The organism is Cardinium endosymbiont of Philonthus spinipes (assembly GCF_964030745.1).
Classification (GTDB): Bacteria; Bacteroidota; Bacteroidia; order Cytophagales; family Amoebophilaceae; genus Cardinium.
Genome location: NZ_OZ034918.1, coordinates 519,042 through 576,712, shown reverse-complemented (window position 1 = coordinate 576,712; position 57,671 = coordinate 519,042). Strand labels below are relative to the sequence as shown.

General features: G+C 38.5%; 44 protein-coding genes and 2 tRNA genes (2 of these 46 cut by a window edge). 25 read left to right on the top strand and 21 right to left on the bottom strand.

Translation table 11 applies throughout. The features are described from left to right. Positions 1-177, bottom strand: partial view of an IS5 family transposase gene (locus tag AAHM81_RS02500; protein WP_342264943.1) — the beginning only. It extends 852 nt beyond the left edge of the window; the window shows 177 of its 1,029 coding nt (coding positions 1-177); it begins with the start codon at positions 175-177; the stop codon falls past the left edge of the window. Positions 178-916: 739 nt separating this feature from the next. Here AAHM81_RS02500 and AAHM81_RS02495 point away from each other — a divergent pair. Beyond that, positions 917-1,132 carry a hypothetical protein gene (locus tag AAHM81_RS02495; RefSeq protein ID WP_342264942.1) on the top strand — a complete coding sequence of 72 codons (216 nt, stop codon included), beginning with the start codon at positions 917-919 and terminating at the stop codon, positions 1,130-1,132. A 386-nt stretch (positions 1,133-1,518) separates the two neighbouring features. On the opposite strand, the gene recJ is transcribed toward AAHM81_RS02495, so the two are convergent. The 4 genes from recJ to AAHM81_RS02475 all read right to left on the bottom strand — a co-directional run bounded on the left by recJ (position 1,519) and on the right by AAHM81_RS02475 (position 5,990). Continuing rightward, a complete protein-coding gene (gene recJ, locus AAHM81_RS02490) occupies positions 1,519-3,228 on the bottom strand; it encodes a single-stranded-DNA-specific exonuclease RecJ (protein WP_342264941.1) in 1,710 nt (569 codons plus the stop codon). Between the two features lie 23 nt (positions 3,229-3,251). After that, positions 3,252-3,938 carry a tetratricopeptide repeat protein gene (locus AAHM81_RS02485; protein ID WP_342264940.1) on the bottom strand — a complete coding sequence of 229 codons (687 nt, stop codon included), beginning with the start codon at positions 3,936-3,938 and terminating at the stop codon, positions 3,252-3,254. Between the two features lie 5 nt (positions 3,939-3,943). Then, positions 3,944-4,978, bottom strand: coding sequence for a pyruvate dehydrogenase (acetyl-transferring) E1 component subunit alpha (pdhA, locus tag AAHM81_RS02480; RefSeq protein ID WP_342264939.1), 1,035 nt, complete (start codon positions 4,976-4,978; stop codon positions 3,944-3,946). Between the two features lie 385 nt (positions 4,979-5,363). Continuing rightward, positions 5,364-5,990 carry a hypothetical protein gene (locus tag AAHM81_RS02475; protein ID WP_342264938.1) on the bottom strand — a complete coding sequence of 209 codons (627 nt, stop codon included), beginning with the start codon at positions 5,988-5,990 and terminating at the stop codon, positions 5,364-5,366. A gap of 82 nt (positions 5,991-6,072) precedes the next feature. Between AAHM81_RS02475 and AAHM81_RS02470 the strand changes: the two genes are divergently transcribed. The 4 genes from AAHM81_RS02470 (at position 6,073) to AAHM81_RS02455 (ending at position 10,234) form a co-directional block, all read left to right on the top strand. Continuing rightward, on the top strand, positions 6,073-6,333 hold the full coding sequence (locus tag AAHM81_RS02470) for a hypothetical protein (protein WP_342264937.1): 261 nt from the start codon (positions 6,073-6,075) through the stop codon (positions 6,331-6,333). Next, positions 6,330-6,527, top strand: coding sequence for a hypothetical protein (locus AAHM81_RS02465; protein WP_342264936.1), 198 nt, complete (start codon positions 6,330-6,332; stop codon positions 6,525-6,527). Before AAHM81_RS02470 ends, AAHM81_RS02465 begins: the two co-directional genes overlap by 4 nt. Before the next feature lie 681 nt (positions 6,528-7,208). Further along, complete coding sequence (locus tag AAHM81_RS02460; RefSeq protein WP_342264935.1) at positions 7,209-8,333, top strand: M28 family peptidase; 1,125 nt, start codon at positions 7,209-7,211, stop codon at positions 8,331-8,333. Positions 8,334-8,383: 50 nt separating this feature from the next. Then, positions 8,384-10,234: a DNA topoisomerase IV subunit B gene (locus AAHM81_RS02455; RefSeq protein WP_342264934.1), complete on the top strand. Its 1,851-nt coding sequence runs from the start codon at positions 8,384-8,386 to the stop codon at positions 10,232-10,234. Positions 10,235-10,258: 24 nt separating this feature from the next. Here the strand turns inward: AAHM81_RS02455 and AAHM81_RS02450 are convergent. Then, positions 10,259-10,330 (bottom strand) — tRNA-Arg (locus AAHM81_RS02450). Positions 10,331-10,392: 62 nt separating this feature from the next. On the opposite strand from AAHM81_RS02450, the gene ruvC reads away from it, so the two are divergent. Further along, positions 10,393-10,950, top strand: coding sequence for a crossover junction endodeoxyribonuclease RuvC (gene ruvC, locus AAHM81_RS02445; protein ID WP_342264933.1), 558 nt, complete (start codon positions 10,393-10,395; stop codon positions 10,948-10,950). Between the two features lie 115 nt (positions 10,951-11,065). Continuing rightward, positions 11,066-11,533: a hypothetical protein gene (locus AAHM81_RS02440; RefSeq protein ID WP_342264932.1), complete on the top strand. Its 468-nt coding sequence runs from the start codon at positions 11,066-11,068 to the stop codon at positions 11,531-11,533. Positions 11,534-12,580: 1,047 nt separating this feature from the next. Here AAHM81_RS02440 and pheS read toward each other — a convergent pair. The 3 genes from pheS to leuS all read right to left on the bottom strand — a co-directional run bounded on the left by pheS (position 12,581) and on the right by leuS (position 18,107). Further along, entirely contained in the window at positions 12,581-13,606 is a 1,026-nt protein-coding gene (gene pheS, locus AAHM81_RS02435) for a phenylalanine--tRNA ligase subunit alpha (protein WP_342265759.1), read from the bottom strand. Between the two features lie 10 nt (positions 13,607-13,616). Continuing rightward, positions 13,617-15,242 (bottom strand): hypothetical protein, encoded by a 1,626-nt coding sequence (locus tag AAHM81_RS02430; protein ID WP_342264931.1) that lies wholly within the window; start codon positions 15,240-15,242, stop codon positions 13,617-13,619. Positions 15,243-15,326: 84 nt separating this feature from the next. Beyond that, complete coding sequence (gene leuS / locus AAHM81_RS02425) at positions 15,327-18,107, bottom strand: leucine--tRNA ligase (protein ID WP_342264930.1); 2,781 nt, start codon at positions 18,105-18,107, stop codon at positions 15,327-15,329. 414 nt (positions 18,108-18,521) lie between these two features. On the opposite strand from leuS, the gene AAHM81_RS02420 reads away from it, so the two are divergent. Then, the gene (locus tag AAHM81_RS02420) at positions 18,522-21,506 is read left to right on the top strand and encodes a hypothetical protein (RefSeq protein ID WP_342264929.1); all 2,985 of its coding nucleotides are present in this window, start codon (positions 18,522-18,524) and stop codon (positions 21,504-21,506) included. A 97-nt stretch (positions 21,507-21,603) separates the two neighbouring features. Next, a complete protein-coding gene (gene murB / locus AAHM81_RS02415) occupies positions 21,604-22,620 on the top strand; it encodes a UDP-N-acetylmuramate dehydrogenase (RefSeq protein ID WP_342264928.1) in 1,017 nt (338 codons plus the stop codon). Between the two features lie 29 nt (positions 22,621-22,649). Here the strand turns inward: murB and AAHM81_RS02410 are convergent, their stop codons facing one another. The 3 genes from AAHM81_RS02410 to AAHM81_RS02400 all read right to left on the bottom strand — a co-directional run bounded on the left by AAHM81_RS02410 (position 22,650) and on the right by AAHM81_RS02400 (position 25,011). Further along, a complete protein-coding gene (locus tag AAHM81_RS02410) occupies positions 22,650-22,838 on the bottom strand; it encodes a hypothetical protein (RefSeq protein WP_342264927.1) in 189 nt (62 codons plus the stop codon). Positions 22,839-23,734: 896 nt separating this feature from the next. Continuing rightward, positions 23,735-23,893, bottom strand: coding sequence for an AAA family ATPase (locus tag AAHM81_RS02405; protein ID WP_342264926.1), 159 nt, complete (start codon positions 23,891-23,893; stop codon positions 23,735-23,737). Between the two features lie 209 nt (positions 23,894-24,102). Further along, a complete protein-coding gene (locus AAHM81_RS02400; RefSeq protein ID WP_342264925.1) occupies positions 24,103-25,011 on the bottom strand; it encodes a hypothetical protein in 909 nt (302 codons plus the stop codon). A 576-nt stretch (positions 25,012-25,587) separates the two neighbouring features. Here AAHM81_RS02400 and AAHM81_RS02395 point away from each other — a divergent pair. From AAHM81_RS02395 to AAHM81_RS02355, 9 genes are all read left to right on the top strand, one after another. Beyond that, positions 25,588-26,568 carry an ankyrin repeat domain-containing protein gene (locus AAHM81_RS02395; RefSeq protein ID WP_342264924.1) on the top strand — a complete coding sequence of 327 codons (981 nt, stop codon included), beginning with the start codon at positions 25,588-25,590 and terminating at the stop codon, positions 26,566-26,568. A 190-nt stretch (positions 26,569-26,758) separates the two neighbouring features. Further along, on the top strand, positions 26,759-27,121 hold the full coding sequence (locus AAHM81_RS02390) for a hypothetical protein (RefSeq protein WP_342264923.1): 363 nt from the start codon (positions 26,759-26,761) through the stop codon (positions 27,119-27,121). A 64-nt stretch (positions 27,122-27,185) separates the two neighbouring features. Next, on the top strand, positions 27,186-27,620 hold the full coding sequence (locus AAHM81_RS02385; protein WP_342264922.1) for a hypothetical protein: 435 nt from the start codon (positions 27,186-27,188) through the stop codon (positions 27,618-27,620). Positions 27,621-29,271: 1,651 nt separating this feature from the next. Next, positions 29,272-31,359 carry an ATP-dependent DNA helicase RecG gene (gene recG, locus AAHM81_RS02380; RefSeq protein ID WP_425286267.1) on the top strand — a complete coding sequence of 696 codons (2,088 nt, stop codon included), beginning with the start codon at positions 29,272-29,274 and terminating at the stop codon, positions 31,357-31,359. 27 nt (positions 31,360-31,386) lie between these two features. Continuing rightward, complete coding sequence (locus AAHM81_RS02375) at positions 31,387-32,892, top strand: carboxypeptidase M32 (protein ID WP_342265754.1); 1,506 nt, start codon at positions 31,387-31,389, stop codon at positions 32,890-32,892. A 102-nt stretch (positions 32,893-32,994) separates the two neighbouring features. Next, positions 32,995-33,453, top strand: coding sequence for an FtsL-like putative cell division protein (locus tag AAHM81_RS02370; RefSeq protein WP_342265758.1), 459 nt, complete (start codon positions 32,995-32,997; stop codon positions 33,451-33,453). A gap of 37 nt (positions 33,454-33,490) precedes the next feature. Next, entirely contained in the window at positions 33,491-35,719 is a 2,229-nt protein-coding gene (locus AAHM81_RS02365; RefSeq protein ID WP_342265753.1) for a penicillin-binding transpeptidase domain-containing protein, read from the top strand. After that, on the top strand, positions 35,719-37,188 hold the full coding sequence (locus AAHM81_RS02360; RefSeq protein ID WP_342265752.1) for a UDP-N-acetylmuramoyl-L-alanyl-D-glutamate--2,6-diaminopimelate ligase: 1,470 nt from the start codon (positions 35,719-35,721) through the stop codon (positions 37,186-37,188). The genes AAHM81_RS02365 and AAHM81_RS02360 overlap by 1 nt, the downstream gene beginning before the upstream one ends. 160 nt (positions 37,189-37,348) lie before the next feature. Next, a complete protein-coding gene (locus AAHM81_RS02355) occupies positions 37,349-38,764 on the top strand; it encodes a hypothetical protein (protein WP_342265751.1) in 1,416 nt (471 codons plus the stop codon). 30 nt (positions 38,765-38,794) lie between these two features. Here AAHM81_RS02355 and rnhA read toward each other — a convergent pair whose 3' ends face one another. From rnhA to AAHM81_RS02335, 4 genes are all read right to left on the bottom strand, one after another. After that, positions 38,795-39,244 carry a ribonuclease HI gene (gene rnhA, locus AAHM81_RS02350; RefSeq protein ID WP_342265750.1) on the bottom strand — a complete coding sequence of 150 codons (450 nt, stop codon included), beginning with the start codon at positions 39,242-39,244 and terminating at the stop codon, positions 38,795-38,797. Positions 39,245-39,261: 17 nt separating this feature from the next. After that, on the bottom strand, positions 39,262-40,983 hold the full coding sequence (locus AAHM81_RS02345) for an Ig-like domain-containing protein (RefSeq protein WP_342265749.1): 1,722 nt from the start codon (positions 40,981-40,983) through the stop codon (positions 39,262-39,264). Positions 40,984-41,062: 79 nt separating this feature from the next. Further along, positions 41,063-41,136 (bottom strand) — tRNA-Ala (locus tag AAHM81_RS02340). A gap of 106 nt (positions 41,137-41,242) precedes the next feature. Continuing rightward, positions 41,243-42,736 carry a glycine--tRNA ligase gene (locus AAHM81_RS02335; protein ID WP_342265748.1) on the bottom strand — a complete coding sequence of 498 codons (1,494 nt, stop codon included), beginning with the start codon at positions 42,734-42,736 and terminating at the stop codon, positions 41,243-41,245. A 219-nt stretch (positions 42,737-42,955) separates the two neighbouring features. On the opposite strand from AAHM81_RS02335, the gene AAHM81_RS02330 reads away from it, so the two are divergent. The 6 genes from AAHM81_RS02330 (at position 42,956) to AAHM81_RS02305 (ending at position 48,595) form a co-directional block, all read left to right on the top strand. Then, positions 42,956-43,705 carry a UDP-2,3-diacylglucosamine diphosphatase gene (locus tag AAHM81_RS02330; protein ID WP_342265747.1) on the top strand — a complete coding sequence of 250 codons (750 nt, stop codon included), beginning with the start codon at positions 42,956-42,958 and terminating at the stop codon, positions 43,703-43,705. 122 nt (positions 43,706-43,827) lie between these two features. Continuing rightward, on the top strand, positions 43,828-44,859 hold the full coding sequence (locus AAHM81_RS02325; protein ID WP_342265746.1) for a rod shape-determining protein: 1,032 nt from the start codon (positions 43,828-43,830) through the stop codon (positions 44,857-44,859). A 261-nt stretch (positions 44,860-45,120) separates the two neighbouring features. Next, complete coding sequence (locus AAHM81_RS02320; protein ID WP_342265745.1) at positions 45,121-45,699, top strand: adenylate kinase; 579 nt, start codon at positions 45,121-45,123, stop codon at positions 45,697-45,699. A 5-nt stretch (positions 45,700-45,704) separates the two neighbouring features. After that, positions 45,705-46,721 carry a GTPase ObgE gene (gene obgE / locus AAHM81_RS02315; RefSeq protein ID WP_342265744.1) on the top strand — a complete coding sequence of 339 codons (1,017 nt, stop codon included), beginning with the start codon at positions 45,705-45,707 and terminating at the stop codon, positions 46,719-46,721. A 49-nt stretch (positions 46,722-46,770) separates the two neighbouring features. After that, positions 46,771-48,273 carry a hypothetical protein gene (locus tag AAHM81_RS02310; protein ID WP_342265743.1) on the top strand — a complete coding sequence of 501 codons (1,503 nt, stop codon included), beginning with the start codon at positions 46,771-46,773 and terminating at the stop codon, positions 48,271-48,273. Positions 48,274-48,388: 115 nt separating this feature from the next. Then, complete coding sequence (locus AAHM81_RS02305) at positions 48,389-48,595, top strand: hypothetical protein (RefSeq protein WP_342265742.1); 207 nt, start codon at positions 48,389-48,391, stop codon at positions 48,593-48,595. 142 nt (positions 48,596-48,737) lie between these two features. Here AAHM81_RS02305 and AAHM81_RS02300 read toward each other — a convergent pair whose 3' ends face one another. The 4 genes from AAHM81_RS02300 to AAHM81_RS02285 form a co-directional block, all read right to left on the bottom strand. Beyond that, the gene (locus tag AAHM81_RS02300) at positions 48,738-49,766 is read right to left on the bottom strand and encodes an IS5 family transposase (RefSeq protein ID WP_342264943.1); all 1,029 of its coding nucleotides are present in this window, start codon (positions 49,764-49,766) and stop codon (positions 48,738-48,740) included. Between the two features lie 338 nt (positions 49,767-50,104). Beyond that, complete coding sequence (locus tag AAHM81_RS02295; RefSeq protein ID WP_342265741.1) at positions 50,105-53,698, bottom strand: sodium:solute symporter family transporter; 3,594 nt, start codon at positions 53,696-53,698, stop codon at positions 50,105-50,107. Positions 53,699-53,927: 229 nt separating this feature from the next. Then, a complete protein-coding gene (locus AAHM81_RS02290) occupies positions 53,928-54,536 on the bottom strand; it encodes a carbonic anhydrase (RefSeq protein ID WP_342265740.1) in 609 nt (202 codons plus the stop codon). Between the two features lie 48 nt (positions 54,537-54,584). After that, on the bottom strand, positions 54,585-56,042 hold the full coding sequence (locus AAHM81_RS02285; protein ID WP_342265739.1) for a sodium:solute symporter family transporter: 1,458 nt from the start codon (positions 56,040-56,042) through the stop codon (positions 54,585-54,587). Positions 56,043-56,201: 159 nt separating this feature from the next. Here AAHM81_RS02285 and AAHM81_RS02280 point away from each other — a divergent pair, with 159 nt between their 5' ends. Then, positions 56,202-56,756 carry a phosphatase PAP2 family protein gene (locus AAHM81_RS02280; protein WP_342265738.1) on the top strand — a complete coding sequence of 185 codons (555 nt, stop codon included), beginning with the start codon at positions 56,202-56,204 and terminating at the stop codon, positions 56,754-56,756. Here the strand turns inward: AAHM81_RS02280 and AAHM81_RS02275 are convergent. After that, positions 56,753-57,671: the 3' portion of a zinc dependent phospholipase C family protein gene (locus tag AAHM81_RS02275; protein WP_342265737.1), read on the bottom strand. It continues 56 nt past the right edge of the window; 919 of the gene's 975 nt are visible here — the last part of the coding sequence; its start codon lies off the right edge, out of view; the stop codon is at positions 56,753-56,755. The two genes, AAHM81_RS02280 and AAHM81_RS02275, sit on opposite strands and share 4 nt — an antisense overlap.

The window sequence follows — 57,671 nt, the reverse complement described above, 5'->3', positions numbered from 1 at the left end:
ACTATAGGCCGGTTTGCCTGATAAACGTAAACCTTTAGGATAATGTAATCGGAGTGCTTTTTCTACTACTGACCAATTAACTAGCTTGTTGATTTGATCAAAGAAAGTGTGTTTGCACTTACGCTTATTGGCGGAAATATCTGAAAAACTTAATTGCTTAGTTTGCTTGAGCGACATACACAATATTATTAAAAGTTTTAAGCATCAATACCTAAAAAAATCAATAGAATTTAACCTTTTTTTACCTTCTTCTAAAAAATAAAAAGATACTTTTTATGGCAAATCGTAAAGGTCTATTGCAACGGCCTCAACTTGATTAAATAAATAATATTATGAAAAAGTATACACACTATAGAGTAGGTCTATTTATCGGGCTATTCTGCTTAAGTACCTTATCTGCTTGTGTGAACACAAGGGAAGCATTAGGTGGAGGGAGTCAGGAGAGCCAGCAAGGTTGGAGTCTCCATAGCATGCCAAGATTCGAGATCGGCAATAAGAAAATAATGATGGGTACTTTATGTTCCATATGTTTCACTATGCTCCATAGTTTTACTATGGCAGAAATGGGGCAGTATCTATATGGTCTATATTCTGGAATGGCCAATAGTACGAACACTCAGGAAAGCTTATCCCGAGGTTTGAGTAGTCTCCCTCATCCATATCCGAACTTTTGGCAGAGATGGTAGTAGTGGCTCTAATTTTGCGTACGTGCTTTAGCCATATTACTGAGGTGATAGGACAAAAACAAAGCAATAATTTTAGTACTATTAAGAGTACCATTTAGTATCTTTAGCATACTAAATGTATCTATTTACGTCACTGGTTAATAATGAATTGTATTCCACTTTTTTCTTGATAAAAAAGTGGACAAAAAATCAAGCCCTCGGTAAAAAGTTGGGGACCTCACCCCTTACAGATGGAAAAACAGAAGTCGCCCGCTGCGCGGGCTTCAAAGGAATCTGTTTTTCCTAATCATCTGCAAGGGATGAGGCCTATTTCCCCACTTTTTACAGGGGCATTTTTCTACTATGGACATAGCGTTAAACGCATACGCTACGTTTGGCTGAAAAAGCAAGTGGCTAGTCCATTACCAGCCCCCGCGTCTCCTTCGATAAAAAAAATGGCGCTCTAGTAGACCTCTTGCAAAACCTACTTTGTGATGAGCAATTTTTAGGAGAAGTGTAGTCGAGCACCGCAGAATACTTAATGTATTTGAGGAGCATAGACAAGCTTCGACACCAAAATTGCCATTAGAAATAGGTTTTGCAAGAGGTCTAGTAAAACACTAACACCTGAGTGATATCTTTTTCAGCGGATTAGAAAATCGTCTGTTTGAAGCCCGCTTGCGGGCTGAGTTCACGATTTTCCCGCTGAAAAATATATCGATTCAGCTATTTACTATCGGGCCAGACTTTTTATCGAAGGAGATAAGGCGGCCAGCCAGAGGCGTGAATGGATACTACTAAATTTGTAGGCAATGTTGCCAGAATGGTGCCTAGTATAGGCTCATCTATCCATTCAGGCAACATATGCTGCTTGTTTAATATCCTTTATGATAAGTTGTAGGGATTTATTACCTAAGTAATAATTGTATCCTATAGTATAGGCTATTGAAAATGGTTTTTTATTGGAAACGAGCGGAAAATAGCTTCCTAACCCAAACCCTATCGCTTCATAAGATTGTGCACAATCTACCTGATATAATTCCATTTTAAGATGCTTGCCTTTCATCACATGAAAGGTACGGGCATAAACTTTTTCACTGGCAAATACTGGCGTGGCATTTCCTGGACCAAAGGGGGCCATTTGCATCAAAATGTTTACAAATTTTTGCGTAATGGCCTGAAATGGAATCAGGGCATGAATGATTTGCTGCGGCATCAACAGCTCATCCGTTATGGTTTCGGATACTACTTCCTCAAATTTTTGCTGGAATTTAGCCATATGCGCTAGTGGCATAGTAAGGCCTGCAGCAAACGCATGGCCACCATATTGATGTAAAAGCGGGCTACAAGCAGAAATCGCCTCATAAATATTATAGCCAGGTATCGAACGAGCAGAACCAGTAGCCTGTCCATCAGAAAGCGTTAAAATCACAGTAGGTCTGTAACACTGCTCAATGCAACGGGATGCTACAATACCAACAATACCTTTATGCCAGTCTGGATTAAAAAGCACATTGCTTTTGCTTTGAGGGGGGGCATTTTCTATCATAACCAAGGCCTCTTGTGTAATGGTATGATCAAGCGATTGGCGCAGGAGGTTTTGCTGATCAATAGACTGGGCTAAATGATAGGCTTTTACTGCATCTTGCTCTACAAGTAACTGCACAGCCAAAGAGGCATGGCTCATGCGTCCAGCAGCGTTAATCCGTGGACCTATTTTAAAAACAATGTCAGAAATGGTAATTGTGGTGGCAAAGAATGCCAGTTCCTTTAATGCTTGCAACCCTGGAGAGGGATTGGTCTCTAATTGTTTAATGCCAAAATAAGCCAAAATCCTATTTTCACCTACCAATGGAACAATATCACAAGCGGTGCTCACCGCTACAAGGTCTAAATATTTATAAAGGATGTCAGGCTTTAATCCAGATTGCTTACAAAAAGCTTGTAATAGTTTAAACCCTATACCACAGCCTGATAGCTCTTTAAAGGGATAAGCGCAACCTGACTGTTTTGGATCTAAAATAGCATAAGCTGGTGGTAAGCTGTCTCCTACTTCATGGTGGTCACAAACAATTACATCTATACCCTGTTCAACGGCCCGCGAAATGGAGGTATAAGCCTTTATACCACAGTCTAAGGTAATGATCAGTTGAATACCATCCTGGTATGCTTTTTCTATGGCTTGCATGGAAACGCCATAACCCTCTGTCATGCGGTCTGGTACATAATAACTTACCGTTGCACCAGGTAAGGATTGCAGAAAACTATAGACCATCGCTACAGCTGTAGTACCATCTACATCATAATCACCATAAATTAATATTTTTTCTTTTCTGCTTAACGCTTGCTGCAAACGGGCTACTGCTTGCTCCATGCCTTGCATTAAAAAGGGATCATGCAACTGCGCTAAAGAGGGGCGAAAGAAATGTTTGGCTGCTTCAAAAGTTTCTATCTCTCTATGCACTAAAATAGCTGAAATCGCAGAGGGGGTGCCTAGCACATTTTCTAATCCTGCTACCCGATCAGACGCTTTAACAGATTGAATCACCCACCGTTTGTGCATAAGTGCAATAAAATCTAGTCTAACTATAAAAGAGCAGAGAGGCGACTGGCTTCCTTAATGGCCAACCCACTACCATATTGTGAAGTTGGATATTTTTCTACAATCTCTTGATAGCAATTATAGGCATTTTTATATTGTTTATCTGCTTCAAAAGCAATGGCTGCTTTAACCAAGTAGCCAGGGGTATATACATTATTTTCCTTATAGTGAGCAGCCTTCATGTAATAAACAGCCGCTTGCTTATGGTTTTTTTGTTCACTATAGGCATCACCCATTACACACCAAGCACGGGCTTGTAAGATAAAATCACTAGCCTTAAATCTACTTAAAAAAGAGATTGCTTGATCATATTCCTTTTGGTGCATATAGGCAACTCCTGCATAAAAACAGGCTAAATTGGCTGTTGCAGTATAAGGATATTGTTTAATGACTTCCAAAAAGCCTTTGTGTGGCCCATCCCCTTTTAACGCTTTATCAAAATCACCTGCTTCAAAAGCATAAATCGCTTGAAACACATCATCCTGCGCTTTTAAATTTCTTGTTTCCCTTACATAAAAAAACCAAAAGCAAGCAGCTGCTGCAAGCAAAACAGCAGTAAAGCCAACGATATACCATTTTCGTCTATTTCGCTTGAGCACAGCTACGATTTCTTGGTCCGGCTTGTCTTCTGAAATATTTCTAGGGATACTATTAATGTCTATTATTTTCATAAGATTTAATATTGAAGAAATGGATAATCAATCTGTTTGTACACATAATCATAAACAGTTGCTGGATCTGGAAAGGCAGAAGCCTCTGCAAAAGCAACTGCTTGCGCAATTTGATCCTTTACTTTTTTGTCAATGGCTTCCAGGGCTGCTTCATCCGCAACTTGCTTTTCTAGCATCAATGCTTTAAGCTTAAGGATGGGATCTTGCCCTTTATAGGTTTCTACCTCTTCCTTTGTACGATAGGCAGCAGGATCAGACATGGAATGGCCTCTATAACGATAGGTTACCAGTTCCAACAAAGTGGGCACACCACTTCTAGCTTTTACGGCTGCTCGCTGTACAGCACGGTGTACTGCTTCTACACATAATCCATCTAAGCGTTCTGCATCCATAGCATAACTGCTGCCCAGTCGATAGAGCTCCGTGACATTAGAACTCCGTTCTACTGAAGTACCCATAGCATACCCATTATTTTCAATAACAAAAATAATGGGTAGTTTATACAGCATGGCCAAATTGAAGGCTTCATGGACCGCACCCTGACGCAACGCACCATCGCCCATAAAGGTAATACAAAGATTGTCTGTTTTTTTATATTGCTCAGCAAAGGCAATACCCACCCCTAAAGGCACATGGCCACCAACAATGCCATGGCCACCTAAAAAATGACAGTGTTTATCGAACATATGCATAGACCCTCCATATCCCTTAGAAACACCAGTAGCTTTACCATACAACTCTGCCATGACATGATTCGGGCTACTCCCCAATGCAATTGGATGGGCATGGTCACGATAAGCTGTAATGTATTTATCCCCTTGGCGCAAGGCTGTAACAACGCCAGCGATACAAGCCTCTTGCCCTGTATAAAGGTGACAAAACCCTCGAATCTTTTGCTGCCCATAAAGCTGGGCAGCCTTATCTTCGAATTTACGCAGAAGCAACATCATCTCATACCACTGTGCATAAAAAGGGGAAAGATCTGCTGTATCAATAGGCGAAAAAGAAGGTTTCGCATTAGCTGTAGCTGAAGACACCATGGTTTATTCATTTATTTGATGCACCTTTTGCCTGCAAAGGGTGCTTAACTTGTATTTGTTCACATCACTGGTTAATAATGTATTTTTATCCCCCTTTTTGCTTGATAAAAAAGTGGACAAAAAATCAATCCCTCAGCAAAAAGCTTATATCTTAGCAGCAAATATCGTTAAAATAAAGTGATTATTAACCAAGCTGTGGTTTTGATGGATAAAATGAATTTTATACTTTTTTATGCTATAACAAAATCAAAACTCAAAATTTAAAATAATAAATAAAAAAGCAAATCTAAAAAATATACTATTATAGGTGGTAATCAATAAAATATTAACCTTAAGCTGATGACATTTTGCGAACACTTCCCAGTTCAATAAAAAAGTTGAAGTATCACAACATAGGCCGAGCATGTAAAATAGGTTCTATCTTTTCTTGAAACACTTTCCATGGATCTCTGCTTTTTATTTCAACATTAACCAATTTGATACCTATCTCTTGAATAATAGGATGTTGTTTAATCCGCAGAAAACGATCCGAATCGATTAAGTATTTTTCTTGCTCACCTTTGTATTCAAACTTTTTTCCAGCACGTTTTTTTGCTGCTATATAATCTTCTGTAAGTATAATAGAAAGGAAAGGATACGTATGCCTAATATGTTTAGCAAATAGGAAAAATATTTTTCTAGCCTCTTCCAGTTCCCAATCAGCTAGCTGATTTTGATAGCCAAATGTTTCTAAAAAGGAACCTTTAGAAACTATTATATCGTAGTGATTCCAGTCAACCTGATCAAATATTTCTTTGCTACAGGTAAGGTAAAGCAACGCTTCTGTAAAAGCAGACAACGCTATATGATGATGTACGACTATGTTATTAGCTAACTGGCTGTAGTTAGATCCCTTCGGGTCAGCTATGCAAGCTATTCTTTCCCCCTTTTTTTTAAAATACTCCATTATATAGTTTGTTATTTTTTGTCTAGGAGTACCAGAAATTCCATTAATGGTATATAAAAAAGCCATAACGATTATCTTTTTCTACTTTAACTAAACTAAATTACTAAGCAATGCATCTATCACTAGATAAACATAAAAATTTACCAAAATGAACTACGCAGACCTAGACCATGTCATCATATACATCTTTTTATTAGTTACTTTTTTTATAGGACTATTTGCAGGCAAAGGCTCTAAAACTATGAAAGAATACACTATTTCCGATAAGATGTATGGAGTTATTCCCCTAGTTGCTACTTACTTGGCTACTGATATAGGTGCAGGCAGTGTCTTGAGTGATGCTGCTGCTGTATTCAACAAAGGCATTATTGTTAATATTTCTATTGCCTCTCTCCCATTGCCTATATGATTAGAGCGCTCTTTATTGTTCCTAAAATGGTCTATTTTTCTAATTGTTTAACGCTTGGAGAACTCATGGGTGTATATGGTAGATTCGTTAGAATCACTACAGGTATTTTAAGTGTTCTGAATGCCATTATACATACCAGCATACAATTAACGGCTATTGGTATCATCAGTGAACCCTCAATGGCGTCAACTTAAGGAATTTGTCTTATTTTTTACTCAGCACTGTGATTGAAAACGCATTTTTTCTAGTTTTTCTAGGAGCTGCATTACACGCTTGTATTTGTGCCCCTTATCTCCTTCGATAAAAAGTCTGGCCCGATAGTAAATAGCTGAATCGATATCTTTTTCAGCGGGAAAATCGTGAACTCAGCCCGCAAGCGGGCTTCAAACAGACGATTTTCTAATCCGCTGAAAAAGATATCGCTCAGGTGTTCGTGTTTTACTAGAGCGCCATTTTTTATCGAAGGAGACGCGGGGCTGATAATGATCAGAAAAGCTATTATGGCCACCGATAAAGGAATGCGGCGCTTCAGTAAAGCGAAAGTCTTTAAACAATCTATTGTTCAGCGAACTATAAAATCATATATAGAAAGCCTATGCAGCAGGCTGCATTTATGGTGTTGCATCTAAATAAGAGACATAATGAGTGCTAGGTATTTTTATACTATTTGCTTGATTATTAGTAAGAATATATTAAAAAATAAATACGATTCCAACCCAAATTGATGGATACATACAGCATGGAATAAAGAAAGAGAATCTGGGGTTGCACCTAGACTGGTTGTAAATAGGCACAAACTTTCTGTAAAAAATATAATTCATTATCTTGCCGTTTTGGAGAGCCCTGAAGGGCTAATTATTACTAGCAAACGTTTTATGAATATATTTAACGATAAGGTTCAATATTCTTTTTATTTTGCAGCATTATTAATTGGATGTAGCGTCACTACTTCGAACGCCCTACCAACCGGTAGCTTACCTGTAGATAGACTTATAAGTGAAAATAAAAAAATGCCTATAGACGAAACGCTCAAGGAGCAGCTAAAAGAGCATATAACGGTTTTATCAAAAATTGGTCCACGCAACATAGAAAACCCATTCTATTACCAAAGACTATGCCAAACGGCTCAATACATTATTAATGCCCTTAAAGAATCTGGATTACAGCCAAATACAACTACCTACAGTGCAACGTATAAAGATCAACAATTTGATGTACAAAATATAGAAGTAGTCATTCCATGTAATGAAAGTATATCGAATGATATGGAGGCAAAAAATAACAGAGCTCTCGAATATATTGTAATTGGGGCCCACTACGATACGGTTCGCTCAAGTCCAGGGGCAGATGATAATGGCTCGGGCATCGCTGTCTTATTAGAAATTGCAAGACATTTGCATAACCTGGATCAGAACAAAATTAAGCGTACTATAAAATTAGTAGCCTTCCCGAATGAAGAATGTCCTTATAGCGTAGATCCTAAAACTAAAAAGTTTTTTGGTAGCAATATGGGCAGTGTACAATATGCCAAGCAAGCAAAAGAAAGGGGCGAAAAAATTACAGGTATGATATCGCTTGAAAGCATTAGTTATTTCTCTAACGAACCAAATAGTCAAATCTATCCTTGGTATCTGAAATGGTTAAAATATTTTTATGGAAATCGAGGGAATTTTTTAATGATACTTGGAGACTTAAAGTCAAAGCCATTTCAAAAGAAATGGATGTCATGTTATAAAAAAATAGGTCCTAAGTCCACCACTATACATGCTATCGCTTTACCTGGATGGCTACCAAATGTTTACCGATCTGATCATGGATCCTTTTCTTTAGAAGGATTTCCTGCTTTTATGATTACAGATACAGCTAATTTTAGAAATCCTCATTACCATCAAACAACTGATACAGTAGACACAATAGACTTTAGCCATTTCACAAAAGCAACTAAAAGTTTGATTGCAACCATAGAGCGTCTTGCCTTGGATGATCCATTGCAACCATAGGTAAAGTTTGGTACCTTAACCCATCTATCTAGATATATTATAAAGTCTATATGGCCACTCCTGATTATACAGAAGCTAACATCCGCTCCCTAGCTTGGCAAGAACACCTTCGGCTGCGCCCCGGTATGTATATTGGAAAGTTGGGGGATGGTAGCCTTCCAGACGACGGCATCTATATACTGCTCAAAGAGGTTATTGATAACAGTGTAGATGAATTTGTAATGGGCTATGGCAAAAAAATTGAAATCAAAATAACCAATGACCATCAGGTCTCTGTTCGAGACTTTGGCAGAGGCATTCCATTGGGTAAAGTAGTAGACTGTGTAGCCAAAATTAATACAGGAGGCAAGTATGATAGCCAAGCTTTTCAAAAATCTGTAGGTTTGAATGGAGTGGGTATAAAAGCAGTGAATGCGCTTTCATCCTATTGCAAAGTGCAATCTTTTCGAGATGGGTTAACCAAATCAGCCACTTTTTCTGCTGGAGTATTGGTGGAAGAATCAACTATCCTAGCTACTAATGAACCCAATGGCACCCATGTTGTATTCAAACCAGACGATACTATTTTTAAACAATTTTCTTTTGTACCCCAATTTATAGAAGAACAAATAGCCCATTACACTTTCTTAAACACAGGGCTTATTTTTAACCTAAATGGTAAAAAATACCATTCTCGATATGGACTGCTTGATTTATTACAAGCTAAAACAACTGCTGAGAGCTATGCTTACCCAATCATCCATTTTAAAAAACAGGATATTGAACTATCCCTTACACACCACCACACACTCTCTAGCGAGGTCTATTATACTTTTGTCAACGGGCAATTTACCCCTCAAGGAGGGGCCCATTTAAATGCGTTCAAGGAAGCCATTGTACAAACCGTACGGGCCTTTTATAAAAAGGAATTTGATACCACAGACATCCGAGCTGGACTCATCGCTGCCCTTGCCATTAAGGTCCAAGAACCTATTTTTGAATCCCAAACCAAGACAAAACTTGGCTCCCAACAGATGGGCCCCGAAGGGCCAACGATTCGTAGCTTTATTATTGCTTTTATTAAAAATGAATTAGATAATTATCTACACAAAAATCCCTCTATAGCTGAAGCTTTACAAAAACGCATTCTACAGTCTGAACGTGAACGCAAAGAAATCGCTGGCATTAAAAAGTTAGCCCATGAAAAAACAAAAAAGGCCAATCTGCATAATAAAAAATTAAGGGACTGCCATATTCATTTTAACTCTAAACATCCCAAGCGCACGCATAGTACTATTTTCATTACAGAAGGTAATTCTGCAAGCGGCTCTATTACGAAATCCCGTAGTGTTGAAACACAAGCTGTATTTTCATTACGTGGCAAGCCATTAAACTGCTTTGGACAATCTAAGAAATTGGTTTATGAAAATGAGGAGTTTAATCTATTGCAGCATGCTTTAAACATTGCCAGCGGACTAGATGGCTTGCGTTATAACAAAATTGTTATTGCTACAGATGCAGATGTAGATGGCATGCATATCCGGTTGCTGATATTAACCTATTTTTTACAATTTTTTCCAGAACTAGTATATAGTGGTCATCTTTATATATTGGAAACACCTCTTTTCAGGGTACGCAATAGAAAAACGACCCATTATTGTTACAACGAAGCGGAAAAAGAAGTAGCCATAAAAGCACTGGGTAGCCAATCTGAGGTTACCCGTTTTAAGGGACTAGGAGAAATATCTCCCGATGAGTTTGGACATTTTATAGGAGCAAGAATGCGACTGGTACCTGTAACACCAGCTTCCAAGAGGCCCTTAGAAGATTTATTGGCTTTTTATATGGGCAAAAACACGCCAGAGCGACGGAATTTTATTATTCACAACCTTAGAGTAGAGGCGAACCTACCTGATAGGTAACAAACAAAGTCTAATAGAATAAAGTGGTCTCGGCAGGAATCGAACCTGCATCAAAAGTTTAGGAAACTTCTATTCTATCCGTTGAACTACGAAACCAATGCCCGACTAATTTAGGCAATTGTCAACTTTATTTCAAGATATTTGAACGAAACAAATCTATGCGCGGAAGAATTATTGTAGGACTAGATCCTGGAAGTGTCATTATGGGCTTCGGTATCATTCAAGAAGCGAAAGTGGGCAATGCGATCAAGCTAATAGAACATGGCGTATTCCAATTAAAAAAGTTCAAAGACCATATGTTACGGATGCGCCATATCTATGTGCATATGATGGCATTGTTGCAAAAACATGCACCAGATGAAGTAGCGATTGAGTCGATTTTCTATGGAGCCAATGTACAATCTATGCTTAAGTTAGGCAGGGCACAGGGGGTAGCCATTGCAGCAGCTTTAGCTTGTGAAATACCTGTTACGGAATATGCACCACGTAAAGTCAAACAAGCGGTTACCGGAAATGGCAATGCTTCAAAGGAACAAGTAGCTACTATGGTGGGCCATCTGCTTAACCTATCCACCCTATCGAATTTCTTAGACGCTTCAGATGCACTAGCCATAGCTTTATGCCATAGTCAACAACGCCTATCTTCCCCTGTTAAGCCCAAAAGCTGGTCGCAATTTGTAGCAGCGCATCCCAATCGCAAACTACCCTCTTGTTAATTGTATCTATTCACGTCACTGGTTAATAATGAATTTTATTCCACTTTTTTCTTGATAAGAAAGTGGACAAAAAATCAAGCCCTCGGTAAAAAGTTCCGGAACCCATCCCTTACAGATGGAAAAACAGAAGTCGCCCGCTGCGCGGGCTTCAAAGGAATCTGTTTTTCCTAATCATCTGCAAGGGGTGGGTTCTATTTCGAAACTTTTTACAGGGGCATTTTTCTACTATGGCCATAGCATTGAACGCATACCTGCGTTATGTCCATATCACAACTACCACCCACCATTGCATCTTAATCGCTTTGTTGGTTTAAAAGCTACTTATAGTAGTGTCATATCGGTGTTGGTAGATCTACAGTCGTCCCCATCTCCGTTGGTTCTTTTGGTAGATCTACAGTCGTCCCCATCTCCATTGGTTCTTGAGGATTTTTTTTTAGAAAAAAAAACCAAACGAGATTTGGAACAACGGCAACACTTATTACAACGCACTTTCTTATTATTACTGCTACGAATAGCATACTTAGAACATTTACATTTATGCAGTTCTAAACAGTTTGTACAACCACGCTTGGTGCAACGATGAGCCTCCCGACTAACCATAACCTCTTGAGCAGGACCTTCACAATAAAACTCACATTCTTTACACTTATAGTCACATCTACGCAAAAAGCCCCCTTGAGAATATGATCCATTATTGTTCTTTTCACTATTAGTCTCTTCAGATTGTTCCCCTGAATACATACCCATCTGATGCCCCTTATTACAGCCAATCAGAGGCAACAATACCCATATTGCGCTATATAGCCACTGCATGGTCAAACTAGTTAAAAAGATTAAAAAAATAAATATAGTATTGCATAATTACCCATGATTGAATAATACTAAATATATTTTATATATGCAATATAATAGAGCAAATAGATAGATTAATTTTAATAAATTTATTGTAAATCAGAGAAAATAGAACAGATTTGTGTCTTCCAATAAGAAATTGGATACACAGTAAAAATGCTTAAAAACAGATATTGCAAATACTACAGTTTACTGAAACGTCAATTTTTTATCAGCAGCCATAACGCTCATTTGCTAACGGGAATGAGACTTGCTGCAGCCACAACACTTGGTACAGTACCTTTTTCCCTTACTACACCTACGCGCACATCCACATCGATATTTTATTAAACACTTTTTGCAATCGTTATTGCTGCAACAATGCACCAAGATGCATTGATCAATCTCATAATTAGGACCTTCACAATAAAATCCACATGCTAAACACCTAAAAAGTGTAGACTTAGATGCTTCCGTCTCATCTACTAGCTGATACCTTTGCCCACTGGATCCCGCTCTCTTTATCGCCCATCCGAAGCTCCCACTCAAAAGTTGGCCCAAGAAAGAACCACTTTGCTCTTTTGCCCGACACATCCCTAGTTTATATACCTTATTACAGCCAGTTAAAGAGCATAGCAAAAATAGGATACTGTATAATCGTTGCATAAATATAGAACTAGTTAAAAAGATTAAAAAAATAAATATAGCATTGCATAATTATGCATAATGGAATATTACTAAATATATTTTATACATACAATTTAACAGTCCCAACCAGCCAGATTAATCCTTTAAGGTTTTAGCCAGCTGTAAATTGACGTAAAAAGGCAAGATGATTTTCAGAAAACAGCCGCAGATCATCAATTTGATAGCATAGCATCGCAATGCGTTCTATGCCCATTCCAAAGGCAAAACCACTATATTGCTCGGGATCGATATGGCAATTGGTTAAAACATGAGGGTCAATCATACCTGCACCCAATATCTCCACCCAACCTGTTTGCTTACAAACGGTACACCCCTTTCCTTGGCACAACCTACAATTGATATCTACTTCTGCACTAGGCTCTGTAAAAGGGAAATAAGAAGCTCTAAAACGCAACTTGGTAGCCTTGCCAAACATGGACTCCACAAAATGATAGATCGTACCTTTTAAGTCACTAAAGGTAACATCCGTGTGGATATACATTCCATCCACTTGATGAAAAAAACAATGCGATCGTGCAGAGATTGCCTCATTTCTAAAGACACGCCCCACAGCAATAGAGCGAATGGGAGGGCTTTGGGCAGCACAGGTTGAAATCTGTACAGAAGTGGTGTGTGTGCGCAACAACTGATCTGGATTACGCTGCACAAAAAATGTATCCTGCATATCACGTGCAGGATGGTTATCAGGAAAATTTAATGCACTAAAGTTATGCCAATCTCCTACAATTTCTGGCCCCTCTGCAAGGTTAAAACCAATACGCTGAAAGATAGAGATAATCTTGTTTTGCACAATGGTCAAGGGGTGCAGACTACCCATAACGGGACCAAAAGCAGGAAGGGTTACATCCACAGCTGGCTGTTCCGTAGAGGATGAAGTGGCCGATTCTAGTAGGCTTGCTGCACTTTTAAATTTCTTTTCTGCTGCATCTTTTAAACCATTTAAGGCTGGACCTATTGTTTTTTTTTCTGCAGTAGAGAGCTGTTTGAAAGCTTCAAATAGAGCAGCTATTTGCCCTTTTTTACTAATAAAATCGCGACGAAAGCTTTCTAATGCTGCTTTATCTTGAATAATCGCACTTTCAATTTTTTCCCGTAGTTGGGCAATGCTATCCATCATAATATATAAATTACCATCTATATTGTAGGCCACCTGTAAAGTTGATTTTTTTATCAGGATAACCGGTATAAGCCATATGTTTGCGATTTAGGAGGTTGTTAACCATTAAAAATGCTGTAAATCTTTCAGAGATCAAATAATCTATACCTAAAGAAAGATGTATAACCCTTCTGAGCTCAGTAGCAATACCCTCTATGTCTTTTATAATGGTGGGGCCATGTAGATGCAGCTTACCATTTAATAAAACTTTTTCATGCAGCCTATAGGTGAGTGTTTGCTTCAATTTGTATCGAGGCTTATGGTACCACCAGATAGGCTCTGGTCCATTATCCATATATCGACAATAGCTTCCTTTGATGGTGGTATGGAGTAGTGTGTTGGGTATACTATAGTCAACCAGTCCAGTAGCTTTTAATACATTACAATCCCCTGGATTGTATTTAAGGCTAATTTGCTGGTCTGGACCAGCAACCACTCTGTATTGATGTTTAAGCTGTCGATAGACTATACGTAGATGACAAGCAAGATGGGGCGCAACAACAGCTTTACTACCACCATATAGCTTGAAATATTGATAACGGTGCGATAACTTCTCATTAGAAGCAATAAAAGGATTTTTGGCTACTATATCCTGTAGATGCAATGGCACAACACTACCACCTACGCCCATACCCTTTATACCTATATAAGGAGCGAACCAAGTTGCTACCCCACAACTTACTTTAAACATAGGATAAAGATCAAAACTAGGTATCTTTCCAGGAATTGGATCATTATGATAGGCCATCCTTAAACCAGTTTTGAACTGAATAGCCTTAGGTAGCGTCAAATAAACACTAGGGGTTGCTGAAAAAATAAGACGTGCTTGTTGGGTTTTATCGTTTGTGTAGTCAGCTATATCGTTATAGCTGGTTACTTTTACAGACCAGTTATCCAACTGTTTGCGCCATCTATATGTCAATATTAACAGCTGTTCGTTTATTTTTTTATCATGATAATTCAGTAGGCCCAGCCTTACTTGCCCATCTTGGGTGGAAGATTCAGTGGCCTGCTTCACCAATAGGTTTCCCTTTCCCTGATGGAGTCTACAGGTATGAGCTGTTGTATCGCTATATTTGTGCCAAGCATGCTGGTAACTTAAAGCAGGTTGCAAAAGCCATGACCCCACACCAAATTTGCCTTGTAAGGCAATTGAGGCTTCTGTGGATTTTTTATTCCATAACGCTGGCACAAAAGCTAGGTTAGTCGACCAAATCGCCTTCCCAAAGGGATAGTTGTCTAATGCAATCTCTAGATAAGGGAGTAACAACGAACCAATACCCAACCTACAATAGTGGTTATAGGAAAACGTATTCCCTTGCGCTTCTAAACGAAAGGGAAGATACATTTCAGCTGCAGGATCAAACACTATATCTTCCAGCATCAGCGTTTTTACAGTTGCCAAAGGCTTATTAAGGCTTTTGGCGGTGCGCATGGGTGCTTTAAAAAATAGCCTTTGTTCCTGATTGACTGTATTCTTTTTTTGTTTTTCAATTACAAATTCCGCATCCTTTATTGCCCCTGCCTTAGTGTCTGCGTGGCATAGACCCACAGGTATCGAAAAAAATAAAGAGATGCATAGGCAAGTATATTTCATTTTGCTGTCTTTCATGCCATCAAAGTTATGAATTAATTATTTCCAGGTATAGCACTATAGCATATCCATAGTATCAATACATTATTATACCACTACATTTACCATTTTATTGGGCACAACTACCACATTTTTAGGTGATTTTCCTCCAATCCATTTTTGAATTACACCATTGGCCAATACTGCTTTTTCTATAGCCATAGAGGATGCATCATAATTAAAAACCATTTTAGTACGCACCTTGCCATTCACTGCAATGGCATATTCAAAACTTTTTTCTTCTAAATAAGTTTCATTCCAAAGTGGGAAAGCCACTTCTGTAATATTACCTGTGTTGCCTATCATTTCCCATAACTCAGCAGCCATGTAAGGCGCAAAAGGCTCCAACAGCAAAATAAAATTTTCTACCATAGACTGCGTAACCTTTTCAAAGGTTGACAACCTATTTAGGCAAATCATTAAACTACTTATAGCCGTATTAAAGGAACATTTTTGAATCGACTCTGTTACCTTTTTAATGGTCTGATGGATGATTTTAACCATTTCATGCGTCGGTTCAGCGGTTGCCCACGAAACTTTTGCATGGTGCACAAAACGCCATGCCTTATTGAGAAAACGGGAAGCTCCTTCTATACCAGATAAATCCCATGGTTTCGACTGTTCCAATGGCCCTAAAAACATCAAATACAAACGCAAAGCATCTGCGCCATATTCCGCAATAACCCTGTCTGGATCAACTACGTTATATTTAGACTTAGACATTTTTTCAATTTTACCCCCACATATATATTTACCCTCCTCTAACAGAAAGCCTGCATCCGCAAACTCAGGCCGCCAATTTTTTAATGCTTTTAGATCTAAAACACCTTTTTCGACAAATGTTATTGGGACATACATAGGGATAACCTCATATTTTGATATAAGGCCAGCACTAACAAAAATATTTTGCTCTTTTAAACGATATACTATTGCCGTAAGTTGTTGAATCATGCCCTGATGGAGCAATTTTGGAAATGGCTCATTGATGTCAATATAACCTAAATCATACAACAACTTGGTCCAAAAGCGCGCATAAAGTAGATGCCCAGTTGCATGTTCTGCGCCACCTATATAAAAATCTACCCCTTTCCAATAGGCAGCTTTTTCCTTACTCAAAAAAGCTTCTGCATTATGAGGATCCATATAGCGCAAAAAGTACCAACTAGAACCTGCCCAACCCGGCATTGTATGGAGATCTAAGGGGTATCCCTCTGGTGTAGACCAATTCAATGCATTGCCCAAGGGTGGCGCACCAGATTTATTTGGTTTATAACTACTTACTTCTGGCAATACAAGCGGTAGTTGATCCTGAGCAAGCGCATAAGGAAGGCCATTTTCCTTATAATATATTGGAAAAGGTTCTCCCCAATAGCGCTGCCGGCTGAATATAGGATCTTGTAATCTATAGTTAACCTTATGCCTTCCAATTCTTTTTTGTGTAAGTTGTTGCATAACTTTTTCAGCAGCCTCCGGCACAGAAAATCCATTTAGAAAATCAGAGTTAATCATCCTACCTGTAGGCGCTTCATATGGCCCATCCTCTACAAGCATGGTGCTTTCTATTACAGGCAAGATCAGTAAATCAAAAGATTGAGCAAAGATATAATCCCGTTTATCATGAGCAGGCACACCCATAATTGCACCACTACCATAGCTGGCCAATACATAATCTGCCACCCAGATAGGCAATGGGGCACCTGTAAAAGGATGTATGACACAAGCACCTACAAATACACCACTTAAAAAGGTAGCTTCTGCAAGACGGCTGCGCTCTGAACGATTTTTAGCTTGTTCGATGTAAGCAGTCAGTTCTGCATCGCCCGTTTGCTGCGCCATAAAACTAGCCCAAGGGTGCTCAGGCGCTAAGGCAATAAAACAGGCACCAAAAATAGTCTCAGGCCTTGTAGTAAAAACGGTAATGGTCTCTCCTCGCTGACCTTGTACTCTAAAGGTAATTTCTGCGCCTTGAGACTTACCCAACCAATTGCGTTGCATCTCTTTAGTAGAAAGCGGCCAATCTAAGCCCTCTAAATCGGCTAGCAACCGTTCTGCATAGGCAGTCATACGCAAACTCCACTGCTTCATTTTTTTGCGTACCACTGGATAACCACCCCTTTCAGAAACACCATCTTTCACTTCTTCATTGGCTAAAACAGTCCCCAACGCTTCACACCAGTTGACCGTGCTATCTTTTAGATAGGCGAGTCGATAATGCAACAGTTTGGCTTGTTTTTCTGTTTCAGAAAATGCATTCCATTCCTCAGCCGAAAAAATAGGCGTATGCTCATCACAAGCAGCTTGTACTTTGGTATTGCCTTGGCCATCAAATTCCTGAATAAGGGTCTCAATAGGGGATGCTTTTTGTGTAGCAGTATTGTACCACCCATTAAACATTTGTAAAAATATCCATTGTGTCCATTTATAATAGGCAGGCTCACTGGTATTGACCGATTGATCCCAGTCGAAGTCTAAGGCAACTTGATCCAATTGTGCGATATATTTTTCTATATTTTTTGCAGTAGTAATGGCAGGATGCTGACCAGTTTGAATAGCATGCTGCTCAGCAGGAAGGCCAAAAGCATCAAATCCCATGGGATTCATCACATGATACCCACTATGTTTATAGTAACGAGATAGTATGTCTGAAGCAACGTATCCCATATAGTGGCCTACATGAAGCCCTGATCCTGAAGGATAGGGAAACATATTCAGTATATAGTACTTGGGTACATTTTTAACAATAAAGGAGCTACGATCTATCATAGATTTTTGCGTCTTCCATCTATTCTGCCATTTTTTTTCTATCTCAGTAAAAATATAGGGTTGCATGTTTAATGTTATTCAGTAATCAATAAAATCAATATATATCCTTCTTTAGACCTTCTGCAAAAGCTATTTCTAATGGCAATTTTGGTGTCGAAGCTTGTCTATGCTCCTCAAATACATCTAGTATTCTGCGGTGCTCGACTGCACTCCTCCTAAAAATTGCTGATCACAAATAGCTTTTGCAGAAGGTCTTTTATCTTTTTATATGATGCCAATTTAGTTTAAAACTAACAAGAAAACATATAAATTTATGAACAGACCGATTTCGAAAGCTAATTTTTGATGCCCAATATGATTGATGGGTTGCCTCCTCAGGCAAATACAAAACGAAAATAGCACTCGAACAATTTGTATAGTTTCATAAAGTTAACTTTATTAGTTAACTAGTTGACAAGTCAAATGTAACCATAACATTACATGTTTGTACACCATTTTATTTATATCTTTTCTAAACAAAAGAAGCAGCAAGCTTTTATAGCCGTTATCCATTACTCATGTTTTGTATTACTTGGCCTTTTTACCCATGTTCAAGCAATACAGAAAATTGCAACGCCTCATTTTAGTATATTGTTTGACACAAATTCGACCAGCTCAGCAGAGCGTATCGCCAACACGCTAGAAACAATATATAAACCTGTCTCTAAAACATTAGGCGTTTACCCCAGCCCCATTCGTTTGATACTTGACAGTCAGTCTACTGAGCTTAATGCATACTTTAAACCCCTTCCACGTCATATATATTTTGATACCTTATACTATTCTAATCCCTATTTTATCGGCAATGCGGATTGGTTTGATATGGTATGTATACATGAATTTAGACATGCAGCACAACATAGTATTGAATACCATAGCACACCTTTTTGGCTCAAGCTTCCCTATTTTGCATGGAATGTGGTTGCTGTATGTGGCGTGGACAGCTTTTTCAAAGAAGGCGATGCAGTTGGCATGGAAACAGCGCTTTCAAAAAGTGGTCGAGGCCGCTTACCTGGATGGGAAAAAATATATAAGGTTAACCTTCTAGAGCGTGACAAAGTTAGTTTCAGCAGACAAATCTTTGGTTCATTGAAACATGAATTAGCATCTGACTATCACATAGGCTATTATTTTACCACACATATTCGAAGAAAGTATGGTGCACATGCCATCCAATCTATTTTTGAAAAAACCATGCGCGGTATACCCTATTTTGGATTCCACAATGCTGTAAAAAAGGTGACCAAAAAGTCGATACCAAAAGTATACGAGGAAATGAACCAAGAGCTGCGCCTGAGTTGGCAAAAACAGTTAGAAGGATTAAAGATCACGCCTGCAACACAGCTCACCATAAAAAAACCAAATGACAGTTTTGATTACAACAATCCATTTATGGACACATCGGGCAACCTAATGGCTTGGAAAATAGGTATAGGCTTACGTGCGCAACTGGTTCAAGTGAACATGGCCCCTGCTTCATCGAAAAAAAAATCCTCCTTGCTTCAAAAAGACAAGACCATACTATACTTTATAAAAAGCAGTCTGCCACCTGCTGCTTTTGCCATAGGGGAGGGATGTGCAGCTTGGTTAGAGCCATGCCACCACCCTTGGCAAGCGAATACGCAAACCATTCGTTTGCAGCATTATGATTTTAAACAAAAGAAAAGACGTACCCTTGTTTCAAGCAGCAGATATACCGCATTAGCTATGAGTCCTAATACACAGCAACTGGTTGCTGTAACAACCGACCCATCCGGTAACCATCTATTGGTTATTTTAGAGACAAAGTCTGGCAAAGTGGTTAAAAAAATAGCTAATCCTGATAATGGGTATTATTTAACCCCCAGTTGGTCTGGTGAAGACCACATCATAGTGGTAAAAACCAAGAACCAACAAAATAGTATTTTGCGCATTAATGTAGCAACAAGCAAGGAAGAAATACTCTTGCCTTATACCCACGAGCATAGAAGCTACCCTAAGATCTATAAAGACTATTTGCTTTATAATAGCTCCTACAATGGCATTGATAATATTTATGCAATGCATTTATCTACAAAAGCTTGTTTTCAAGTGACCTCAAGAAAATATGGGGCTTATTTAGGCATGGTGCATCCTATAAACAATCAGCTTATTTTCAATGATTATAGTAAAAATGGGATGGAGATAGCTGCCATGCCTTTTGACCCCACTTTATGGACACCTCTAGAAGAGGTAGAGGATAGATCTGTAAGGTATTATGAACCATTGGTTGCCCAAGAACAGCATAGCGATATATTGTCAAAAGTCGCTAACCATCAATATCCCATTACCAAACATTCCTTCTCAGAGGACTATTTTAGTCTAGTTGGACCAGACGCAGAAGAGCCAAATTGGCGTGATAGAGGAATCAAGATCAAGCTTTTTCAATTGGTAGACTTAAAGGATAAACTGAACATTACCCCTTATTTTTACCAAAATTTTAATCTATTTAAGGTAACTAGAGAAGATGGGTATAGAACAAGTGAATTAGGGTTAAAAATAAAATATATAACTGCTTATCCAATCCTTGACCTAGATCTTAAGGGTATTAAGCGAAAAAGTACAGTGTTGACTGAGTATATAAAAGCATCAAAGCAGCCGCCTAGGCCTATACTGCTTTGCCCTCAGGGTGTTCCTGTATGTATCCCTTCGAAAGATTACATAAGTGACACATATTGGACACCAACATTAAACTTAGGTATAAAATTCCCATATTACTTCAATTTAGGCAGTACTTCAGGCACAGCACATTTAAAGGCTGAAATTGATCTAGAGCAGTGTGCCACAAATAGAAAAATAGGTTATAGTCAAACGTATACTTTTAATATACATAATGAATCAACTAAAAGTAACAGGGATATTTATTCACCCTGGTACCAAAGCCTTGAGCTGAGTTTGTATTATCCTAATAAGGATCTTACCTTATTAAAAGGACATGAAAGCATGCTATATCTGGAGGCTCTATTTCGCGTTCCAGGAATTGGCAACCACCACTATTTTAGTTTACATCCAGCTATTAAACGGTTTAAAAGAGTAAATAGTAATGCAACTTGTTGGGGACAACGCATAAACCTAACGTATGGCTTGCCATTAGCCTACCCAGAATGGGGCATACCGCTTATTTGGTTTTTAGAGAAAATATGGATTGAGGCGTATTGTAATACCAGTCAGCTGGTTACTTTTGATACTATAGGTAGAAGTTTTGATAATATAGGTGCAAACCTGCATTTTAAAAGCAGATTCTTATCCAATAGAAATATACCTTATGCATTAGTTGCGATAGATTTTCCTATTTTTAGGAAAGGCCATAATGGATGGGTATTCCAGGCTCTAACACCTAACTTCCACTTAAGTTTCCATTTAGAAGCCAGAAAAGAGGTTGAGTTTACTAAAAAAAATAAGCTATAACTAATCTTGCTATTCACCTGTAGGGTGCATCGTATAATTGCATTTTTTTTTAAAGTGGGTATTTTTTCTTGTTTGTGTGATGCGTTCCCATTACCCTTTGCAATCGTTAAATAGTTTTAAGGTTTCAGCATTTGCAGCTGGCTACATTCAGCTTAATAGCCTAAAAGATATAGTGGATTTGTATGCTACAGTAGATGTAAGACGTACCCATTTTTATATCCTAGGTGGTGGTAGCAACACCCTATTTGTAGAAGACTTTCCTGGTTGTATACTTCATGTACAATTATCTGGCATTGAGGTAATAGCAGAAACTTGCCACAAAGTCCTAGTTAAAGCAGCAGCTGGTGTGGTTTGGCATCAGCTTGTCTTATTTTGCATAGGAAAAGGGTATGGAGGGATAGAAAACCTATCCTTGATTCCAGGAACAGTTGGTGGCGCGCCTATACAAAATATAGGTGCATATGGCATAGAGCTTAAAGATGTAGTGGATACGATTGAAGCAATTGAGTTATCAACGGGACAAAAAGTAATTTTTAAAGGCTCAGCATGTGGCTTTGGCTATAGAACCAGCTTTTTCAAGACAAAATGGAGCCATCAATATTTAATTACAAGCATTACCCTAGCATTACATAAAGAAACAAAATATGCTATAGCATACGAGTCTATTCAAGCTATGTTAGCCAAAATGGAAGTTAAGCAGTTGTCATTTAAAGCAATCAGTGACGCAGTTATCGCCATTCGCAGACAAAAACTACCAGATCCTGCTACGTTGGGCAATGCAGGCAGTTTTTTTCAGAATCCTTTAATCTCTATAGATCACTATGCATGGCTTAAGCAAAAATATCCATCATTAATTGCTTTTAGCAGAGAAGATAAAGCACAAATAAAAATATCAGCAGCCTGGCTGATAGAAGCAGCAGGCTGCAAGGGGCTACGCATAGGCAATGTAGGTGTTTATCCCTTGCATGCCCTTATATTGGTAAACTATGGAGGCGCTACTGGTAAAGATATTATCGATTTAGCTGCTCACATCAAACAAAAAGTAAAAAATCAGTTTGATATCACCCTTATACCGGAAGTGAACATTCCTCCCACACTTCCTGTCTATACTTAGCCGTTAGCATAATAGACCTTCTGAAAAAGCTATTTATGATCAGCAATTTTTAGGAGAAGCGCAGTCGAGCACCGCAGAATACTAGATGTATTTGAGGAGCATAGATAAGCTTCTACACCAAAATTTCCATTAGAAACAGGTTTTGCAGAAGGTCTAATGTCTCCAGCCTGATTATGCACCAGGTCATAGGTGGCATAAGCAGCTACAACTGATTGCATCCGCCCACTCAATGGCGTCAACTTAAGGAATTTATCTTATTTTTTTACTCAGCACTGTGGTTAAAAACGCATTTTTTCTAGTTTTTTAAGGAACTTCATTACACGCCTGTGGCTGGGCCCCTTATCTCCTTCGATAAAAAGCCTGGCCCGATAGTAAATAGCTGAATCGATATCTTTTTCAGCGGGAAAATCGTGAACTCAGCCCGCAAGCGGGCTTCAAACAAACGATTTTCTAATCCGCTGAAAAAGATATCGCTCAGGTGTTGGTGTTTTACTAGAGCGCCATTTTTTATCGAAGGAGACGCGGGGCTGATAATGATAAGAAAAGCTATTGTGGCCGCCGATAAAGGAATGCGGCGCTTCAGTAAAGCGGAAGTCTTTAAATAATCTGTTTTTCAGCGGATTAGAAAAACAGCCTGTTTGAAGCCCACATTAGTGGGCAAGTTCTGTTTTTCCCGCTGAAAAACAGATTATTTCATTGCTTTTACTGCGCGCCAAATCTTTTATCGGTGGCCATAAGTGCTGCGTATACCAATACTCCATGTAAAAAATGCTATTCTATTTAATAGTCAATTAATATTTATCTCTTAAGTTGACGCCATTGCGTGAACGGATACAACTGATTTCCCTGAAAAAGCAATACCCACTTCTGCTACTTCCTTTACATTAACGACCTAGGCCGCTTGCTCTATTGGAACATATATAATGGGTTATACCCAAACTTGCCAACATTCCTAAGACAAAACGACCATGGAAAAACCCTTCCGATGTGCTACTCTTTTTTGTATCAAAATAGCTAACACTTCGGCATAAAAAGTAGCTTCACATCCTTAAAACTTATCATAATAACAGGATACTTTCCTTGATACTGCTGAATGTACCCGCCACCGTCTAACTTACCAATTACCCCAGCGACGGGAACGGGTAATTAAAGTAACCTCCTCACCTTTACGCAATAGATCTGCTATCATAGCTGTTTTATCACAAAAAAGGTAATCGTTAGCTACCAACTTATGGAAGTTCCTAACCCCAATGGGTAGTTTATGTCTATTCATATCAGATTATCTAGGAGCGTTTCAGCGGGTTGGTATAATGTAATAGCAGTTGACCTATCGTTTTAAGATTCTATAACATATAAAACTAGATTATAATCTATCGGTTTTGTACATAAATGTAGTGTTTTAGAGTCTTTTGAAAAGACTCAATTATCGCATTACTATCTTTCATTTTATGATGCTACTTTTTTAGAAAAAGAAACGTTTAGCTATTTCTCCTTTAACTTATCTAACTTAGATATGTAAATATCTACTAATTTTAAAATAGTTTGTACATGTTTTTGCTTCTGTTGTTCCGACTTACCCTTGAGGCGATTTAGAATATCATTAATACTATTATTTTCTTGTAAGAAAACCCCTATCGTTTCCTTATCCCCTGTCTTTTTCTTATCTGTTTTATTTATTGTTGGTTTGCTGAGTGTTTCGTCTGCTAGACTTTTCAATCTAACTAGCTTATTTTTCAATTCTTGTAGTTCAGGTGATAGATTTTGACCTAGTGGTGTGTTGGGCTTTATTCTATTTTCCAGCTGTTGCATTGAAGCCTTCAAATTAGACGGTTGCCCGTTTGTACTCGACAACGATAAAGGATTACCTTTACCTTGCAGATTGTTTAATTGTCCATTATCAACTTTGGGGTTCGAAAGCATGGTCTTATTGCCATTATGGGTATTGCTGTTAGGAGCCTCTGGTGGTATTGGGTTTTGACCATTTACGCCTTGATTTAACTTACCTAATCTATTACTAGATTGAAGGTTGCCATTTTCGTCTGGGATAAGCTTTTGGTTGGTTGTATTGTTATTGTCTAAAACAGCTTCAGGCGTGTTTGGCTGTTCTGCTGGTATATCAGATGGTTCCTCCGCTGGTTCCTCCGCATTGGGTTGTTCCAATAGATCACTACCTGGGTTGATGATACCTTCATCTATATTTTCTGTATCCTCATCTTCTACACCATCTTCATCTATTAGCTTATCCAGGTTAGGGGGTGATTTAATCAATCGCATCTCTTCTTTTTTATTTGCCAACCACTTACATCCAAACGAAAAGAATACAACGCAATATAATGGAGTAGTTGCTAAGATTTTTATATCCTGTATGATTTTGTTTTTTGTTGTTTTCATTGTCTATCTATATATACTGTGAAGCTTCACGAAAGCCTATGTTATCATTCATAGTAGATAGAGCTAAGCTTAGAAACTGCTATATTTTTGATAATCTATCCTATAGCAGATGGTATGCAAATTTTTACAATTATACAAATCTACTCTAGATAGTATCCTGTTGTGGGTTAATAACTAAAACCATGTGGCATCTATAGACCTTCTGCAAAAGCTATTTGTGATCAGCAATTTTTAGGAGAAGCGCAGTCGAGCACCGCAGCATACTAGATGTATTTGAAGAGTATAGACAAGCTTCGACACCAAAATTGCCACTAGAAATAGGTTTTGCAGAAGGTCTTATTAAAAAAACTTGGAAGTGTATCTATATTTTATTAAATATAGAAGAAGGGTAAAAAGGTAAGTAAATAGATCGATTTCATTACCTCTAAATTAATTTAATATAAGGGCTTTTTAGCCTATTTGGCCTTATTGCACTTAAACAGGTGAAGTAATATCGATAGGCTTATATGGGGAAAATTCATTAAAATAATTTCGCCTAGCAGTGATTATTAGCATACAATTAACCAATCAATAATTATGAAAAAAACATATATGCGTTGTAGAGTGGGATTATTTGCCGGATTAATCAGTTTCAATGCATTAGCTTCTTGTGCAAACACAGAACGAACACTAGGAATGGGGCTGTGTCAGTCAAAAGAAACAAAAAAACAGAGGGAATTAGAGCGGCAATATAAGGATCAAATGAAGAAACTTAATAATAGGTCTTCTATTAATAAAGATTCATGGTATAACTCGAAAAGCTGCTATGCAACAATAGCAGGAACAGCAACATCAGTAATAACAGGACTGTTATGGTATTTATATTATAATGTGCCATCAGAATCTACCACAGAGCCCACAATGGCAAATACAACAATGCCCTTCCCAGGAAACGGAACGACAAATGTAGTAGCTGATGGAGCACCACTAGCACCAGTAGTAAACACAACGATGGCCTACGTAGGAAATGCAATTGCAACTGCGGCAACAGCTGCTACAACAGTCTTACCTACGGTAGGTCTAATTGCAGTATTAAAAAATGGTACCAATTCTGTAGTTATGCCTTCTATGTCGGATACAAATACTATACGAAATAAGAATACTCCAAAATTGTCCAATATTAAACCAATTACTATCCTAAGTCAGGAAATCATAGATGATATTATAGTAAAGAATGGGTTTTCGACAGGAAGAATAGAACATTGGCTTAATCAAGGTCTGCATATAGATGCCAAAGATGAAGAAGGGCGTACCCTGTTAATGGAAGCAGTAAATAGTAACTCGTTCACTGCAATTGTATTTCTAATGGGTAAGGGTGCGAATGTGAATGAACAAGACAATAGGGAAAATACACCCCTAATGTATGCTATACACCGTAAACTCGAAGAGATCGCTGAATTCTTAGTAACATATGGCGCAACTCCGTGTAAAAAAAATATAGACGGTAGGCCTTCACAGTCTGATATAGAGCCACTTAACGCAAAATTATTGGAAGAAAAATTCAAAAAATGTTCATAAAAACTCAACCAAGGCTATTCTCTAACCAAATAGTTTCCTAACGAATGATTTTTAGGCCAAACTCTTAAAGCTGATTAAGTCCATTCTAAATGGAGCATAGAAAATTAAGTGCCATGCTTCTTTACAGTGATCTGGAAATGCTAAAAGAAAAAAGTTCTTAAACAGGTTATACACAAAAATTAAATACACTATGAAAACAAAACATATGCAATATAGGTCAGCTTTATTTATTGGACTATTAAGCTTAAATACTTTATCTTCTTGTGTAAATACAACACGTAGGCTAGGGGGTGGTGGTTCTAGCCGAGATACGGAACAGGGTAATAATACGGACAGATCCAGAAAAGAAAACAGCAACTGGAAACAGAAAGCTGCTTGGGGTGTAACTACTGCCGCAGTGACAACAGCAGCTGTCTATAGTGGGTATAGTTACGGTAAAGCTGATGGTTACGCTAAAGGTTTATCTGATGGTAAATCCGGTTGTTTTAATGGACCATCCAGTAATAGCAATAACACAAAGCCACCAGGGAGATTTGGCTCAGATAGACCATAAGATAAAGCGTTAAAATAATTCTATTTGACAATGATTTATAGCAGAATCACTACGCATTCACACTATGACAACAAAACGCATACAGTATAGATCAAGCCTATTTATTTGGCTATTAGGCTTGAATACCCTATCCTCTTGTATAAATACAAGAAGAGAGCTGGGTGTAGATAATAGTTCTGATCTTGTTAACCAGTATGAGGAAGAAGACCATGCTGTGAATAATCTACAAAGCGATTCGGAGCAGCTGTTAAGTGCAAATGGTAGTTTCAGTCGACAAGCAGAACAAAGCGATAATAGAGATCACTCGCAAGAAGCAAATAGATTCAGCCTGGTAAGTGCTACTTTTCGGTCAGCAGTAGACCGATTGGCAGAGGCCCCAGTAGAAAATATATTATGGATTTGCGGTGTAACCTATGGTTTAAGCTACGCTTTAGGCTATATAAGAGGCTATACACCTGGTTATGCTGATGGTTTATTATATACCCTACCTCGGATCTGAAATATAGAAATAAGGTGCCTTATAGGGCACCTTATAAACAATCACAGCTGTTGCAAATCAAACTTATCGACTAGTGTGGCACAGAGTAAGTCATAAACCCCGTGGCTTTTTATATAAAAAGTATCTATTCATCACTATGGTTAAAATTTACTTTTCTGCCGTATCCATACATCACTATGGTTATGTTTTTCTGAAAAAGCAAATAGCAAACCAAGTACCAGCTCCGCGTCTCCTTCGATAAAAAATGGCGCTCTAGTAAAACACTAACACCTGAGCGATATGTTTTTTAGCGGATTAGAAAATCGTCTGTGTGAAGCCCGCTTGTGGGCTAAGTTTACGATTTTCCCGCTGAAAAACATATCGATTCAGCTATTTACTATCGGGCCAGATTTTTTATCGAAGGAGATAAGGGTTCAAACCAGAAGCGTGAATAGATACTATAAAAAACACCCACAACAGTATCACACTAATATTATAGATCCCGTTAGAGCTAACCCCTTGTATCCATTTTAGCTTATATTATTTCAAAGAACATAAGCTCAACCAGAACCATATCACTACCCTTTACTTAGCCTGCTGGGTTATGCTGTTATTCTGATCAAAGCTGAAGCAAATATACGTACTTTTTTCTAAATTCCAATAAATTTTTCAACAATAGACCTCTTGCAAAACCTACTTTGTGATGAGCAATTTTTAGGAGAAATGTAGTCGAGCACCGCAGAATACTTAATGTATTTGAGGAACATAGACAAGCTTCGACACCAAAATTGCCATTAGAAATAGGTTTTGCAAGAGGTATAATAAGGGTATAAAACCCTTTCATAATACCCCTAACGTTATATCTCCTTTTCAAAAAAAAACGCTTCATTATAAAAGTTAGGAATGGTCTACATTTTCCACAAAATACCTACATATCTATCCACTTATAAACGATTTCCTAAAGCATAACCACCTAAAAACAGTTATGTCAACATCTATATTAGAAATATGACCAAAGTTATTCAGAACTCAGTTATACACTTTTTATTCACATTGCTCATTGCTTGCCTATATAATAATAGGCTCAAGTAAACAGATTAGAAATCTGTAACCATCCAGCCAATGAATCTAGATTAACGGTTTTATACCATAGACCTTCTGCAAAAGCTATTTATGATGAGCAATTTTTAGGAGAAGCGCAGTCGAGCACCGCAGCATACTAGATGTATTTGAGGAGCATAGACAAGCTTCGACACCAAAATTGCCATTAGAAATAGGTTTTGCAGAAGGTCTCATCAATTTGAAAAAGAAGTGGTATCAACTTTGCTCACTTTTAACACCAACCAAACAGTGGATAAACCAATGATATGAATAGTAGTTATACACAATTTTGTTTTTAACTTACACTTTTCCACAAATCCACCGAATAATAAGGATAAGTTTTTTCATTTATATCAAATTACTTATAATACCTTTCAGATAAATGTGGATAGGTGGGAATATAAATTGTATTGAGCATTGGCAGTTCAATAACTGTGTGATGCGCTATTCAATTATCTGGCAGTGCTGCGAAAAAATGCCCACTTGTAAAAAGCTTCGGTGCGCAACTGTACCCATTAAAAGATGGGTGGAAAGTCAGTTTGGTGGGATTTGCAGGATGGATTTTGATATTATGGATCATTTTTTCTCTAGAGATATAACACTGCTTACAGGACCAGATAAAGCACAGTTGCTTAAGGATGAATTGGGTATACATACCTATGAAGACCTTTTAAAACATTATCCATTCCGATACGAAGACCGAAACAACCAGTCTACTGTCGCGGCATTAACACCAACTACTCCCGGTGTGCAATTGCAAGGATACATCAAAAGCTTGCAAAAAATAGATAAAGGCAAAAAAAGACTGGTAGCGCTGTTTGAAGACAATACAGGACAATTAGAACTAATATGGTTTCATAACTTTTCTTGGATTATAAAAAAAATTAAACCAAACGTATGCTACCGCGTTTGGGGCAAACCTGTTTTTTTACCGAATGGTCAAAAACAACTGATCCACCCAGAAGTTGTTTTTTATGTTGAAAATCAAGAACAAAAAAACAGTTTGGTTCCTTTATACCATAGCACAGAAAAGTTAAAACGCAATCATCTAGACACTAAAGGGATTGCCTACTTCCAAAAGAAGCTATTGAGCCAGCTTAATACAGTTATAGAAGAAACCTTACCAGACTATTTATTGGCGCGCTATCAACTTATCTCTTTAAAGGGGGCGTTGCACAACATTCATTTTCCAAGTGATCCAGCAGCATTAAAACAAGCCCAAAGAAGACTTAAGTTTGAGGAGTTGTTCTATCTGCAATTAAAATTGTTTAAGGTAAGAGGGGTTCGTGTGGAAAAACAAACTGGTAAAGTTTTTAATAATGTATCATTGTTACATACATTTTACCACAACCATTTGCCTTTTCATTTAACAAATGGCCAAAAGGAGGCCATTAGAGAAATTTACCGTGATTTAAGTTCTGGTAAGCAGATGAATAGGCTTTTGCAAGGTGATGTGGGCAGTGGTAAAACAATTGTTGCTTTTCTGGCTATGTTGGTGGTAATAGCCAGTAAAGCACAAGTAGCCATTATGGCACCTACTGAAATTTTGGCCAAACAGCATTTGGAGCGTTTTCATATTTTTGCCCAGCAATTGAATTTAAATATTGCTTTGCTTACAGGAAGTACCAAAAAGAAAGAAAGGGAACATGTTTTATATCGACTCAAGGTAGGCCTACTGCATATTATAGTGGGCACGCATGCTTTGCTGAGTGATGAGGTTGTGTTTCATGAACTGGGTTTTTTTATAATAGATGAACAACACCGTTTTGGCGTAGCACAACGTGCCGGTCTCTTAACTAAAAACCAAGTGTATGCGCCCCATATACTCATTATGACTGCTACACCTATTCCAAGAACTTTAGCTATGACTTTTTATGGAGACTTGGACCTTTCTACCATTTATGAGCTTCCAGCAGGGAGACAGCCCATTAAGACGCACCATTACTATGAAAATGCTCGGTTAAAGGTTTTTCAATTTGTAAGGGAACAACTCTTATTGGGCAGGCAGGTGTATATTGTTTACCCCCTGATTGAAGCTTCTGCTGCATTGGATTATAGCAATCTAATGGCTGGTTATGAATCTGTTTCTAGGGCTTTTCCCAATGTTCCTATAGGGATTATTCATGGTAAAATGGATAGTGCGGCTAAGGACATGGAAATGAAGCGTTTTGAGAAAAATGAGACACATATTCTGGTTACAACAACTGTTATAGAGGTAGGTGTCAATGTACCCAATGCAACAATCATGTTGATAGAAAGTGCAGAGCGATTTGGATTGTCCCAGTTGCATCAGTTGCGTGGAAGGGTCGGTCGTGGTAGTGCGCAGTCCTACTGTATTTTAATGACAGATTACCGTTTAAATAAAGCAGGAAAAGAACGGATGGAGACTATGGTTAAAACAAATAATGGATTTGAGATAGCGGAACTAGATCTTAAACTTCGTGGCCCAGGAGATCTAATGGGATTGCAACAAAGTGGCGTTCTAAACTTAAAAATAGCTGACTTATCTAAAGATACTGCTACTTTAGAAGTAGCACGTAAGCTGGCCAAACATATTATTCAACAAGACCCACCATTGCAACACCCTGCCAACTTGCCAATTTGTAAAGAATATGCTAGATTGCTTGCTGCAGCTGGAGAGTGGAATAAAATAGGGTAAGCAGCTTCTTTTTAAGATATATAAATTATGTCGCTATACGAAAATTTTGTAGAGAGATTTAGCCATGTTCGATTGCTTCATCAGATAGAAGCACTTCTGGGATGGGATCAGCAAACCTATATGCCTGCTGGTGCTATTGATATGCGTGCCAAGCAGCTTGCTTATATTGCTGGCCTAGCGCATAGGGAAGCAACGAGTAGCAGCTACCGCGATGCCCTAGCGCAGATGATTGATATAGATACAGAAAGCATTAAATTGGAAGGGTTATCTTTAACAGCGCAATCCAATCTTAAGCAGTGGTGTAAGGACTTTAAAAAAACAATCAAGTTGCCCCAAGATTTTGTTAAAGCATACTATGCGACCACCACTACTGCAACAGAAGTATGGAAAAAGGCTAAGCAAACTGCCAATTTTGACTTGTTCAGCCCATGGCTTCAAAAGGTTGTAGACCTGAATCGGGAAAAAGCTAATCTATTGGGCTATGTAGATGGCCCATATGATGCGCTGATCGATTTGTATGAGCCGGGTGTAACTGCTGCTACTTTATCTACTCTTTTTTCTGATTTAGCAAGCTTTTTGTCTGATATTGTAGGTAAAACAAATGGAAAAGACAGCCCGTATAACTGCTATTTTGACCATCCTTTTGCACAAGAAACCCAAATGCAATTTGGCTATTTGCTTTTAAAGGCTATGGGAATTGGCCATGAAAACAGTAGGTTAGATTGTGCTGCGCATCCTTTTTGTTCTGGCATACATCCTTCTGATGTAAGGCTGACCACTCACTTAGATGGTGGATTGTTGGAGCATATTTTTGCTGTGCTACATGAAGGTGGCCATGCATTGTATGAGTTGGGTTTGCCTAAAGAGGAGTGGGCTACTCCTGCTGGTCAGGCCGTTTCTATGGGGTTGCATGAAAGCCAATCCAGGTGGTGGGAGGTAATGGTGGGTAAGTCTTTGCCCTTTTGGTCCTATATCTATCCTAAACTTCAAAGTCAGTTTCCTGCTCTTAAAGAATTGTCTCTTGCTAATTTTTATCGACACATCAATCATGTACAAGCTTCCTATATCCGCATTCATGCCGATGAAGTAACCTATCCATTGCATATTATTCTTAGATTTGAACTGGAAAAACAATTGATAGAAGGAACCATTAAGGCATCAGATGTTCCCCAGATCTGGAATGCTAAGATGAAAGAACTTTTAGGTATTACACCTAGAAATGATGCGGAAGGCTGCTTGCAGGATATTCATTGGTCTTCAGGTTCTTTTGGTTATTTTCCAACCTATGCATTGGGGAATATTTATGCAGCCCAATATTTTGATGCCTTTGTACGCTCCTTTCCAGATTGGGAAACACAAGTAGCTCATGGGTCATTTGCATTTATAAAAGACTGGTTGCATGAGCACATTCATCAGTTTGGTAGAATGTATGATGCTCAGGAAAGTATAAAACGTGTCACAGGTAACCCGCTATCTGTACAACCTTATAAGGATTATATTATGAGGAAGTATAAAGATATTATTACTGGATAGCAAGGAGTTGTATAGTTATGCTAAGGCGTTATGTCTGCTTTTTATCATAAGAATATGGGATATGTAGGAGGGCCTACCAATCATCCATAAAACGCTTTGGAAATGAAGGAAAACAGCTATAAGCCTACCAAAAAATTAACTTTGTTTGGTCAATTGGAAAAGAGGCTCCATATAAATAGCACTTTTCTAAATACCCCCTACTACTTATCTCGTTTGTTTTATCTTTTCTTTTTGGGATTGCTTTACATATGGAATGCACATTATCATGAAAAAATGTTGCATAAACTCAACCAACTTCAGCCTATGGTAGATAGCCTTCGTGTAAAACATATGCGGTTGCAATCCAGTTATATGTTTGATAGCAAACAATCAGAAGTAGCCAAAAAAGCGGCGCAGTTAGGTATTTATGAGAGTAAGGTGCCTCCCTATATAATAGCCTTCTCTCGAAACGCTACTTCTGCTGGTAATTTGCACGTCGATCCGGTGCTTAAATCCTCACGTACATCTAGTACGCTGCGGTTTTGCGCTCCGTGTCTCCTACAAATTCCTGAGCATAAGTAGCATTTCAAAAAAAGTCTAACCAAATCTAACAAAGAAAATGACCTTCACTAAGGCCATCTTATTACGTGCCAGAATAATTTTTCTTTCTATTCTATGTTTTGTAGTGCTTATTATATGGAAAATAGTGCACTTACAATTTGTAGAATGCGATAAGTGGCGCCATTGTGCTAAAGTTGCACAGCTAGCATATAAGCCTATTGTAGCCTCTAGAGGCAATATTTATGCCCATGACGGCGCTTTATTGGCTACCTCTCTGCCATTTTATAGGGTTGCTTTGGATCCGCTTGTTGCTTCAGATGCCTGCTTTAAAGCAGGCATAGATCCACTCAGTCAAGCATTGTCTGATTTTTACCAAGACAATCCCCCCCAATACTATAAAAAACGAATCATGGATGCACGTGCTAAAAAACGGAGGTATCTGTTATTGCATACAGACTACATCACCTACGAAGACAAGAAAAAAATGAGCCAATGGCCCATTTTTAATCAAGGAAAATTTAAAGGAGGTGTGATTTTTGAAGCGCAAAATAGACGTTATAACCCCTTTAAGGAATTGGCTAGGCGTACAATTGGTATGCATCGAGAAACCTATGGATTTGGGTTAGAATATGCTTTTAACAAAGCATTACAAGGTGTAGATGGCAAGGCGCTTTACCAGAAAGTAGTAGGAGGCAATTGGAAAAAGGTTCCTGAGGGTAACATGATACCCCCTATACATGGCGCTGATTTGGTAACTACTTTGGATATCAACCTACAGGATGTAACCCAAAGTAGTTTGTTAGCTGTTCTGGAGAAAACCGAGGCGCAAAATGGTTGTGCTATTGTAATGGAAGTAGCTACTGGCGCCATTAAAGCAATGGCCAATTTATCTCGTATGGAATCTGGAAAATATATAGAATCCTATAACTATGCTATTGGTAACCAAGGCACTGTTGAACCAGGTTCTGTTTTTAAATTGGCTTCTATGTTGGCTTTGTTAGAAGAAACGGGATGGCCGCTTACTAAACTGGTAGATACTGGAGAGGGTGTGGTTCAGTTTTACAATAGATGGATGAGAGATGTAAAAAAAGGAGGTTATGGACTACTTACCTTACAAGAGGTATTTGAGAAATCTTCTAATGTGGGTATTTCCATGGCTGTTCAAGAAGCATTTGGTGCAAACCCTCAAAAATTTATTGATTATATGGAGCAATTGGGCATACACCAACCCCTAGGCATTGAGTTAGCTGGAGAAGGAAAACCCTATATGATCACGCCCAATAGCAAAATGTGGAGTGGTGTAGCACTCCCATGGCTTTCTATTGGCTACAACTTACAGATCACCCCCCTTCAGATGTTGGTGCTGTATAATGCTGTGGCCAATAATGGTACAATGGTGAAACCTATGTTTGTGCAGCATATACAGTCAGCTAATGGCGTGGTTAAAAATTTTCCGACTACTATTTTAAAAGAAAAGATCTGCTCAAATGAAACTTTATCTAAACTCAAAGCGATGCTGGAAGGTACAGTAGAAAAGGGGTTGGCACAACGCATTAAGCATGGATTTTATAAAATAGCTGGTAAAACAGGTACTGCTCAAAAATTGGTCAGTGGAAAGTATACAGATAATCACCTCACTTCGTTTGCTGGCTATTTTCCAGCTGATCATCCTCGCTATAGTTGCATCATTGTGGTAGACAGCCCACAAGGAGCAAGCTTTCGGTTTGGTTCAGAGGTGCCTGCGCCTATATTTAAAGATATTGTGGATAGAATAGCTGGAAAAGATTTACATGCAAGAAAACCCATTAATAGCTCTTTTGCAAAATCTATTTGTGGTGAGCAGTTTTTAGGAGAAGCTCAGTCGAGCGCCGCAAGATACTTGGGTGTATTTGAGGAGCATAGACCAGATTCGACACCAAAATTGCCATTAGCAATCGAGTTTCTAAATAGGTCTAAAGTAGGGGTTCATGCAACCCTGCTTTCTAATATGGGCCATACCAATGAATTAAGCTTTTTGTATCAATCCCTTGGATTTCCTATACCTGAAAATATTCATGCAGGGGCAAGTTGGGGACGGCTGGAGGTCAATGCTCAAGAAAGTAGCTTTCAACCATCTACACCCCAAACTCCAAAGGAAGTACCTAATGTATTGCATATGAAATTACGTGATGCCCTCTTTTTATTAGAAAATAATGGCCTAAAAGTTACCATAGAAGGAAACATACATGGTGTGGTATGCAAACAATCTAAAGTAGCTGCTAACCAAATTATTATCCTATTAAAATAATGATGAAAAACCTTCAACAATTGCTGGTAGATATACCTGTACAAAAAATAGTGGGTCTGGTCGATCTACCTATACAAACCCTGTGTTTTGACAGCCGTAAAGCGGTAGCCCATTCTTGTTTTGTTGCAATCAATGGTAGCCAAGTAGATGGCCATCACTATATATCAATGGCTACCGCAGCAGGTAGTAGCGTTGTTGTATGTGAACGTTTGCCTGAGTCGATACAAGAAACTGTCACCTATGTAGTGGTTGTATCCACACCTAACACACTGGGTATGATGGCTTCCAATTTTTATGACCAACCTAGCAAAAAACTAAAAGTAGTAGCAGTTACTGGTACAAATGGCAAAACTACTGTTGTACACCTACTGTATAATATGGTAATGAAAATGGGCTATAAAGCTGGTATGTTTTCCACGATGTACAATAAAGTTTTAGATGAAACCTACTCGGCCAGCCATACCACTCCAGATCCATTGCAAGTCCAGTCACTTTTACACCGTATGGTAGCAGCAGGTTGTAGGTATTGTTTTATGGAAGCCAGTTCCCATGCTATCGTGCAAGAAAGATTGGCAGGTATACATTTTACAGGTGCTATATTTACCAATATTACCCATGAACACTTAGACTACCATCTTGACTTTGCACATTATATTCAGGCTAAAAAAAAGCTCTTTGATCGCTTGCCTGCTACAGCTTTTGCCCTTGTGAATCAGGAAGATAAAAATAGTTCCATTCTGCTTCAGAACTGCAAGGCTAAAAAGTTTACTTTTTCACTTCGGGACGCTGCTGATTTTAGAGCAAGAATAGTGACCAATACATTGCATGGATTAGAACTAGACATAGCGCATCAATCGGTTTGGTTCCAGCTTATTGGTGCCTTCAATGCCAGCAACCTATTGGCTGCTTATGGCGCAGCACAGTTATTAGGATTGAATAGCCAAGAAAGCTTGGTAGCCCTTTCAGCTATTCCTCCTATTCTAGGAAGAATGAATAGGGTCCCTCATGGCAAACCACAGCAGGTTATCATAGATTACGCCCATACGCCAGATGCCATTCAAAAGGTAATCGCTACACTACGTTCTATGTTTCCTACTGGCGGTAGACTCATTACCATTATGGGCTGTGGTGGCAACCGTGATCCACAAAAACGGGCTATGATTGGAAAAATCCTATCGCAAAATAGTGATATAGCTATATTTACCAGTGATAATCCAAGAGAGGAAGACCCAAAGGAAATTATTGATGCCATGCAACAAGGCGTCCCTGAAGCAGCCTTACCAAAGGTACTCCATATCATAGATAGGGCTATGGCTATTAAAACAGCTTGTTGCATCGCTCATGCACCCGACCTTATCTTAATAGCAGGAAAGGGCCATCAATATTACGAAGAAATCAAAGGCACCCGACACTATTTTTGTGAAGAAAAAATTGTTCAGGAAGCCTTATGTGATACAAAAGCAAAGTAATAAAAATCACGTTCCTCTAAAAAGTTTCGATAAAATAGCAGCATATAAATTCCTTTTATGCTTTTTCAATATTTGTTTTATAACAAAAATTTTATAATATGAAATTACTTATATAAGTAAGCAATCTTACTAAATATTATTTAATTTTTGTTTTAAACATATGAGAAAAACAGGCAGGTACTATTGTTCTATTGTGTCCGCTAATTTAATGGCATTATTAGTTGGATGCAGCTACCATTCGAAAAATAATAGGATGGATACCCCACCTTTAGAAGAACAAAGTGTAGTTGCCCAGGCTTCTACTTCGAAGCCATATGAATTTAGTGATGTACTGAAAAAGGTAAATACCTTACTTGAAACCTTTAAACAATGTTGTGCATACATTGATACGCATAGAGGTGACTATACGCTTAATAGCATTGCTAGAACCGATGGGGCATTTCACTCCAAACAGCAGGATAGGGGTGGTCAAAAGTGCTATTCTCTTATGCAGTATAATGAAATGAATGCTATTGATTATACTAGAGTTTCTCAAGACAATAGGATAACGCTTAAAAATTTTGAAACTTCCCCAAAGCTTAAAAATCTTGAAACTTTCTCGCATACGTTCTATGCGTTGTGTTATTTAAAGTTTTGGAACGAAGCGGCTTCTAAGCGCTTAAAAGATCTGTGTGATGATTCATGTATGAAACCAGAAAATTTCACTAACACCGTTAATAGTCTTGTACAATTTGCAATTGATAAAATAAGTCAAACTCAGATTAGTACTGCTAAAGACAAAAATGTCCCGGATCACTTTTGTAACTGCACGAACAAGCAACAAGGCTACAATTATGTTTCTTCTTACAAGGACACTGCTGAGGTATTTTTATATGGAGTTTCAGATTTCTTATATCTGGATCTTTTATCCTATTGGGGTAAAATAGTTGAACTGTTCATATTTCATGCGCTTAATACTAGTGTTGTGCAAGGAAAAATTCGTACCAAGGAAGCTAAAGAACGATATCAAACAGTGTGTAACACTGTTAAGCGTATGTACAGCGCAGAGTATAGTCAAGCGCTTGTAAAGTGTTTCCGTACTGAATCGAAAAACATTATAGAATATGGTCCATATGAGAATCGTTATAGCTTTATAAAAATCATTAATAAGCTAATTAAATCTAGTTTGAAACCTATTCAAGATATGTATGCTAATCTTAGTGAATTAATTAATGAGATTGAATATAGCGATGATTCTAGCCTTAAAGACAATGTCATTGGTAGTCTTACAATGTTTTATAATATTGCTTATAGTTTAGGCATAATCGATTTAATATCTACCTTTAGTAACATCGTATCATTTTATTTTGCTAGAAATCATTTGAAGAAAGAAGAACTTGTAGAAGTAATAGGAAGAGAAGATGTTCAGTTAGTTATCACTCAGGTATATCTTGCTAATTTTATTCAAGGAAATGAAACTGGTTTTGATCAGGTCAATAGCAAGGTTAAGGAGCTTATTGATGACGTTAACAATTTATTGAACCAGAATAAAAATAACAATAGTTGTCACGTTAGATCGAATGTAGGCAAGGCTTAATCGGAAACCAATATCTGGCACTTTTTGGATCTAAAGCTGTTTTTCGTAATAGGTATCTACCAGCAGATTGGTATGGCTACTGGCTACAGCTAGTTGGTCGCAACGTTCATTCTCGTAGTGGCCAGCATGGCCCTTTATCCAACAAAAGTGAACCAGATGTTTTTGATAAACTACCCAAAAACGTTTCCAGAGATCGGGGTTTTTCTTATGCTTAAAATCTATTTTAATCCAGTTTTTAAGCCATCCTTTTTCTACTGCATTGATTACATACCTTGAATCAGAGTAGATCGTAACTTTTTGTCCCCCTTGTTTTAGGGCTTCTAAGCCTATGATAACAGCCAATAGCTCCATTCGATTATTGGTTGTTCTTCTATAGCCTTGGGATAATTCTTTGGTATGACCATTGTGCTTTAAAATAATCCCATACCCACCCGGACCTGGATTGCCTCTAGCAGCACCATCTGTATAGATATCAATCATCTAAACTAATTATCCTCTTAAAATTTAAAGTCGATACCGGTTACATCCCAGTTTTCTACCATATTGATTTCTTTTTCGTAAAAGATTACTGGGTTGGGCTCAATGTTTTTAAGTATATCTCCAGGTGACCACTCCTCTTCCCCTTCATTGAGCACCAATATGCGCATTCTATAGGAGCCAGGTGGAACCATTTTGAATTGATAACTTTTTTTATTCCGAATAGCATCTACGCATACATCTTTTTGATTCAGTAGCTCAATAATGAAATAGGGCGTTGTGGTTGTTATGCTTCCTGAAATGGTCCCCGTTGCTTCTTTTTTTCTAAGTAAATAAGTTTGGCTGATCTTTTTATGGGTCGATTGATCAAAGGCAGTACAAGCACCCGGTTCTATTTGTAAGGTAACCATCTGATCTATAATTTTACTTTTATCGTCTCTTTCTTGCTCTTTTAGAAGAAACTGGCTAATCTCTTCTGGCATGAAATGTTTGCGTATGGTCAGTTTGGTTCGATCTCCGTTCCAGGACCATTCGTCTTCTTTTAGAGCAATTTTCTGTTGGTTTTTACACTCAAAATAGATTAACGCTTCGTTAAATGTTTTAATGGGCTTGTTAAATGAGATCGATTCTGAAAAATCAGCCACTATCGAAGGTAGGGGACGTGATGCTAGCCTATAGCTTAGGCTTGTTTTGGCAGTTTCTGCTTTTCCTTCTTTGAAGCTAATAGATATATTTTCTTCTAATGGCCTATGTAAAGCATCCTGGGCTTTTAACTGAATCTTAAAGGTATCTCCCTCGAGAAGGCCAAAAGTATTGTAAATAGTGACTACGTTAGGTGATTGTTCTAAAGCGCAACTATAGAGCTGTGGCTTGCCCTTTATCCCTACCGTTTGCAGTGGTATCAGTTGGTAATTGGTTATCGCTTTGTTAAAGATGATTTCAAAAAAACCTTTTTGGGGTGTGCCGCGTAATAATTTTAAATCACGTACGTCAGCTGCCACAAGCGGGAGTACAACATCTTCTCGGGAATCGCTTAAATCAATAGGGTTCTTAAAAAACCCATATTTATCCTTTTCATAATCAATCTTATAGGTATTGTTTTGCCCAGTGGTAGCTCGAATGTAATACTTGCCTAAGCGTATGCAACCTATGGTAAAATTACCATCTTGATCAGCTGTAGTATAATAATCGGGTGTGCCTTTTTCTTGCCATTCTTTAGGGTCTCGTGTTGCACTATAGAGGTAAACACTAACATTGCCTACTGGCTTATTGGTTAGTAATGCTTTTGTGGTTCCCTTAATGGTAATGGGATCTATAAAAGAACCTGTACTAAAAGTTAATGCTGCACCTGTTGCCTTAGTGCCTTCATGGGTATCTTTAACTGCGTTATTAAAATGGATGGCATAGGTCGTCTCTTCTTTTAGCGGAACATGTAGCTTAAGTTGTAGCGTTTTTCCATTTACAGTATAGCTGTAGGGTTGTTTGCCTTTTGGTTGATCCAATTTGGGCATGATCACCAAGTTGTTATTTGAAAAAGCAATATCTTTATTGAATGTCAACCGAATGGTTTTACCCTTAAAGTTTAATGCACTGTTTTCTGGAACCGAGCGAACGAGCTTAGGTGGTGTCTCATCAGGAGGACCGCCTTCTGGCTCCTGTACTGCAACGCAGGAAAATATAGAAATAAGTAATAGATAGCTGTAATGAAACAGCTGCGAAAAGGTAGGAATCCGTTTAAACATCGTTAAAGGTATAAGCTTTATCTGGTAGGCTGCTTTTGAGGTGTTACGCCTGTATAAGCACCCCTCAAAAGAAGTCCAGTGGAGAATGGGGGACTCGAACCCCCGGCCTTCTCGATGCCATCGAGACGCTCTAGCCAACTGAGCTAATCCCCCTAGCAATAGAAATCATACAACGATACCAATATTTCTTAAATAAATCAAGTGTAGTCTAGTTTTTTAACTATATTAGCCCTCTTCTGAAACCTATTTCTAATGGCTTTCAAAATCGGGCTAGTAGTGATTTTATACTGGTTGTGGCATGCAAGTGGTCCGCTATTTCAGCAATGTTACAGCGACGTTGCGTCATGGAATCTCGTTCCCGTATGGTCACGGTTTCATCTTCTAGTGTTTGGTAGTCAATGGTAATACAGTAAGGTGTGCCGATGAGATCTTGTCTGGTATATCGTTTGCCAATCGATTGTGCTTCTTCATAAATCAGCGGAAAGTCATATTTGAGCTGATGGAAGAGCGCTAGGGCCTTCTCGGCTAAGCCATCCTTTTTAACCAGTGGAAAAATAGCTGCTTTAATAGGTGCTAGAGGAGGTGGTAGCTTTAAGTAGGTTCTGTGCTCTTTTTCCTCTGTTGGGTTATTCGTTTTGGTTAAAGCATTGCTCAACACCATTAAAACCAATCGGTCAAGACCTGCAGAAGTCTCTATCACATATGGTGTATAATGCTCTTGCAAATCAGGGTCAAAGTATTGTAATCGCTTTTTAGCATAATGTGCATGGCGCTTTAGGTCAAAGTCTGTTCTAGAATGAATGCCTTCTACTTCTTTATAGCCAAATGGGAATGCATATTCAATGTCAACCGCAGCTGTTGCATAATGTGCCAATTGCTTGTGGGGATGTAGGTTGAGTTTTTGTGGCTCAATGCCTAGGCTACTATACCAATTTTTACGTGTTTCTTGCCAATATTCAAACCACCTTTTTTCTGTTCCCGGTTGAATAAAAAACTGCATTTCCATTTGCTCAAACTCACGCATACGGAAAGTAAATTGACGTGCTACAATCTCATTGCGAAATGCTTTTCCAACTTGGGCGATGCCAAAAGGAATCTTCATCCGTGCTGTTTTTTGCACATTTAAAAAATTGACAAAAATACCCTGGGCCGTTTCTGGACGCAAATAAATAGTTGTCGCGTCATTTTGTGCACCTACTTGAGTGGAAAACATAAGGTTAAATTGACGTACAGGCGTCCAATCAGTAGTCTTAGATAGGGGGCATGCGATAGCGAATGTCTCCAGTAGTTGATCTAACCCAGTTAGGTTGCCAGCCTGTAAACAGGCCTCCATCTCTTCTATTAAAGCTTGTGCTTGCGTAGCCTGACCTTTGGCGATTAATTGCGCGGCATGTTCCTCTATCAGTATATCGACCCGATACCGCTTTTGAGAATCCTTATTGTCTACCATTGGATCTGTAAACCCATCTATATGGCCAGAAGCCTGCCAGGTAGTAGGGTGCATCATAATGGCCGCATCAATCCCTACAATATTTTGATGCAATTGGGTCATGCTTTGCCACCAAAAGTTTTGTAGATTTCGCTTTAGCGCTACGCCATAAGGGCCATAATCATAAATCGATTGCAGGCCATCATAAATTTCACTGGATGGATAGATAAAGCCATAGGCTTGTGCATGTGCAATCAACTCTTTGAGTGTATGGTTGGCATCATCTAAATTGAGTTGATCTAAAGCAGGATCTGTAGTAGACATTTATCTATTTGGTTAGGATTGATTGAGCGCTTCATAGAAAGCTTTTGCTAGGCTTGCTAAAGTAGGCCTTCTGATGACCTTTATTGCTGCAATCCAAAGCTAATATTTTTTTTAAATAAATTTAAAACCTAGGCTGCTGCCACTTAAGCAATTTGCCCATTTAAATATATTATTTAGTTGAGCTTAAGCTTAAAAATATATATTCTTTATTTTACAGCTTTGATACAGATACAAAAACTAGAGCAGAAAATCTTTTTTATATCAGATTTGCATTTACCTCTTCGGCCCAGTGGGGTAGCCATATCTCCCCAGTTAGAGGATAAAGTCCTAGACTGGTTGGATTATATACAACCACAAGCACAAGCGCTATTTTTACTAGGAGATATTTTTGATTTTTGGTTTGAGTATAAGCATCTTGTTCCCAAAGGTGCCATTCGATTTCAAGCAAAACTTTGGGAATTTTACAAAGCAGGGATAGCTGTTTATTTTTTTTTAGGGAACCATGATGGGTGGGCCATAGATTATTTAACACAAGAATGTGGTGTTCAGTTGTTTAGAGAACCAGCATCTATTACCATTGCTGATAAGCGGTTTTTGGTGGGTCATGGCGATACTTTTCATGCCACCATACGTTATACCCTACTCCGTAGATTATATCATAGTAGTTGGCTCCAATCTTTTGTGCGCGCTTTGCCGCCTGATTGGGTGTATAATAGGGTATACCGTTATCTTGCAAAAAAAAAACGGACGAACCCCTCGTTTTTACAAGAAAAGGACCGTATATTTCATTATTGTAAAGATAAGATAGAACCTTTTAATCACCACGAATTTTATATATTTGGCCATACACATTGTCCATATATAAAGGCGTTGAACCATTCAAGCAGTTATTGTAACCTTGGGGACTGGCTCTTTCATGATACCTATGCTTGTTTTGATGGTGTAACACTTTCACTGCTTAAGTTTTAAGAACATAATGGCGTGGGTGATATTAGGTTTGGTAATCTTTTATTGAAATTTTTAATAGACTTCTTTCGAGCAGTGGCGTTTCCAAGGAAGTCTGGCGCATCAATCTATCACGTTTATCATACATGGGAATTTGGAGTTATTTTTACATGGATATTGCGGTCGATCTAGGAACGGCTAATACTTTAATCATCTACAACGATAAAATCGTTGTAGATGAGCCATCTATTATAGCAATAGATCGGAACACAAATAAAATGATAGCAGTGGGAAAAGCTGCCATGCAAATGCATGAAAAAACGCATGATACAATCAGAACCATTAAACCGCTCAGAGATGGTGTAATTGCAGATTATCATGCAGCAGAGCTGATGATTCAAGGGATGATCAAGATGTTATCTAAAAAAAAGTTGTCGTTTTTCCCCCCATTATTTAATAGAATTATCATCTGCATTCCATCTGGTACCACTGATGTGGAAAAAAGGGCGGTTCGGGACTCCGCTGCCCATACAGGTGCCAAAGAAGTCTATATGATTTATGAGCCTATTGCCGCTGCTATAGGCATAGGCGTTAAAATTGGAGAGCCTATTGGCTGTATGATTGTGGACATTGGTGGAGGCACAACAGAAATAGCGGTTATATCCTTATCTGGCATTGCATGCGATCAATCGATTAAAGTAGCAGGTAACGCTTTCAACAAGGATATACTGGATTATATGCGCAAGCAGCATAACCTAGTGATTGGAGAGCGTACTGCAGAACAAATTAAAATAGCTGTAGGAGCAGTTTGGATGGATTTAGGTGAACCACCAGCTGATTACGAAGTACATGGAAAAGACCTTATGACCGGTATTCCTAAGATTATATCGGTAAGCTACAAGGAGATAGCTGTTGCTTTAGAAGAATCGGCTCTAAAAATTGATGATGCGGTGTTAAAAGCATTGGAAATGGCTCCACCTGAATTGGCTTCTGATATATACAAAAATGGGATTCATTTGACAGGAGGAGGGGCCTTATTGCGTGGTTTAGATAAACGTTTGCATAAGATCACGAAGCTTCCCGTTCATGTGGCAGACGAACCCTTACAAGCAGTGGTGCGGGGTACCGGTACTGCATTAAAAGATATAGAGACCTATCGCAGTGTACTGATGAATTAAGGGGTATTCGCTTTTTAGGTAAACAAGCTGCTGATAAAATATTTAATCCAGTGTTATAGTATGCTTTTTGCCTTTTTACCACTTTCCCATATGATCTGCTTTGCTATGCCCCTATTATAATAGCAATCGAGTAGGGTCCAACGGATATCCATATCTTTTCTATGGAAAGTTTTTAAGTGCTATTTTCAAGCACCGAAAAACCATTATGCGTAACTTTGTATTAATTTTATTTACATTTTTAATCAAAACGCATTCTGATTTATGTTTAACATTATTCTAGTGGGTCCTCCTGGATCAGGAAAAGGCACACAAGCTGAAAGGATGGTTCAAAAATATCGCTTTATACCTATCGCTTTGGGGGCTTTGTTGCGCCAACAAATGGCAGAAAATGGGGCCAATAAATCATTAATTGAAGGATACATCAACAGTGGACAATTGGTACCAGACCATCTCTCCTTTGAATTGGCAACCCAATTGGTACAAGCACATCCTTCTGACACTTCTTTTTTATTTGATGGCTTTCCTAGGACCATTGCACAAGTAACCTTCTTAGAGCATTTTTTAAAGCAATGCCATGCCCAAATAGATGGGGTGATTTTTTTAGATGTACCCAGAAATATTTTGATACAACGGCTTAAGAACCGTGCAACAATTGAGGAAAGGCCTGATGACCAGGACGATATAAAAATTAAAACACGTATGCGCATATACGAAGAAGAAACATTACCCATTGTCCACTATTACAAATCTCAAGGGAAGTTGCATAGCATAGATGGTACACAAAATGTAGATACCGTCACAAAGGCGATTGAAACCATTATTGATGGTCTAAGACCATAACGACTATGTCATTACCCAACTTTATTGATCATGTGAAGCTTTACCTGCGCGCTGGAAAGGGAGGGGCTGGGCTTGTCCATTTTATACGTGCCAAATTTGTTCCAAAAGGTGGGCCAGATGGAGGTGATGGTGGTCGAGGGGGCCACATCATTTTGCGTGGTGCCAAACAATATGGTACTTTACTCCATCTTAAATACCGAAAGCATATCATCGCATCCAACGGGGAGCCCGGTGGTGATAGCTGCAAAACAGGTGCAAGTGGCAAGGATGTGATCATAGATGTACCATTAGGTACAGTAGCCAAAAGAGCAGATCATGAAGAAGTACTGGTAGAGGTGTTGGAAGACAAAAAAAAATATATTTTAATGGAAGGGGGGAAAGGTGGCTGGGGAAATACCCACTTTAAAGCGCCTACCCACCAAACGCCCCGTATCGCTTATCCGGGAGAAGCGGGTATGGAAGACTGGATGGTATTGGAGCTGAAATTATTGGCCGATGTAGGCCTTGTAGGGTTACCGAATGCAGGTAAATCTACGTTGCTTTCGGTTGTATCAGCAGCTAAACCCCGCATTGATAGTTATCCTTTTACCACTTTAGTACCTAATCTTGGTGTGGTAGCCTATCGGGAGGATTATTCTTTTGTAATGGCAGATATTCCAGGGATTATAGAAGGAGCAGCTACTGGAAGGGGTTTGGGCACACGTTTTCTACGCCATATTGAACGCAATGCCATTTTACTATTTATGGTTAGTGTAGAATCTAACGATATCCATGCAAACTATGAACTGTTGCTCAGTGAGCTGGAAGCGCATAATCCTTTATTATTAGCCAAACCAAGGTTATTGGTTGTGTCAAAAATAGACTTACTAGACCAAACAGCACGTAAAACCTTATTCGAAAACTTACCTAAAGAAATAACATGTTGCCCTATTTCTGCTAGTACGGGCGAGGGTATTGCGCGCCTTAAAGACCTCATCTGGGAAAAACTTGCTGGTGGAGTAGCCCAAGGGCTGTCCACGTAACGCATGTAATGCGTTACGAAAGCAGGACGTTGAATATCTAATGGCTACGATGCACAACACAGTTAAAACACTTGGTAAAGAAACCATTATATATAGCATAAGCAACATTATTGTACGCGGATGTGCCTATTTTGCTTTACTACTTCAAACCAATGTGCTGACACCCAGTGCATACAGTATCGTTATAGAATTCTATGGAAGTTATATTGCTTTGGGTCATGTCATCTATGACTTGGCCATGGATATGACCTATTTTAGGTATGTACATATATTAGGCAAACAATATACCTTTAATATAATTGTAACTATATTGTTGGTTACTAGTATTATTTTATCAACCCTACTGATTATATATACGCCACAAATTGCAAGAATCACCAACCACCTAGCCCATATACGTTATTTCTATTATATGACTGGTATTCTTATGCTTGATACGCTACTGATGATTCCCTATGCCCGTTTACGTGTAGCAAAAAAAACCTTGTGGTTGCTGTTGGTGAAATGTTTACAAGCTTTTGCTAGTCTTTTCTTTTCTTTTCTTTTGCTTTGCTGTCCTCTATGTTTGAGATGTATAGAATATTTATTGGATAGTTATTTGAACATAAAGGTAAGTTTCAATGGATTAGATGCCGTTTTTATAGCTAATTTGTTGTCTAGCCTAACCGCTTTAACCCTTCTATTGCCAAATTTTAAGGGATTTCATTTGATTTGGAACAACCGTACCATTCAAACGATAGGAGGTTATGCAGCCACGTCTTTTTTAACAACGCTATTTTTTAGAATGAATGAAACACTTCCGCTCTTGTTGTTTCGAAAATTGGTTCCTAGTAATTTTTATGTCACCCATACAAAGGAAGCAATATTAGGTAACTTTGGCACTTCTTGTAAGCTGACTTTATGTATTACACTAGGGATTCAAGCCTTTAAACATGCTGCAGAACCATTCTTTTTTGCCAACTCAGCACGCAGGGAGGCACTAAAATTATATAGTCAAACGATGCACCTATTTATATTAGCATCCTGCTGCTGTCTATTGCTTTTTAGTGTAAATATAAACTGGGTGGCTAAGATCCTGATTCCAAATGCAGATTATCGTCATACCATTGACACTGTGCCCTATTTAGCATTTGCGCATATCCTTTTAGGTGTTTATTACAACTTGAGTGCTGCTTTTAAATTGAGTGCCCATCCACGATATAACACTTGGATCAGTGCATTGGGTACTTTGGTGATTTGGTGTACGGCATTACTATTGATACCGACACTGGGCCATTGGGGGTGTGTATATGCCTCTATGAGTGGTGCAGTTGCTATGGGGTTACTGGGATACTATATTGGTCAAAAATGTTATCCAATACCTTATCATAAGCATGGTTTTTTATTGCTTTTGGCTACCTTTTTAGCATTGGATAAAGTTTCCTTATGGCGGGCTAAACTAGCGTTTTTAGGAGCAGGATGGGCCTATATTTTCCTACATATAATCATTTTAGCCACCTTTTATATCTTGACCATTAGATGGAAAAAGTCTATTGGCCTTACAAAACAATAAGAGTATCTATTCACGTCACTGGTTAATAATGAATTGTGTTCCACTTTTTTCTTGATAAAAAAGTGGACAAAAAATCAAGCCCTCGGTAAAAAGTGGGGGACCTCACCCCTTACAGATGGAAAAACAGAAGTCGCCCGCTGCGCGGGCTTCAAAGGAATCTGTTTTTCCTAATCATCTGCAAGGGATGAGGCCTATTTCCCCACTTTTTACAGGGGCATTTTTCTACTATGGCCATAGCGTTAAACGCATACGCTACGTTTGGCTGAAAAAGCAAGTGGCTAGTCCATTACCAGCCCCCGCGTCTCTTTCGATAAAAAAATGAGGCCGTTGTGATAGGTTGAAGGTATAATTTTGATTAATCTTCCAGGGTTATTTCCTTGCCATATTTGATGTTATAGTGGTATAAAACTATTTATTTACTGATTTTTTAGTCATTTTCAATCTATTTTGGACACACCATTCCCCTAGATACCTCTTAATATGATGTTTGGGGACCTATATAAGTTATAGGCTATTGCCTCCATAACATGTTGCGTATGGGTTTTAGCAAGGCCTATATATCTGGCTCCTGAGCTACGGAACCAACTTTTAATACTTCCAAATACCCGTTCTACTTTATAGCGCGTTTTAGATACTAATTTATTAAACCGTTTAGCAGTGGGTGATAAAGGATTGTTTCTAGCCCCTTTTTTCTGAATAGCTGATTTTAACTTCTTTTTCTTTAGTAAATTTTCGTTGGGCGACCCGCTATAGCCTTTATCTGCATAGAGTCTGCTGCCTGATTTTAGCCTTACTTTATCCAATAATACCTGTAAATGCCCACTATCATGACTAGATGCTTTTGTGGTACCTACGGCTAGCACCAACCCCTCTTTGCTTTCCACAAGAACATGCCGCTTATAGCCATAGTAGAGATGATGGCCTTTTTTTATCCAACTTGCTTCTGGATCTACTCCTTTTTGATAACTTTCAGCTGTGGTTATGGTTCCATCTTCATGCAGATCGTAGCTTTTTTTACCTTTAGGGCGTCTAGGGGTAGGGGTAATAGAAGCATCTACAGCTGCTGAACCGTTTTGAACCAATACACCATGATCAGATAGCTGATTATTAATGATATGCAATAACTTTTCTAAAGCATTCTTCTCTGTAAGGGTAGTTCTAAATCTACTTAGTACACTATGATCTGGAACAGAACTATCCATCGAAATACCACAAAATCTGCTAAAAGTGATACGATCATTCACTTCTTCTTCGACTGCATAGTCGCTCAAGCCATACCACGTCTGTAGCAATAGCATTTTGAATAGAAGCAGAGGACTATAGGCCGGTTTGCCTGATAAACGTAAACCTTTAGGATAATGTAATCGGAGTGCTTTTTCTACTACTGACCAATTAACTAGCTTGTTGATTTGATCAAAGAAAGTGTGTTTGCACTTACGCTTATTGGCGGAAATATCTGAAAAACTTAATTGCTTAGTTTGCTTGAGCGACATACACAATATTATTAAAAGTTTTAAGCATCAATACCTAAAAAAATCAATAGAATTTAACCTTTTTTTACCTTCTTCTAAAAAATAAAAAGATACTTTTTATGGCAAATCGTAAAGGTCTATTGCAACGGCCTCAAAATGGCGCTCTAGTAAAACACTAACACCTGAGCGATATATTTTTTCAGCGGATTAGAAAATCGTCTGTTTGAAGCCCGCTTGCGGGCTGAGTTCACGATTTTCCCGCTGAAAAATGTATCGATTCAGCTATTTACTATCGGGCCAGACTTTTTATCGAAGGAGATAAGGCGGCCAGCCAGAGGCGTGAATGGATACCAATAAGATTAGTTCACCACCTTTTCTTCCTTACTTTTACAAATTTCTAATGCCTGTTTGGCTGCTTGTTCTAATGCCATCCCTATCTCTGGGCCTAAGTGTGTATGAGCTATCTGCACATCTATGGTTAAGGTTTCTTGCGCCATATACTTAACCTCTGTTAGGCACATATAACCTGCTGCATGGCGCAAATCATAGAGCCGTTCAGCCAGTTTTATAAAGAGCACGGAAAGCTGTACATGATCTTCCTTAAGCGCTTCCTTCAAACGATTCTTAACATAGAGCAAAGAAGGATGGTCTAGCTTTTCCCGTTTGTCTATACCCACTACATTCAATACAAAGGCATAAACGCCCAAGTTATAATGTTCCTTGATGTAAGAAAGAGGCAAACAGGTACGACGAACCAATCCATAAAGTAAAGCAGCATAAATCACTTTAGGGGAGTGAAAAAACCATTCTACCACCAATGCGGCAATGCCTACCGCTCGTACATAAAACAATTGGCCAGAGCTATGTCGTCTAAAGCGAAAATGTTTCCGCAATAATAAAAGCAAACCAGAAATTGTGGCTACATCAATAGGATCTGATCGATGCGAAGACTTACAGACATAGTCATGGAACTGCATCAGGATCATCATTGAATCGGCTTGCTCCTTAGGGGTGATAGGCGTTTCGGAGGTTAAGTAATCTATAGGTAGTTTGATCATCATTTTATCACGAATGGCTGTGACATCAGTAGGCAATACCAATAATATAGCTTTTTCCTTAGCATCAGCCCCATATTCCATATAACCGTAATGGGAAGCCACAATACTGGCTATTGTTTCCCGCTGAAGGTCTAACGATGGTGGCATTTCTTGTTTGCTTTGTACGCCCATACCATCTACCACATCATCGTAGACTGCTTTGATGGTTGGAAGTGTTTCAGGAGGCATACTAAGGTCGCTTATCACTAGCGCAATAGCTTCGAACGAGATGCAAGAAGGAGGGCGATTATTAAAAGGATCAACCTGTTTAAACCGCAAAGAGGTGGCATGGAGCTGTATACGAATAAGTGGTGCGTTGGTTCCATCCAACCTACCACCAACTTGTAAAACAGCCTTAACCAAGGAATAGACTACTTGATGGATATCACATACTATATAGGAAACAACCGGATCACCAGCCTTCTTGATGCACTCTAGAAACAGCCTAGGTCGGTGTGTAACCTCTTGAGACAACGCAACCTCTACTTTTCGAATCAGTTTATCTAAGGTAATTTTAGTAGGCTGCAACAATGCATGGTCTTTGGCCTTTTCTTTTTTATTGAAATAGGCTACCCAATCATAAAACTTATTGATAATACTTTGAAAATCCTTTTTATAAAGGGGCATGTTGTCATCTAAAAAGGAGATGGATTCCTCTACTTTTCCTACTACTTTCGCTAAAATAGAACCGTTGCCGTTAGGCTGGGTGCCAGCAGTAGCAAGTATAGCTGAATTATAGAGCGATTCCTTGAACTTACGGGATGTGTGCATTTTTTCTCTACGCCTTAAGTAGGTTACTTGGTTGGCGTAACGATTATTCTTGGCTTTAAGGTAAACAAAAATGGTAAAGATAAGTAAGCCCAATCCCAAACAGAGCAACAGTAGCAATACCACACCTGCTGGTGACAATACCAGCACCAGTGGTTTGGTACAATAAATAGCACTAAGGTAGATCATCATGAATAGGGTAACCATTAAAAATCCCACACCCAGATATAGTGGCAGCGTCAACAAGGCAACTGCCAAATGGGCCAAAGATAAGCCTAGGGTTAAGAATAGATTGGTGCCATGCCACCAATGCCATAGCACGTTAATGGGAAAGCAGAAAGATAAGCCAATTAGCCAAAATAGGCCAATAACCCAATCCTGAATCGGTTTTGTTTTTTCTGATATAAAGGTACTATACCCTAAAAAACAAATGCCTACTAAGAGCTGCGCGATAAGCCAACCACTATGCTCGGTAATAGAGGCTATAAAATAAGCCAGTAAATTACTGATGATAATATAGAATCCCACGCAAGTTAACGTGGCATGCTTGGGTTGTAACTTAGCTAGGGTATCTTTTTTATTGGTCCAAGCGTTTTTCATTGTTTCTTTTCGTTCTGCTTGCTTACGGGCATTTTCTTGTTGCATTTGATGAACCATATGATCCTGCTGAGGCCGAGTCCAGCCAGTATTTTTCGGTTGTTTCAATAAATAATGGGCAGCCATCATGGCTAAAGCATTGGCTAACATAGCAATAAAGGAACCATCCATGGATGTAGACGGTTCGACCCACTTATTCCAGGATAAAATCGTCAGCACACCTACAGCCATACCGATTAAGGCGGTACGGGCACTACCTCGAAATCCAAAAACAGCTAGGATAAAAGGAGCAATCACTATCGGAACATAGCAATTCAGGGCCCAGTACATCAATATCAATAAATCATTACAGTAAAAAGTCAATACCATGGCCAATAACCCTATCACTAATGTGGCCCATTTGGCCAACTTAAGTTGGTTAACCTGGGCAAGTTTTTTGCCTCTACCTATATGCTTTAGGATGTCATGGCTAATCATCACCGCAGAGGAGTTTAAATTAGAGTCAGCTGTAGACATAGCCATAGCCAATAAGCTGATAGCCAGAAACGATTTAAAGATAGGCGGCACACCATTCACTATATAAATCCAGATCTCTTTACCTACTAAGTTAGGTGCTCCTACAAAAGCCAATACGCCTACTAGGAGTATAAAGCTCCATATAATGGCACTACAAATAGTCACATAAGTAAAAACTTTTTGAGCTTGGAGTGGACCGGAAGCCATGTAGACGCGTTGTATAATAGATGGGTACATGCGAGCTATTAAAAAAGATAGAATCAATGACAACATGCTCATAAGCTTCTTATTACACTGAAACAAGCTACTAAATTGAAATTTAGTAGTATGGTTATGTAAAAATGAAATGATTTCTACAGTTGACTTTCCAGTTTTAATAAACATAAACCAAGCAAGTAGCGGAATAATGATTGCAAAGGTTATAAACTGTAATACATCAGTGAAGGTAACCGCACGCACACCTCCAAAGGCGGAATAAAAAATAAGCACTAAAGTAGAGATGATAGCTGCCATACGATCGTCAGCTGTATCTATACACATAGTAATAGCCTTGGACATTGCACTAATCTGCATAGTAATAGCAATTACAGAGCCAACCACGCTAACCAGGGCGACCATAATCCTTGGATATTTACCATAAATGGAACCTATCGTTTCTGCCATAGAGAGATGCTTCAAAAATGGCCCCATTCGTAAGGCTAATTTCCCAATAAGATATGCATCAAAGCAAGTTAAAAAAGTAATGACTATCCACCACAGGCCAAGGTTATACACACATTCTACAGTACGTAGTAATCCTCCTCCACTATAAGCAGTAGCCAATACCGTGGCTACTAGAGTAGCTGTAGCAAACTCTTTATTCCCAACAGCATGTTCTCGAAAGGTGGTTTTTCTTCTACTAAAATAGATGCCTACTACTAAGGTTAATACTAAAAAAGCCCCTACTATAATCAGTGGTATGTTAAAGCATGTCATAAAACATAGTGTTAAATCAGTGAAGAATATTTATACAAGAAACACAAATTGTATAGTACAAATTTTTATATGAAAATCAAAAAAAGAAAGGTAAGTGAACTGGTTGTTGGTTGGTAATAATTTTTTTTGTTCTGATTTAGAGTGTAAAATTTATAGATTGTATATAGATATGTATATATTGAATATATACAATGGATCTATTATTTTTTTCTATGCTGTATCAAATGTATCAAACCAATAGTGTTTGATAGGATTGGGTATCCTTAGTGTAAGTATAAATTTGTCCTGTTTGAATATCAAAGAACCATAAATGAATTGTAAGTTTTCCGGTTTGTGTTCTTGCTTTAATCCAGGGAAAGGTGATGCAGTTTTCATAGGATTGCGCTAAGGACAATTTAGCATAATCATCTGCTTGATGGTTTTTAAAATTAGGCGTTTTGATTAAAGAAACCCAATTGGTAATGAAATCATCTTGCTTTACATCTCCATTTTCTAATAAAGCCTTTATTCCTCCACACTGGCTATGGCCCAGTATAATTAAATGAGCTATGTCAAGGAGACAAATACCAAACTCTAAAGCAGCACTTGTGCCATGATGTCCTTTGTCTTGCTCATAAGGAGGTACAATATTGGCTACATTACGCACCACAAATAAATCTCCCGGATCACATTGTAATATTAAAGCGGGATCTACTCTAGCATCACAACAGGCGATCACCATAATTTTAGGCTGTTGTCCATTGCGATGTAAACTATGCATAATAGATGGATCAGCATCAACATATTTATTTCTAAATGCTTTGTAACCTTGCAATATTTTTTTAAAATCATCTTCCATAGATTTGTTTAGGTTTAAATGGCTATACGTATAATGCTATCCTTTCTACTAATATAACTTTGGTTGATGGTTTTCATTTGATTGTTTTGTCTGCTTTAGCTCCTTCTTCGGTCGTGGAAAAAAATAATGGGCCACCATCATAGCTAGACAATTGGCTACCATACTAGGGAAAGCACCATTGATGTGTGTAATAGGCTCTACCCATTTATTCCAGCTCCAAATAGCCAATATGCCTGCGGCCATACCCATCAAAGCAGTTCGGGAGGTACCACGAAAACCCAAAACAGCTAAAATAAAAGGGGCGATTGCTATAGGTATAAAACAATCCAAATGTAATTTGCATAACTCCATTAAATCACTGCAGTGGGTGTTGAGTAACATAGCAACCAGCCCCATCAACAAAGCTATTAGTTTAGCCAATCGAATCTGATAACGATAGGGTATCCATTTTTGATCCATCATACCTTCTACTATATCATGACTAAACAGGACAGCAGGCGTATTTAAATAAGTGTCCGCTACAGACATCGCTGCAGAAAGCAGGCTAATGGCGACAAGCCCTTTTAAAGCGGGTGGCATGCCGGTTACTATATAGCTCCAAATTTCTGTTAAAGATAACGTTGGAGCAGCTGAAAGGAGAATCAAAGAAAATAGTAAAATAAAAAACTTCATAATAGCGCCAAAAATACCAGTATAGAAGAAGACACTGCGCGCTTGAAAGTGATCAGAAGACATATATACTTTTTGCATCATCAAGGGTTGTATACAGGAAACTTGATTGGCCAAAAATAATGATAAGATGGCCGGTGCATTAAAGTCTGAATGGGATAGGTTGTTCAAATGATTTTTTGCTTGACTCATAAATAACCTACCCAGTAGTTCTAAGAGCGGCTCGTCCATGCGCATAGACATCCAACAAGACAAAATTAAGGGCGTAATTAAAAAGGCAACCAGTTGCCCAATATTTGTTAAGCTAAACACACGCATCCGCCCAATGACTGTATAGCAACCAAGGAGCAAAATGGTCAAAAAAGTCACTATTCTTGGATCAACCCAATCTAAACAGATATTGATTGCTAAAGAGATGATATTCATTTGAATAGCGACCACCACAGTAGCGCAGCAAATATTGGATAATGATGTAATAATCATCGGATATCTACCATAGACATTCCCTATTGTCTCTGACATAGACAAGTTATGCATAAAGGGGCCCATACGTAATGCCAAACAACTGACAATCCAAAAGGGTATGCAACCACTCAAAAATTCGAAAATGATCCAAGGAAGACCAAGGTGATGCACTTCTTGTATGGTACGTACTATTAATCCACTTTCAAAAAAAGTAAATAGTAAAATGTAAACCAAAAGAGGGGTGTCATGCTGCTTGGTGCTTACACTATAGTCCCGAAATGTAGTGGGGATAATAGACAAGCAGGATACAAAAATCCACTCAAATAATAAAAAAGCTGCCACCATCAAAAGTGGTATATATAAGGATAGCATAAATAGATATAGATATATAGAAAGTCATTACTAAGCTGGAGCAAACTTCATTCTAGGTATTTTACATGATAAAAACAATAAACCTCTGTTAAAACCGATTTGTGAGCGGTCTAATCCTCTTTTCTAATTATCTTTATCTACTAAGCAAACCATCTACCCATGACCAATACCATTGTTTATAGACTTGACCAAATACTGTTTCTTGCGATTAATAAATGGCATCATTCGACCACAGATGTTTTTTTTGAATTGATAACCAGTACATTATTTTATATCCCTCTATATATTTTACTTATAGCTTTTTTTAAAAAAACATTGGGTTGGCATGGTGTTATGCTTTTTTCTCTAACCATTATCATCTCAGATCAATGTTCTGCTACATGGCTTAAACCACTTTTTGCAAGATATCGGCCCTGCTATGCTATGTCCCAGCTGCATCTTGTAGGTACATATAACGGTATATATGGGCTCCCATCATCTCATGCCAGCAATACATATGCCTTTGCGATGCTTTTTTGGCGAATTTTTAAAACCAACTACAAGTTCAGTGGGCTATTTTTTATTTGGGCTACGATTGTTTCATATGGACGCATATATGGTGGGATGCACTACCCACTCGATGTTTTGTCAGGTGCTATGGTAGGATGCTGTATAGGGTTATTGATGGATCGATGCTACCAAAAAAGCAGCCAAATCTATGGCAATACAAACTAATGCTCCTCCCCACATGCCCGAATGCCTTCTAAAATGATGCCTTCTTGGAGCAGCTGCTTTTCTTTATCTTGATCCATTGGGGCGGTATGCAAATCATTCAAATTAGGTGAGCCGGCGTTGACCCAAGCGGTTAACCAAAAACTTCCTACTGCCCTAATGGATTGCTGCAAACGGGCTTCAACCTGCCCTTGTAGGGCGTGATGGTAAGCAGTAGAAAATGCAATGGAATATTGTTTTTTTAATAGATTTCCTTCTTGTTCAAAACTATATTTTGCCGGATACTGCTTGGAAAGTTGCTTTTCCAAATCCAGTAGGTTGGCCACTAAGGCGTGGGACTGTAGTATAATATCCCATATATGGGTTAATGGATCCTCGATATAAACAGCCTGCCCTACAAAAAGATTATAGGTGTCGAAAAATACAACAGGCAGTCTTGTCTCCCATAAAGCATGAATACCCTCCTGACCTGTCATTTGCCCATTGTAGTTTTGTGTAGTATGCAAAGGAACGTGTGCATCAGCAATGTAATGACCTAAATCTGCTGAATATTGTAGAATTTTAGCTGTATTTTTACTTATGAAAGCTTTTGTTAATTGTTGTTGTACATCTAGTATCGCCCAAGGGAGCGTGCCATGTGTTGCTACTGCCTTAGCGCCATGTTTTGCTACAGCCTGGTGCAACAAAAGTTTTGGATCCTTCACCTGGCTAGCATGGTAGACTTCAAGGTCTATAAAGTGTTTTGATGCTTCATCTTTGACTACATATCTGCGTTTATCCGGCGTTATAGATTTTTCTACTAAGAAGGTAAGGTGTGCTTTATAAAAGGGAAACATAGTGGGTGGTAAGGTGGTTATAGCACACCGATGAATCTGTTTGTGTGCAAAGAACCCCCAAGACCAAGCCTCTAAAGGAAGG

Bases quoted from the DNA above. Each gene is read 5' to 3' on its own strand.
- AAHM81_RS02460 (WP_342264935.1), top strand. From the start codon at position 7,209: ATGAATATATTTAACGATAAGGTTCAATATTCTTTTTATTTTGCAGCA.
- AAHM81_RS02280 (WP_342265738.1), top strand. From the start codon at position 56,202: ATGACCAATACCATTGTTTATAGACTTGACCAAATACTGTTTCTTGCG.
- AAHM81_RS02290 (WP_342265740.1), bottom strand. From the start codon at position 54,536: ATGGAAGATGATTTTAAAAAAATATTGCAAGGTTACAAAGCATTTAGA.
- AAHM81_RS02465 (WP_342264936.1), top strand. From the start codon at position 6,330: ATGATTAGAGCGCTCTTTATTGTTCCTAAAATGGTCTATTTTTCTAAT.
- AAHM81_RS02345 (WP_342265749.1), bottom strand. From the start codon at position 40,983: ATGTTTAAACGGATTCCTACCTTTTCGCAGCTGTTTCATTACAGCTAT.
- AAHM81_RS02375 (WP_342265754.1), top strand. From the start codon at position 31,387: ATGTCGCTATACGAAAATTTTGTAGAGAGATTTAGCCATGTTCGATTG.
- AAHM81_RS02370 (WP_342265758.1), top strand. From the start codon at position 32,995: ATGAAGGAAAACAGCTATAAGCCTACCAAAAAATTAACTTTGTTTGGT.
- recG (WP_425286267.1), top strand. From the start codon at position 29,272: ATGGATCATTTTTTCTCTAGAGATATAACACTGCTTACAGGACCAGAT.
- AAHM81_RS02395 (WP_342264924.1), top strand. From the start codon at position 25,588: ATGAAAAAAACATATATGCGTTGTAGAGTGGGATTATTTGCCGGATTA.
- AAHM81_RS02335 (WP_342265748.1), bottom strand. From the start codon at position 42,736: ATGTCTACTACAGATCCTGCTTTAGATCAACTCAATTTAGATGATGCC.
- leuS (WP_342264930.1), bottom strand. From the start codon at position 18,107: ATGCAACCCTATATTTTTACTGAGATAGAAAAAAAATGGCAGAATAGA.
- AAHM81_RS02285 (WP_342265739.1), bottom strand. From the start codon at position 56,042: ATGCTATCCTTATATATACCACTTTTGATGGTGGCAGCTTTTTTATTA.
- AAHM81_RS02300 (WP_342264943.1), bottom strand. From the start codon at position 49,766: ATGTCGCTCAAGCAAACTAAGCAATTAAGTTTTTCAGATATTTCCGCC.
- AAHM81_RS02320 (WP_342265745.1), top strand. From the start codon at position 45,121: ATGTTTAACATTATTCTAGTGGGTCCTCCTGGATCAGGAAAAGGCACA.
- rnhA (WP_342265750.1), bottom strand. From the start codon at position 39,244: ATGATTGATATCTATACAGATGGTGCTGCTAGAGGCAATCCAGGTCCG.
- AAHM81_RS02325 (WP_342265746.1), top strand. From the start codon at position 43,828: ATGGGAATTTGGAGTTATTTTTACATGGATATTGCGGTCGATCTAGGA.
- AAHM81_RS02310 (WP_342265743.1), top strand. From the start codon at position 46,771: ATGCACAACACAGTTAAAACACTTGGTAAAGAAACCATTATATATAGC.
- recJ (WP_342264941.1), bottom strand. From the start codon at position 3,228: ATGCACAAACGGTGGGTGATTCAATCTGTTAAAGCGTCTGATCGGGTA.
- AAHM81_RS02470 (WP_342264937.1), top strand. From the start codon at position 6,073: ATGAACTACGCAGACCTAGACCATGTCATCATATACATCTTTTTATTA.
- AAHM81_RS02405 (WP_342264926.1), bottom strand. From the start codon at position 23,893: ATGAATAGACATAAACTACCCATTGGGGTTAGGAACTTCCATAAGTTG.
- AAHM81_RS02305 (WP_342265742.1), top strand. From the start codon at position 48,389: ATGGAAAAACAGAAGTCGCCCGCTGCGCGGGCTTCAAAGGAATCTGTT.
- obgE (WP_342265744.1), top strand. From the start codon at position 45,705: ATGTCATTACCCAACTTTATTGATCATGTGAAGCTTTACCTGCGCGCT.
- AAHM81_RS02400 (WP_342264925.1), bottom strand. From the start codon at position 25,011: ATGAAAACAACAAAAAACAAAATCATACAGGATATAAAAATCTTAGCA.
- AAHM81_RS02440 (WP_342264932.1), top strand. From the start codon at position 11,066: ATGGAAAAACAGAAGTCGCCCGCTGCGCGGGCTTCAAAGGAATCTGTT.
- AAHM81_RS02455 (WP_342264934.1), top strand. From the start codon at position 8,384: ATGGCCACTCCTGATTATACAGAAGCTAACATCCGCTCCCTAGCTTGG.
- pheS (WP_342265759.1), bottom strand. From the start codon at position 13,606: ATGATGGATAGCATTGCCCAACTACGGGAAAAAATTGAAAGTGCGATT.
- AAHM81_RS02495 (WP_342264942.1), top strand. From the start codon at position 917: ATGGAAAAACAGAAGTCGCCCGCTGCGCGGGCTTCAAAGGAATCTGTT.
- AAHM81_RS02390 (WP_342264923.1), top strand. From the start codon at position 26,759: ATGAAAACAAAACATATGCAATATAGGTCAGCTTTATTTATTGGACTA.
- pdhA (WP_342264939.1), bottom strand. From the start codon at position 4,978: ATGGTGTCTTCAGCTACAGCTAATGCGAAACCTTCTTTTTCGCCTATT.
- AAHM81_RS02355 (WP_342265751.1), top strand. From the start codon at position 37,349: ATGAGAAAAACAGGCAGGTACTATTGTTCTATTGTGTCCGCTAATTTA.
- AAHM81_RS02420 (WP_342264929.1), top strand. From the start codon at position 18,522: ATGTTTGTACACCATTTTATTTATATCTTTTCTAAACAAAAGAAGCAG.
- AAHM81_RS02410 (WP_342264927.1), bottom strand. From the start codon at position 22,838: ATGCAATCAGTTGTAGCTGCTTATGCCACCTATGACCTGGTGCATAAT.
- AAHM81_RS02360 (WP_342265752.1), top strand. From the start codon at position 35,719: ATGATGAAAAACCTTCAACAATTGCTGGTAGATATACCTGTACAAAAA.
- AAHM81_RS02385 (WP_342264922.1), top strand. From the start codon at position 27,186: ATGACAACAAAACGCATACAGTATAGATCAAGCCTATTTATTTGGCTA.
- AAHM81_RS02475 (WP_342264938.1), bottom strand. From the start codon at position 5,990: ATGGCTTTTTTATATACCATTAATGGAATTTCTGGTACTCCTAGACAA.
- AAHM81_RS02365 (WP_342265753.1), top strand. From the start codon at position 33,491: ATGACCTTCACTAAGGCCATCTTATTACGTGCCAGAATAATTTTTCTT.
- AAHM81_RS02295 (WP_342265741.1), bottom strand. From the start codon at position 53,698: ATGACATGCTTTAACATACCACTGATTATAGTAGGGGCTTTTTTAGTA.
- ruvC (WP_342264933.1), top strand. From the start codon at position 10,393: ATGCGCGGAAGAATTATTGTAGGACTAGATCCTGGAAGTGTCATTATG.
- AAHM81_RS02485 (WP_342264940.1), bottom strand. From the start codon at position 3,938: ATGAAAATAATAGACATTAATAGTATCCCTAGAAATATTTCAGAAGAC.
- AAHM81_RS02430 (WP_342264931.1), bottom strand. From the start codon at position 15,242: ATGAAATATACTTGCCTATGCATCTCTTTATTTTTTTCGATACCTGTG.